The following is a 48434-nucleotide window of genomic DNA, read 5'->3' on the forward strand; positions in this document are numbered from 1 at the left end:
ATGATGGCAGAGAGGTCACACCCGTTCCCATACCGAACACGGAAGTTAAGCTCTCTAGCGCCGATGGTAGTTGGGACCTTGTCCCTGTGAGAGTAGGACGTCGCCAAGCAAGATAAAAACACAAGTCTTTTGACTTGTGTTTTTTTGTTTTTAAACAGTACATGAAAGAAGTAAAGGGAATACATAAGTAATACAAACACGTTGCCCAAGAATAAATCATATTATATAAAAAATTGATGTATATTTTCCGGAAATTTGTTAAGGAATAGAGGTATATAATATGTTTATTTAAAAAGGGAGGAAAGATTATGAAATTACCAAGTGAAATTTGCATCGTTTGTGAGACAAAAAGAGGGGAAGGAATATATGTATATAATAATTTAATATGTTACGAGTGCGAAAGAAATCTGGTGAATACTGAGACAACTGACCCGAAGTATATACATTATTTAAAACAACTGCGAAAATTAGAAGTATCATATTTTTAAATAGGCATTATGCCTATTATTTTTTTTGCCCTAATATCTGTATAATAGATACAGAATGAATAATAAGGAAGAGATATATATGAATCAAAATCGTATGCCTTTATATGAGGCGCTAATGGAATTTAAAGAAAGGCGACTACTATCTTTTCATGTTCCAGGTCATAAGAATGGTTTAAACTTCCCTCAGAAAGCTTCAGGGGGGTTTAAGGACATATTATCAATTGATGTAACAGAGTTAACAGGATTAGATGATTTACATAGCCCGTTTGAATGTATAGATGAAGCACAGCAATTATTAGCTGAAGTATATGGCGTGCACAAAAGTTATTTTTTAATTAATGGTTCAACAGTTGGAAATTTAGCAATGATTTTGTCTTGCTGCGGCGAACATGATATTGTCCTCGTACAAAGAAATTGTCATAAATCGATCATTAATGGTTTGAAATTAGTGGGGGCTAATCCGGTCTTTTTAAATCCATGGATTGATGAAGTACATAACGTACCAGTAGGTGTTCATGATGAAATTATTAAGGAGGCAATTACAAAGTATCCAAATGCAAAAGCACTTATTTTAACACATCCTAATTACTATGGTATGGGAATTGATTTAGAGGCAAGTATCGCTTACGCACATGCACATAAAATTCCTGTTCTAGTAGATGAAGCCCATGGGGCGCATTTTTGTATAGGGGACCCCTTCCCGAAGTCAGCATTAGTTTATGGTGCGGATATTGTGGTTCATTCCGCACATAAAACATTACCTGCGATGACAATGGGATCTTATTTACATATAAATAGCCGTTTGGTGAGCGAAGAAAAAGTTTCCTCCTATTTAAGTATGCTACAATCTAGTAGCCCATCGTATCCAATTATGGCTTCTCTTGATATAGCACGTTTTGCAATAGCAGTTATAAAGGAAGAGGGTCATGATGAAATCGTTGAGTTTTTACGCCGATTTAAAGAAGGATTGCGATCTATCCCACAAATAGCCATTTTGCAATATCCATCGCAAGATGAATTAAAAGTTACGGTGCAAACTCGCTGTCAGTTATCGGGGTATGAATTACAGTCTGTATTTGAAAAAGTCGGTATATATACGGAAATGGCAGATCCATATAACGTCCTATTTATATTACCGTTACAAGTAAATGAGGGGTATATGAAAGCTATAGAGATCATTCGATTAGCTATGCAGCAATATAAGGTAAAAGACAAGACAGTATCAATTCGTTATACTTATAAAGGGGAAATTTCCCCTTTACCGTATACGTATAAACAATTAGAGAGATACGAAACGAAGTTAGTATCTATAGAAGAAGCCGTTGGTATGATAGCTGCAGAAATGGTGATTCCGTATCCACCTGGAATTCCATTGATCATGTATGGAGAGAGAATTACTCAAGAACATACAAAGCAAATTACTCATTTAGAGAAAACAGGGGCTCGTTTTCAAGGTAGTACGCAATATATGAACGTGTATGATATAGAAAGTAGGTTTTAGGATGAAGGGATTATTTGTAACAATTGAAGGGCCAGAAGGTTCGGGTAAAACAACATTAATTAAAAGTTTATTACCATATTTTGAGCAAAAGGAACAAAGGGTAATGGCGACCAGAGAACCGGGTGGTATTGCAATTTCTGAAGATATTAGAACAATTTTACATAAACAAGAGTATACGATGATGGAAGCACGTACAGAGGCGCTCTTATATGCTGCTGCACGTAGACAACATTTAGTGGAAAAAGTTATGCCAGCACTTGAGGAAAACTATCTTGTACTATGTGATCGTTTTATAGATAGCTCTTTAGCATATCAAGGATATGCAAGAGGCTTAGGTATGGATAAAGTATTTGAAATTAATCGTTTCGCAACGGAAGATTGTATGCCTAGTTTAACAATCTATTTAGATATTGAGCCAGAGGTAGGTTTAGCACGAATTGGAAAAGATGCAGGACGTGAAGTAAATCGACTAGATATGGAAGATATCTCTTTCCATAAACGTGTGCGTGAAGGGTATTTACAAGTTGTAGAGCGTTTCTCTAATCGCATTGTATTAGTAAATGCTGATCAACCAATGAAAAAACTTATAGAAGAAGTTGTTCAGATTATAGAAGATAAATTGTTATAATAGAAGGAAAGAATGAAATAAGTGAGGTATGCAGTATGATAAATACGTGGGAGCAGCTTTCTGCTATACAGCCCATCGGTGTCAAAATGTTGATGAATAGCATTGCAAAAGAGCGTATATCCCACGCTTACTTGTTAGAGGGAGGGAAAGGGACTGGGAAGTTCGCCACAGCAATTCAAATGGCAAAAAGTTTTCTCTGTTCACAAAGAAATGGTGTAGAGCCTTGTCATGTATGTACGAATTGTCGCCGAATTGATTCAGGTAACTACCCAAACTTACATATTGTAAAACCAGATGGATTATCTATTAAAAAACAGCAAATTCATGATTTACAAGAAGAGTTTTCAAAAACAGGATTAGAAGCAAATAAAAAAGTATATATTATTGAGCATGCAGATCGTATGACAGCAAATGCAGCGAATACGCTCTTAAAGTTTTTAGAAGAACCAAGTAGTGATACAACAGCTATTTTACTTACTGAACAAAGTCATCAGATTTTAAATACAATCTTATCTCGTTGTCAAGTTGTTACGTTTAGGCCGTTGCCTACAGAATCTTTAATTAAGAGGTTAGAGGAAGAAGGTATTACAGTTTCTTTATCTACACTTGCTGCGCAGCTTACAAATAGTTTTGAAGAAGCTTTATTAATGTGTAATGATGAATGGTTTGCACAAGCGAGAGCTTTAGTGATAAAATTATGTGAAGCGCTCGAAAAAGATAAGGCCTCTATTTTTTTTGTACAAGAAAAATGGGGGAAGCACTTTGGAGAGAAAGAACAATTACAGCAAGGATTAGATATGTTACTCCTTATTTATAAGGATTTATTATATGTTCAACTTGGAGAAGAAGATCGTCTTGTTTTTCATGAGCAGAAAGAGATGTTTGAATCCTTTTCTTATGCTCAGAAGCGCATTGTATCAGCTCTCTTTAATATATTAGAGGCAAAAAATAGAATCAACGCTAATGTAAATGCGCAGCTTGTGTTCGAACAGTTAGTGTTGCGGTTGCAGGAGGGATGACCGTTTTGTATGATGTAGTAGGTGTTCGCTTTAAGAAGGCCGGAAAGGTATATTACTTTGATCCGAATCAGTTCGATATCTCAGAAAATGAGTTTGTAATTGTAGAAACGGTAAGAGGTATTGAGTACGGAAAAGTAGTTATTACCAAAAAGCAAGTTGATGAAAATGACGTTGTATTACCGCTAAAAAAAGTTATTCGTATTGCAAATGAAAATGATCGTACCATTGTTGAAGAGAATAGGCATGCTGCGAAAGAAGCATATCAAGTTTGTCAACAAAAGGTAGGAGAACATAATCTTGATATGAAGCTTGTAGATGTAGAGTATACATTCGATCGTAATAAGATTATTTTTTACTTTACTGCGGATGGTCGGATTGATTTCCGGGAACTAGTGAAAGACTTAGCGGCAATTTTTAGGACAAGAATTGAGCTGAGACAGATCGGCGTTCGTGACGAAGCAAAAATGCTTGGTGGTATTGGTCCATGTGGTCGTATGCTTTGTTGTTCTACTTTTTTAGGAGATTTTGAACCTGTATCCATTAAAATGGCAAAGGATCAAAATTTATCATTAAATCCTGCAAAAATCTCTGGTTTATGTGGTCGCTTAATGTGTTGCTTAAAATATGAGAATGATGAATATGAGGCAGCAAAGGAACAACTTCCTGATTTAGATCAACGTATACAAACACCGCACGGTACTGGCCGTGTTATCGGATTAAATATTTTAGAAAGATTAATTCAAGTGGAACTAGTAGACAAGGAACGGATAGTAGAATATACGTTAGATGAATTAATGAATAAAGGGGTCGTTTCGAGTCAAACCACAGATTAATGAGGTGGGTGCTTGTGGAGAAAAAGGATATTTTTGCATCGGTTTCTAGTATGGAAGAGCAAATTGGACATTTATACAAACAGTTGGGAGAATTAAAACAACATCTTGCAGAATTATTGGAAGAAAACCAACATATAAAAATGGAAAATGAAAATTTGCGACATCGTTTTGAAGAAGTGCAGAACAAGGAAAAACAAAAAACTCAAAAACGCAAAGAAATGAAGGCGAAGACAGATATTGGTGAAGGCTACGATAATCTAGCGAGACTATATCAAGAAGGTTTTCATATTTGCAATCTACATTATGGAAGTGTACGTAAAGAGGGAGATTGTTTATTCTGTCTGTCATTTTTAAATAAAAAGTGAGATTACCTTTCCAATATAATTGGAAAGGTAATTTTTTATACATGAGAGTAGAATGAAATTTATTTTTACATTAATAGAAGATGAAATAGGGTAGGTTAAGTGTAAGAAAGGGAGCAATATATGAATTTATATGAAGATGAGCGTTTAGATTACTTATTAGCGCAAGATATGAAGATTGTACAAAGTCCATCAGTATTTAATTTTTCTTTGGATGCTGTTTTACTTGCAGATTTTGCTTGGGTGCCAATTCAAAAAGGTAATTTACTTGATTTGTGTACAGGTAACGCAGTTATCCCTCTTTTATTAAGTACAAGGACAAAAGGGAAAATTACAGGTGTAGAAATTCAAGAGCGCTTATATGATATGGGAATAAGAAGCGTTCAATACAATAATTTAGCAGAAAGAATTCATTTAATCCATGGAGATTTGAAAGATATGCCGGAGAAACTTGGACGTCATCAATATGATGTTGTAACATGTAATCCTCCTTATTTTCAAACACCACAAACTTCTGAGAAGAATATGAATGAACATTTAGCGATAGCTCGTCATGAAATTATGTGCACACTAGAAGATGTTGTATACGCAAGTAGTCAGCTAGTGAAACAGGGTGGGAAAGTAGCATTTGTACATCGTCCAGGTCGTTTGCTCGACATCGTCACATTAATGCGTAAATACAAAATTGAACCGAAACGTGTGCGATTTGTTTATCCTAAGGCTGGTAAAGAAGCGAATACATTGTTAATTGAAGGAATTAAGGATGGAAATGCAGATTTAAAAATCTTACCACCTCTTTTTGTATATGAAGAAAATAATGAATATACAAAGGAGCTTCGTTCAATTTTATATGGAGAAGAATAAGCATTGTTTTTATGTGGTGGAGTGTTCTGATGGAAGTTATTATGCTGGATACACGAATCATATAGAAAAACGGATTCAGACCCATAATAGTGGAAAAGGTGCTAGATATACACGCGCTAGACTTCCAGTTGTTTTAAAATATGTAGAGGATCACGAGGATAAACGAACGGCTATGCAAGCTGAGTATCACTTTAAGCAGTTAACGAGGAAAAAAAAAGAAGAATATATGCAAAAAGGAGAACGCTATGTGGCAGCAAAAAAGCTTTCAGCAAAATGAAAAGGGAGTTTTATATTTAGTACCGACTCCAATCGGAAATTTAGAGGATATGACATTTCGTGCAATCCGAATTTTAAAAGAGGCAGACATTATTGCAGCGGAAGATACAAGGCAAACGAAGAAACTTTGTAATTACTTTGAAATTGAAACACCAGTTATGAGTTATCATGAGCATAATAAAGGAGTAAGTGGACGGAAAATTTTAGATAAGTTAGAAGAAGGTAAGACTGTAGCCATTGTGAGCGATGCTGGTATGCCATGTATTTCAGATCCTGGTTATGATATCGTTGTAGAGGCTGTAGCAGAACAATATCATGTTATCCCGCTTCCTGGGGCAAATGCAGCCCTTACAGCATTGATTGCATCAGGACTTGAGACAAAACATTTTTATTTCTATGGTTTCCTGCAAAGAAATAAAAAGGGACGTAAGCTTGAATTAGAAAAACTACGCTATATTCCAACTACAATGATGTTTTATGAGGCGCCACATCGTTTAGATGATACTTTAATCTCTATGCAAGAAGTATTAGGAAATAGGGAAATCGTATTATGTCGTGAGCTAACGAAAAAATTTGAAGAGTTTATTCGTGGAACAATTGAAGAAGCGATTGAGTGGACGAAGCAAAATGAAGTTCGTGGTGAGTTTTGTATTTTAGTAGCAGGTTCAACAGAAGAACCTACTTCAGAAGAACAATGGTGGGAATCTATTTCAGTATATAATCATATTGAACATTATATAAATGAAAAAGGTATGAATTCAAAAGAAGCGATAAAAACAGTCGCTAAAGATCGAGATTTGTCGAAACGAGACGTATATCAAATCTATCATGTGGATAAAAAATAAGCTTCTCATAATTGAGAAGCTTATTTTGCTGTTTCGATATAATCTTGAAGTTCGTTTAAGACTTGTTCAGCGCCTTCTTTACTTAAGATAATTTTACCTTCAGCTAAAGATAGGTTACCATCAGATACTTCACCAGTTACTTGGCAAGTCATGTTTGGTTTATATTTCTTTAAGATGATTTTTTCATCATCAACGTAGATTTCAAGAGCATCCTTTTCTGCAATACCTAAAGTACGGCGTAATTCGATTGGAATTACTACACGACCTAATTCATCAACTTTACGAACGATACCAGTAGATTTCATAATTCTTTTCCTCCTAAATAAATAGTTTATAAGTTTCGAGTCTATTTTTTTGATTCGTCATTTTTCGACAAAATACCCTATGGACATATGATACCAATCATTTACATTTCCGTCAATTATTAAATTCTATATTTTTAAAAAAGATTTATAGATTTTTATACTTCTTATATATGATAGAATGTAAGTCATTTCTACAATTGTTTTGTGTTATTTTTTGTAATGTTTATACTTTTCGGGAAATATATTGTATATTTTTTTTGAATATGAGTAATAGATGATAAAGATATCGAGCATTAACTCGTTTTTATCCCGCTATTTGCGAGCAGTAAGACTCCCACTTTAAAATTTAGCCGGAGCAAAGAAGTTAAGTGGGAGTCGGGCTGCTCGTAAAAGCCCGATTGGTGTGGGCTAATAATCCATGGGGGATGAACCCTCTCCACGGATTAAAGTTTCACTTTATATATGAGTTTTTGATATACTGTTTATAAATACATATGAGGTTATTCGGGAGGTCCAAAACGATGAAAGAGGAAAATAAGTCCTTTTATATTACTACCCCAATTTATTATCCAAGTGGAAAGTTACACATTGGACATGCTTATACGACAGTAGCAGGAGATGCGATGGCACGATATAAGCGTATGCAAGGATACAATGTTCATTATTTAACAGGAACTGATGAGCATGGACAGAAGATCCAAAAGAAAGCAGAAGAACTAAATGTTACACCACAGGCATATGTGGATAACATTGTATCAGGGATTAAAGAACTTTGGGAGAAGATGGATATCTCTTATGATGATTTTATTCGTACAACTGAAGATCGTCATAAAGATGTTGTTGAGAAAATCTTCAAGCAGCTAGTAGATCAAGGCGATATTTATCTTGATGAATATGAAGGTTGGTATTCTGTACAAGATGAAACATTCTATACAGCGCATCAATTAGTAGATCCAATTATGGAAGGTGACAAAGTAGTTGGTGGAAAAAGCCCAGATAGTGGTCACGCTGTAGAACTTGTTCGCGAAGAGTCTTATTTCTTTAGAATGGGTAAATATGTAGACCGACTATTAAAGTTCTATGAAGATAACCCACATTTCATTCAACCGGAGTCCCGTAAAAATGAAATGATTAATAACTTCATTAAACCAGGATTAGAAGATTTAGCTGTTTCTCGTACTTCATTTGACTGGGGAGTTCGTGTTCCAGGTAACCCAAAACACGTTATTTACGTATGGGTAGATGCGTTGTCTAATTACATTACTGCATTAGGATACGGAACAGAAAATGAAGAGAAGTATAAAAAATTCTGGCCAGCAGATGTCCATTTAGTTGGGAAAGAAATTGTTCGTTTCCACACAATTTATTGGCCAATTATTTTAATGGCTTTAGATTTACCACTTCCGAAGAAAGTCTTTGCTCATGGCTGGATTTTAATGAAGGATGGAAAAATGAGTAAGTCAAAAGGAAACGTAGTAGATCCAGTTACACTAATTAATCGTTACGGATTAGATGCATTGCGTTACTACTTACTTCGCGAAGTTCCATTTGGATCTGATGGAGTATTCACACCAGAAGGATTTGTTGAACGAATCAACTTTGATTTAGCGAATGATTTAGGTAACTTATTAAATCGTACAGTAGCTATGATTGATAAATACTTTAACGGGGAAATCCCTGCATTTAAAGCAAATGTAACTGAGTTCGATGAAACGTTAGTGACATTTGCCAAAGATACATTGAAAAAAGTAGAAGGGGCAATGGAGAATATGGAATTCTCTGTAGCGCTAAGTTCCATTTGGCAATTAGTTAGCCGTACGAACAAATATATTGATGAAACGCAGCCGTGGGTATTAGCGAAGGATGAGAATGATCGCGAAAAACTTGCGTCTGTAATGGCCCACTTAGCTGAGGTACTTCGTCAAACAGGTATTATGCTTATGCCATTCCTAACAGTAGCACCAAGTAAGATGTTTGCTCAACTTGGACTTACTGAAGAGGCGCATAAATCTTGGGAAAGCCTATCTACAATTGGATGTATTCCAGCTGGAACAAAAGTAGAAAAAGGAAACCCAATCTTCCCTCGTTTGGAAATGGAAGTAGAAGTGGGGTATATTAAAGAACAAATGCAAGGTTCTGCTCCTAAAGTAGAAGAGAAAAAAGCAGAAGAACCAAAGGCAGAAGAAATTACAATTGATGATTTCTTTAAAGTAGAATTACGAGTAGCTGAAGTAATATCCGCTGAACCTGTGAAAAAAGCAGATAAGTTGTTAAAAATTCAGCTTGATTTAGGTACAGAGAAGCGCCAAGTGGTTTCTGGGATTGCTAAATTCTATTCACCAGAAGAACTAAAAGGTAAAAAGGTTATTTGTGTAACGAATTTAAAACCTGTAAAATTACGTGGTGAATTATCACAAGGTATGATTTTAGCAGGTGAAGAGAATGGCGTATTGTCATTAGCATCAATTGACCATAATTTACCAAATGGTACAAAAATCAAGTAATTGAGACAAGAAAAGAGATGTTTCACGTGTAACATTGGTGAAGCGTCTTTTTTCTTTTTACATTCCGTTTTTTGCATTAAAATTGAAGTATTGTTATCGTTAAGTTAGAAAGAGTGTAGTTTTTCTATGAGAGAATTGATTTCAATATAAAAGGAGTTATTTATTATGTTGTTTGATACACATTCACATTTAAATGCAGAGCAATTTGAAGAAGATTTACAAGAAGTTATCGCGAGAATGAAAGAAGCGGGAGTTACATATACAGTTGTTGTTGGATTTGATGAAGTAACGATAAAGAAAGCAATTGAATTAGCAGAGGCTTATGATTTTATTTACGCTGCAGTTGGATGGCATCCTGTTGATGCAATCGATATGAAAGAAGAACATTTAGCTTGGTTAGAAGAATTAGCGGCTCATCCTAAAGTAGTTGCAATTGGGGAAATGGGATTAGATTATCACTGGGATAAGTCTCCAAAAGAAATACAGAAGGAAGTATTCCGTAAACAAATTGCATTAGCGAAAAAGGTGAAATTACCGATTATTATACATAACCGCGATGCAACTCAAGATATTGTTGATATCCTAGAGGAAGAGAATGCAGCTGAAGTAGGGGGCATTATGCATTGCTTTAGCGGGAGTGTAGAAGTAGCGCAGCGATGTGTCGATATGAACTTTTTAATTTCATTAGGTGGTCCAGTAACATTTAAAAATGCCAAGAAACCGAAAGAAGTTGCTATGGAGATTCCGTTAGAAAAATTATTGATAGAGACAGATTGCCCGTATTTAACACCACACCCATTTCGAGGGAAACGAAATGAACCTAGTTATGTAAAACTGGTAGCAGAAGAAATTGCGAAATTAAAAGGAATTTCTTATGACGAAGTAGCACAAGTAACAACAAAGAATGCCAAATCCTTATTTGGTGTTGAATAAAAAAGAATGGGGAGTCCCATTCTTTTTTTGTTTTTTGAGAAGAGAGACAGTAGAAGTGATAAGAACCCACTATTTACTCATAACATAAGTGTAGAAATATTGCGGATAAATTAAGATGGAGATAGAAGTGTTACAATAAGGATAGTGTACAAAGATTTTTCTCTTCTACTTTTTAAAATGTACGATTGGGAAAATAATAATGGAAAAGTCGTCATTTTTTTGTTTTACTAAGTAGAGATGAAAAGAGTGTGGAGGCAAGCATGAAAATTAAAGAGATTATCGTTGTAGAAGGTAAAGATGATACAGTTACGATTAAACGTGCTGTTGATGCGGATACAATCGAAACGAACGGTTCAGCAATCGGTGATCACGTTATTGAGCAAGTTAAATTAGCGCAGCAAAAACGAGGCGTTATTATTTTCACAGATCCGGATTATCCTGGAGAGCGTATTCGAAAAATTATTTCTGACAAGGTTCCTGGATGTAAGCATGCTTTTTTAACGAAGGAAGAAGCACTTGCTAAAAGGAAAAAAGGTGTTGGAATCGAACATGCTTCTAATGAGTCGATTCGCCGTGCTTTAGAGAATATACATGAAGAAATGGAAGCTTACACAAGTGAAATTAGTTGGAGTGATCTAGTCGATGCGGGCTTAGTGGGCGGAGAAATGGCAAAGAGTCGCAGAGAAAGAGTGGGTAAGCTATTAAAGATTGGTTATACAAACGCAAAACAGTTACATAAACGTTTACAAATGTTTCAGGTTTCAAAGGAATCATTTGCAGAAGCTTATAAGCAAGTAATACAGGAGGAAAAAAAATGAAGGATATCGCAACACCAAATCGTACGAAAGACATTGTTGAAAAGTATGGATTTTCATTCAAAAAAAGTTTAGGACAAAATTTTTTAATTGATACGAATGTATTAAATCGTATCGTTGATCACGCAGAAATCGGTTCAGAAAGTGGCGCAATTGAAATTGGACCAGGTATCGGTGCGTTAACAGAGCAATTGGCAAAGCGTGCTAAAAAAGTAGTGGCTTTTGAAATTGATCAGAGATTATTACCAATTTTAGACGAGACGTTAGCTCCATATAGCAACGTTACAGTTATAAATAAAGATGTACTAAAAGCAGATGTACATGAAGTGTTTAGTGAGCAATTTGAAGAAGGGCAAGATGTAATGGTAGTAGCTAACTTACCATACTATATTACAACGCCAATTTTATTTAAATTGCTTGAAGAAAAATTACCGGTTCGTGGATTTGTTGTTATGATGCAAAAAGAAGTTGGGGATCGTTTAGCTGCTAAACCAGGAACGAAAGAGTATGGTTCTTTATCAATTGCCATTCAGTATTATACAGAGGTAGAAACAGTTATGACTGTACCGCGTACAGTGTTTGTGCCACAACCAAATGTTGATTCTGCGATTATCCGTCTTCTAAAGCGTCCTAAACCAGTTGTAGAAGTGACAGATGAAACTTTCTTCTTTGAAGTAGTACGAGCGAGTTTCGCACAGCGTCGTAAAACTTTAATGAATAATTTATCAAATAATTTAAATGGTTTCCCGAAAGATAAAGAGCTGTTGGATCGAATTTTGACAGAAGTAGGAATTGATCCGAAGCGAAGAGGCGAAACGCTATCTATCGAAGAGTTTGCAACATTAAGTAATGCATTAATTCTTCATAAATTGTCATAAGAATATGAAAGGGACAGTTCAACTTGAGCTGTCCCTTTTGTCACCTTTCCTTTCCTAAATTCATACTTTAAAAACAGGTAAGATGGCCTAACGAGTTTGGAGGTAGGAGAATGGATTTACATGTTGGAGAATTAGTTGAACGATATTCTCATAATAGGGATATTCTTTTTCGTATTATAGAAATAAAAGGCGATATGGCAATATTATTTGGAGAGGAAATTAGACTTGTGGCGGATGCACCACTTGCAGATTTAGTTAGTATAGATCAACGAGAACATAAAAATAGAGTGAAGCGTGAAAAAGAAACGATGGAGCGTACTTACCGGTTGTTTCAGCAAGATTACGTGTTGATGAAACAAAGACATGAACATAATTCAACTGGTGGATATACAAGTGAAGTGAATTATTTTCAAATGCCAGGACGTGTATTGCATATAGATGGAGATCCTTTATATTTACGCAAGTGCTTAGATTTATATAATAAAATAGGCGTTCCTGTTCAAGGTATTCATTGTAAGGAAACGGAGATGCATGAAAAGGTAGTAGACTTAATAGATCATTTTCGCCCAGACATTTTAGTTATTACAGGACATGATGCATATACAAAATCAAAAGGAGTTATGGGAGATTTAGCAGCATATAGACATTCTAGACATTTTGTACAGGCCGTTCGAGAAGTGCGGAAAAAGTATCCATCGTTAGATCAACTCGTTATTTTTGCTGGGGCTTGTCAATCACACTTTGAGGCGTTGATTCGGGCAGGTGCTAATTTTGCTAGTTCACCGTCTAGAATTAATATTCATGCTCTAGATCCTGTATATGTAGTTGGCAAAATTAGTTTCACTTCATTTATGGAAAGAGTAAATGTATGGGACGTTGTGCGTAATACAATTACTGGCGAAAAGGGACTAGGCGGAATTGAAACAAGAGGGATTTTACGAACAGGATTGCCCTTTCAACATTATGACGAATGAGCAAGGTACATACGTATCTTGCTTTTTTATGTGGAAATGATTTAAATGAGTCTGGATAAAAAGCGGCAAGAACGTGCAGACTATACAATGATACTTTTAGAATATAGTATTTCTTCTATCTATTTGAACGCATGATGCTTTTATAATGATATTGTCTGTGAATTGCGGTTAATAATTGGGATAGATATATCGTGTTTTAAGTGTTCAATCTAAATTACAGCGAGGTGTAGCAAAGTATATGTCAAAACGTTTAGATGAAATTAAAAGCGAATTAGATCACCATCTTGGACAGCGACTTATGTTAAAGGCAAATAGTGGGAGAAGAAAAACTGTGGAGCAATCAGGTGTACTTGCAGAAACGTATCGTTCTGTGTTTGTTGTACAATTAGACCAGCAAGAAGATGCATTGCAACGTGTATCTTATAGTTATGCAGATGTTTTAACAGAGACAGTAGAGCTAACATTTTACGATGAATCTCAAAATGAAGTATTTTATAATTAATGTATTTTTTGTTACATATATTCCCATAAATGAAAAGCTATATTATTTTGCATACTAATTATACCGTAGCAAAATAAGGAGGGACTCTGCATTGAGTAGACGAAGAGGAGTCATGTCAAATCAATTTAAAGAAGAGCTTGCAAAAGAGCTTGGATTTTATGATGTTGTTCAGAAAGAAGGATGGGGCGGAATTCGTGCGAAAGATGCTGGTAATATGGTGAAACGTGCTATAGAAATTGCAGAACAGCAATTAATGAAACGAAACCAGTAGTTGTAAGATACTTTCTATGCTACGGTAGCCGAGGAGAGATTCCTCGGCTTTTTGCACGCTAAAAGGTGCCATCATTTGACATAAGTAGTTTCATTCTGAATGCTTTTCGATATAATTAGGGAAGTGTCATCGTCTTACTATAAATTTATGGTAAAATAAACGATAAAAGATTGAGTACATAGAGTGGGTGAATAGATTGAAGCTACTAGTGAAAGCACCAGCAAAGATTAATCTGTCGTTAGATGTACTGGGAAAAAGACAAGATGGATATCATGAAGTGAAAATGATTATGACAACAATCGACTTGGCAGATCGTTTAGAGCTAACGGAATTAGCAGAAGACCGTATTGAAATTTTGTCCCATAATCGGTATGTCCCAGACGACCAACGCAATTTAGCTTATCAAGCAGCGAAATTATTAAAAGTGAAGTTTAATGTAAAAAAAGGTGTGTCTATTACTATTGAAAAAACGATTCCAGTAGCCGCTGGATTAGCAGGTGGAAGTAGTGATGCAGCAGCGACATTACGTGGCCTTAATAAGTTATGGAATTTAGGGCTAACAATCGATGAATTAGCAAAGCTTGGCGCAGAAATTGGATCAGATGTATCGTTCTGTGTATATGGTGGAACTGCTATTGCCACTGGAAGAGGAGAAGAAATTGAACATATAAAGACTCCGCCTTCTTGTTGGGTTGTTTTAGCAAAGCCCCACATTGGTGTATCTACTGCTGACGTGTACGGAAATTTAAAATTAAATCGTGTTACTCATCCAAATGTAGATAAAATGGTTGAAGTCATTAACCATGGCGATTATAAAGGAATTTGTGATACTGTTGGTAACGTTTTAGAAGATGTGACGTTTGCGATGCATCCCGAGGTTGCACGTATTAAATCACAGATGAAACGCTTTGGGGCAGATGCCGTATTAATGAGTGGAAGTGGCCCAACTGTATTTGGTCTTGTACACCATGATTCGCGAATGCACCGCATATATAACGGGTTAAAAGGATTTTGCGAGCAAGTATATGCAGTGCGTTTATTAGGAGAGCGAGAAACGCTTGAATAAAGACGTATAATACGTTATGATTTGTTTAGAATATTCGTGATTTGAGGTGAGAGTATGAAAATTAGACGAAGTACAAGATTGGTCGATCTGACGTATTACTTGTTACAAAATCCTCGTCAGCTAGTTTCTCTCACTTTTTTTGCTGAAAGGTATCAATCGGCTAAATCTTCCATTAGTGAAGATTTAGTTATTATTAAGCAAACGTTTGAACAACAAGGTGTCGGCACATTGCAAACGGTACCAGGAGCAGCAGGAGGAGTGAAATATATTCCTTATATAAGTGAAGAAGAGGCAAATCTGATTATTAACGAGCTTTGTAGCTTATTTGAAAACCCAGACCGTATTTTGCCTGGCGGTTACTTATATATGACGGATCTTTTAAGTAATCCTCGCCAGATTAATGGCGCAGGTCGTTTATTTGCTTCTGTTTTTGCTAGGCAACCAATTGATGCGGTTATGACGGTAGCGACAAAAGGAATTCCGCTTGCTTATGCAGTAGCGAACTACTTAGATGTACCGGTAGTAATTGCGAGAAAAGATAATAAGGTAACAGAAGGACCCACTGTTAGTATTAACTATGTATCAGGTTCCTCTAAGCGAATCCAAACGATGACTTTAGCAAAGCGTAGCCTTCCAGAAGGGTCCAATGTTTTAATTATTGATGACTTTATGAAAGCTGGCGGAACCATTCAAGGTATGATGAGCATGCTAGAAGAGTTTAAAGCTAATGTTGTTGGGATTGGCGTATTAGTAGAGTCTACGGATATTGAAGAAAGACTTATTAATAACTTTGTATCATTAATTCGTCTGTCAGAAGTTGATGTGAAAGAAAAAGCGATTCAAGTGGAAAAGGGGAATTATGCACTTGCACCATTTGATAAAGGGCTTGTAGAGGCTGAGTAAAAAGGTAAAGCAGATAGCTTTACCTTTTTTTATTCCTATTTATAAATTACAAAATAGATGGACAAACTGCCTTTGGTACACTATTTTTAAAGAGTAAAAATAAATAATAAAAGGGTGAAAAGTATGAAAGTTGTTCAAACAAGCAAAGCACCACAGGCAATCGGACCATATTCACAAGGGATTATTGTAAATAATATGTTCTATAGTTCAGGACAAATTCCGTTAACGGCAAGTGGAGAACTTGTAACAGGAGATGTAACAGTACAAACAGAGCAAGTATTTGAAAATTTACAAGCGGTATTAGCAGAAGCAGGTGCTTCATTTGATACAGTGGTAAAAACAACAGTATTCTTGAAGGATATGGATGATTTTAATGCTGTTAATGAAGTATACGGTTCTTATTTCTCTACTCATAAACCAGCGCGTTCTTGTGTACAAGTAGCAAAATTACCGAAAGATGTTTCTGTTGAAATCGAAGTAATTGCCCTAGTTAAGTAACCCTTTGTAAGCGATAACCTCTACTAATCCTTATATTCAACTACAATAAAAATTTTTATCTTAAAAATTTTTAAAAAATTAAAGGAAAAATAGAAATTTTGTGGAATTTATACAAATATATCGCTTATTTAGAAAAGGGTGGTGAACACAAGATGGAAGTGACTGACGTAAGATTACGCCGCGTAAACACAGAAGGCCGCATGAGAGCAATTGCCTCTATTACTCTAGACCATGAATTTGTTGTTCATGATATTCGTGTAATTGATGGTAATAATGGATTATTTGTAGCAATGCCAAGTAAACGTACTCCAGATGGAGAATTCCGTGACATTGCACATCCAATTAATTCTAATACACGCTCTAAAATCCAAGATGCGGTTTTAACAGAGTATCATCGTTTAGGCGAGTTAGAAGAGGTTGAGTTTGAAGAAGCAGGCGCTTCGTAAAATTCGAATGAAAAGGGCTTTTGAAAGAAAGTCTTATAATTTTGTAGCAAACTCCTGTAAGCATTTACAGGAGTTTGTTTTTTTTTTTGAATAATACACGTTTCTAATTATAAAAATTCATATTTTGAAAAAATAAAGATGAAAAACTTCTAATTTTTTCAAAATCATTTAAAATAGTATAGCTTATTCCTTAAAAAAGATACTAAAGAGTAAAACATCTTATAAGAATTATGGTAAAATTTAATAGTTATAATGTGTTTCTTGAAATATATGATGATTTAGGATAATATCGTTAATGGATAAATAGGTTGCGATGGAGGGTCTATATGTCAAACAGATTTGCAGTGATTCTAGCTGCAGGTAAAGGCACACGTATGAAGTCCAAGCTATACAAGGTGCTGCATCCTGTATGTGGAAAACCAATGGTACAACATGTAGTCAATGAAGTATCTCAATTAGGATTGCAGAAACTTGTAACAGTCGTTGGACATGGTGCTGAAAAGGTACAAGAACAGCTAGGAAACGTAAGTGAGTTTGCATTACAAGCAGAGCAACTTGGTACAGCTCATGCTGTTGATCAAGCTGCAAGTGTACTTGCAAATGAAGAGGGAACAACTTTAGTTATTTGTGGTGATACACCTCTAATAACTGCTGAAACGATGGAAGCATTGCTTCAGCAACACGAAGAAGCGGGAGCAATGGCGACGGTACTAACAGCGTACATAGAAGAGCCTGCTGGATATGGCCGTATCGTTCGTAATGAGAATGGTCATGTTGAAAAGATTGTTGAGCATAAGGATGCAAATGAAAAAGAATTAGCTATTAAAGAAATCAATACAGGTACGTATTGTTTTGATAATAAAGCTTTATTTGCTTCACTTTCTAAAGTTTCAAATGATAATGTACAGGGCGAATATTACCTTCCGGACGTTATTGAAATTTTAAAAACTGAAGGTCATATTGTATCAGCTTATCAAACAGAGCACTTCGATGAAACGTTAGGTGTTAACGACAGAGTCGCTCTATCGCAAGCGGAAATTATTATGAAAAATCGTATCAACAGAAAGAACATGGTAAATGGTGTTACAATTATTGATCCAAGTAACACATACATTTCTGCGGATGCAGTTATTGGTAGTGATACAGTTCTTCACCCAGGAACGGTTATTGAGGGGAACACTGTAATTGGTTCTGATTGTGAAATTGGACCGCATACAGTAATTCGCGATAGTGAAATTGGAGATCGTACGGTAATTCGTCAATCTACTGTACATGACAGCAAACTTGGTACAGAAGTATCAGTTGGTCCATTTGCACATATTCGCCCAGATTCAGTTATTGGAGATGAAGTGCGCGTTGGAAACTTCGTAGAAATCAAAAAAACTGTTTTTGGTAATAGAAGTAAAGCTTCACACTTAAGTTATATCGGGGATGCACAAGTTGGAGAAGACGTGAATCTTGGTTGTGGTTCAATTACGGTGAACTACGACGGCAAGAATAAATTTAAAACTGTAATTGGTAACGGGGTATTTATTGGATGTAATTCAAACCTTGTTGCGCCTGTAACAGTTGAAGATGGTGCTTATGTGGCAGCAGGCTCTACAATAACAGAGAATGTTCCATCAAAAGCATTATCAGTAGCACGTGCACGTCAAGTTAACAAAGAAGACTATGTTGATCAATTGCTGAATAAGAAAAAATCATAATGTGGAGGGTTAATCTAGATGTCGACTCAATATCTAAATTCTAATTTGAAAGTATTCTCTTTAAACTCTAATAAGGAACTTGCTGAGCAAATCGCAAAGCATATTGGAGTAGGACTAGGAAAATGTTCTGTTGATCGTTTTAGTGATGGAGAAGTTCAAATTAACATTGAAGAAAGTATCCGTGGTTGCGATGTATTCATTATTCAATCTACAAGCTTCCCAGTAAACGAACATATCATGGAATTACTTATTATGATTGATGCATTAAAACGTGCATCTGCAAAAACAATTAATATTGTTATTCCTTACTATGGTTATGCGCGTCAAGACCGTAAAGCGCGTTCTCGTGAACCAATTACATCGAAACTTGTAGCAAACTTGCTTGAAACAGCAGGTGCAACTCGTGTAATCACTCTAGATTTACATGCTCCGCAAATTCAAGGATTCTTTGATATCCCGATCGACCACTTAATGGGTGTACCGATTCTTTCAGACTACTTTGAAGCAAAAGGCCTTAAAGATATCGTAATCGTATCTCCTGATCACGGTGGTGTAACTCGTGCTAGAAAAATGGCAGATCGCCTAAAAGCGCCAATCGCTATTATTGATAAGCGTCGTCCTCGTCCGAATGTATCTGAGGTAATGAACATTATCGGTAACATCGAAGGCAAAACAGCAATTTTAATTGATGACATCATTGATACAGCTGGTACAATTACATTAGCGGCAAACGCTCTTGTTGAGAACGGTGCTTCTGAAGTATATGCTTGCTGTACACACCCAGTATTATCTGGTCCAGCAATTGAGCGTATTCAAAATTCGAATATTAAAGAGTTAGTTGTAACGAACTCTATCGTATTACCAGAAGAGAAGAAAATTGATAAAGTACATGAACTTTCAGTTGCTCCATTAATCGGAGAAGCAATCATTCGTGTATACGAAGAAGAATCTGTAAGTGTATTATTCAATTAATTGGATAGAATGAGACGTAACCAAGCTTGGTTACGTCTTTTCGTATCGAAAAAAGAAAGTAGTGGTACAAGAATGAAATTAATAGTAGGACTTGGGAACCCAGGTAGAGAATATGAATTAACAAGGCATAATATTGGATTTATGGCAATCGATGAACTTGCAAAACGTTGGAGTATTTCTTTGAATGAACAAAAGTTTAAAGGGGTATTTGGCGCAGGTTTTGTTAATGGGGAAAAAGTAATCTTACTAAAGCCACTTACATATATGAATTTATCTGGGGAAAGTATCCGTCCACTCATGGATTATTATAAAATTGATGTCGAGGACTTCATTGTTATGTACGATGATTTAGATATTCCTGTAGGTAAATTACGCCTTCGCATGAAAGGTAGTGCGGGTGGACATAATGGTGTGAAATCAACAATTTCACATTTAGGAACACAAGAATTTCAACGTATCCGCATGGGAATCGATCGTCCGAAAAATGGGATGAAAGTAGTGGATTACGTATTAGGACGTTTTACATCTGAAGAAATATCTGGCGTTAATCAATCCATTGAAAATGCAGCAGATGCATGTGAGGAATGGTTAAATAAACCTTTTCTCCAAATCATGAATACTTTTAATAGTTAAGCGCACAATCTGGAATATTTTATTTTGTTTTATCCCATACTAGTAGCAATTGGATATTTAGGAGGCTAGTATGGAAGGTTATTATTACTGTAGACATTGTGGAAGTAATGTGGGCTCCATTATCGCAGAAAAAGTATATAGCGACGTTTTGTTTCAACTAACAGAGCAAGAAGTAGTGGATATGATTCATTTTCATGAGAATGGAAATATATATATAAAAACGATTTGTGAATCGTGTCAAGAAACGCTCGCATCTTATCCTGAGTATTATGAATATGAAAAATTTCTGCAATAAAATGTTGTCGCTTTGGCATGTCCAAAGCATTTTTCTGTTTTCTTTTTCCAAAATATTTGCATAAAATATAGTAACTTGCTCTTTATGTTGAGAGGAGTTTTGAAAATGATAGGTTTATTAGAGCAATTTTATAAAAATGAAGAAATACAATCGGTTATTAATGGGCTAGAAGATGGGTTGAAAGAACAACTTGTATCGGGTATGGCAACATCCTCTCGTTCATTATTAATGGCAGCTTTATATAAAAAGACAAAGCAATCACAACTTATCGTGACGCACAATTTATACCAAGCACAAAAAGTACATGAAGATTTAGTGGCGTTACTTGGTGAAAAAGATGTTTGGCTATATCCGGTAAATGAATTGATAGCATCGGAGGTTGGTGTTGCAAGTCCAGAATTGAAGGCACAGCGTATTGAAGTGTTAAATCGCTTAGCTGCAGGAGAGAATGGGATTATTGTAGCGCCAGTTGCAGGGCTGCGTAGGTTTTTACCAATAAAAGAATTATGGAAGCAAAGGCAAATTGAAATCAATCTAGGGCAAGAGATTGATTTAGATGCACTCTTGCATACTTTACATCATATTGGCTACGAGCGTAAGTCAATGGTAGAAGCTCCAGGAGAGTTCAGTTTACGCGGGGGAATATTAGATATTTACCCATTAACGGAAGAATTACCGTTTCGTATTGAATTCTTCGATACAGAAGTCGATTCTATTCGATTGTTTGATGTGGATGAACAGCGTTCTCAAGATAAAAAGGAAAGTGTTAAGTTCGGTCCAGCAACAGAGTTTTTATTTTCACAGGAAGAATTGAAATCGGGAATTAAGCATCTTGAAGAAGGTTTGACTAAGACGATGCAAAAGCTTTCCGATGATAAATTAAAGACTACTGTGCTTGAGACGGTTAGTCATGAAATTGAAATGTTGAAAAACGGGCAGAGTATAGAACAAATGTTTAAATATTTATCTATTTTCTATAAAGAACCTGCTAGTCTGATAGATTATTTACCAGAAAATGGTGTTGTAATTTTAGATGAGATTTCCCGTATTCAAGAAACAGCATCACATCTTGAAACAGAAGAAGCGGAATGGTATATCTCACTTCTTGGCGAAGGAACAATTATTCAGGATTTATCTTTCTCCCACTCGTTTGAGGAGTTTCTTCATAATAAAAAAAGAAGTTTTGTATATTTAACGTTATTCTTACGCCATATAGCACACACGCATCCTCAAAATATTGTAAATGTGACATGTAAAACGATGCAAGATTTCCACGGACAGATGCATTTGTTAAAAACTGAAATTGATAGATGGAATGAAGGTAATTTTACGACCGTTGTGCTTGGAACAGATGATGAACGTGTAAAAAAACTACAACATATTTTAAGTGATTATGATATTGATGCAGACATTGTAGAGGCGACAGATATCTTATTGCCTGGAAGGTTACAAATTGCTGTAGGTGATTTACATGCAGGCTTTGAAATGCCGATGCAAAAGTTTGTTGTCATTACTGAAAAGGAGCTTTTTCATAAGAAGGTTAAAAAATCACAACGTAAGCAAAAGTTATCTAACGCTGAACGTATTAAAAGTTATTCGGAATTAAAAGTTGGAGACCATGTAGTTCATGTAAATCATGGTATAGGTAAATTTTTAGGTATTGAGACATTAGAGATTAATGGTGTTCATAAAGATTATTTAAATATTAAATATCAAGGTAATGATAAGTTATACGTTCCAATTGAACAAATTGATCAAGTGCAAAAATACGTAGGGTCTGAAGGTAAGGAACCAAAAGTTTATAAATTAGGCGGAAATGATTGGAAGAAGGTCAAAACGAAAGTTGAAAAATCTGTACAAGACATTGCAGATGACCTAATTAAATTATATGCCGAGCGTGAAGCTTCGAAAGGTTATGCATATACACCAGATACGGCAGAGCAACAAGAGTTTGAATCTTTATTCCCGTATCAAGAGACAGAGGATCAATTACGTTCTATTGAAGAGATTAAGAAAGATATGGAACGCGGACGTCCGATGGATAGGCTTCTTTGTGGTGACGTAGGATATGGAAAGACTGAAGTAGCTATTCGTGCGGCATTTAAAGCAATTATGGATGAAAAACAAGTTGCGATTTTAGTACCAACAACAATCCTTGCACAACAACACTATGAAACAATTCGAGAGCGTTTTCAAGATTATCCGATTAATATAGGGTTACTAAGTAGATTCCGTACACGAAAACAACAAAATGAAACGATTAAAGGTTTAAAAGATGGAACGGTGGATATTGTAATCGGAACGCATCGTATTTTATCTAAAGATGTTACTTATAAAGATTTAGGACTTCTTATTATTGATGAAGAACAAAGATTCGGCGTTACACATAAAGAAAAAATTAAACAATTGAAAGCAAATGTTGACGTGTTAACATTAACGGCAACTCCGATTCCACGTACACTTCATATGTCTATGCTTGGTGTGCGCGATTTATCTGTTATTGAGACACCACCAGAGAATCGTTTCCCAGTACAAACATATGTAGTAGAGTATAATCCAGCGTTAATGCGAGAAGCGATAGAGCGAGAGTTAGCAAGAGGCGGTCAAATTTACTTCCTATATAACCGTGTGGAGGATATTGAAAGAAAAGCAGATGAAATTTCGATGTTAGTTCCAGATGCTCGTGTAACATACGCACATGGGAAAATGAATGAAGGTGAATTAGAGTCTGTTATGCTATCGTTTTTAGAAGGGCAGCATGATGTTCTTGTAAGTACGACAATTATTGAGACGGGTGTAGATATTCCGAATGTAAATACATTAATTGTATTTGATGCAGATCGTATGGGATTATCGCAGTTGTATCAGCTTCGTGGTCGTGTTGGGCGTTCTAATCGCGTCGCGTATGCATACTTTGCATACAAACGTGATAAAGTGTTATCGGAAGTTGCAGAGAGGCGTCTGCAAGCAATTAAAGAGTTTACGGAGCTTGGATCTGGTTTCAAAATTGCGATGAGAGACTTATCAATTCGTGGTGCGGGTAATTTGTTAGGGGCAGAACAACATGGATTTATTGATTCTGTCGGATTTGATCTATATTCTCAAATGTTAAAAGATGCAATTGAGCAACGTAGAGGAACAGACGGAGTTGAAAATACCGTTAATGTTGAAATTGATTTAGAAGTAGATGCATATTTACCGGATGCGTACATTTCAGATAGTAAACAAAAAATTATGATGTATAAACAATTTAGAGGTATTTCTGCAATTGAGGATATTGAAGAGCTGCAGGAAGAGATGATCGACAGATTTGGTGATTATCCACAAGAAGTTGGTTATTTATTACAAATTGCAAACATTAAAGTGTTGGCAATGAAAGAACAAATTGAGTTAATTAAGCAAAATAAATTTGAAGTAACATTCCTGTTTTCTGAACAAGCGAGCCAAAATATAGATGGTGGAAAATTATTCATGCTAGGAAGTAGTTTTGGCCGTATGATCGGTCTTGGTATGGAGGGGTCACAATTGAAAATTGTGATGAAAACGAATGGATTAGAGACGTCGAAATGGTTAACAATTGCTGAAAATTTATTAAAAGGCTTGCCAGATGTAAAAAAAGAAGTAATAAATGCCTAATATAAGATAAAAAATACAATTCGACGTGCATAGAAGAACTAATGTGTAAAATACTATGTTTAATAGTTGGTGATTTTTACATGAACAGGTAAATTCACCACTTTGATCATCAGTAGAAAGTGAGGCAGCATTAGAATGAAAGCAACTGGAATCGTACGTCGAATTGATGATTTAGGCAGGGTAGTAATTCCGAAGGAAATTCGTAGAACTTTACGTATTCGTGAGGGAGATCCACTAGAAATATTTGTTGATCGCGATGGAGAAGTGATTTTGAAAAAATATTCTCCAATTAGTGAACTAGGTAATTTTGCAAAGGAATATACGGAAGCTTTATACGATAGCTTAGGACATAATGTGCTTGTATGCGATCGTGATTCTATTATCGCAGTAGCAGGCGCATCTAAAAAAGAATACTTAAATAAAAGTGTTGGCGATTTAATTGAGAAGACAATGGAAGAGCGTAAGTCTGTAATTATGACAGATGAAAGCGAAATTTCAATTATTGATGGAGTAACAGAAAAAGTGAGCTCTTATACAATTGGCTCGATTATTGCAAATGGAGATCCAATCGGAGCTGTCGTTATCTTCTCTAAAGAGGCTATTATAAGTGAAGTAGAGCATAAATCAGTAAATACAGCTGCAAGCTTTTTAGCGAAACAAATGGAGCAGTAGCAAAGTGTAATTTCTATAAGTAGCAATCTTTCCTAATTATGATATTTCTATTTGAGAAATTAACTATTTGGAGATATAAGTATATTGAACGAAGGTAGCGCTTTGCTACCTTTTTTCATTGAATATTTTTGCTGTTGAAAGAAGTCAGTGAATGTAAGGAATATGAAGGAGAGCCAGTTTTTCTTTGTGATATAATACGAGGGGTGAGAATAGAAAAAGGAGTTTTCTTGTATGGAAGCGAAGAAGTACCAAGCCTTTTGGCGTGGGGCTATTATATTAACAATCGCAAGTTTTGTTACGAAGGTATTAAGCGCTTTTTACCGTATTCCATATCAAAATATAGCGGGTGATGTTGGTTTTTATATTTACCAACAAATTTATCCGTTTTATGGATTTTGTTTGATTTTAGCTACTTATGGGTTTCCCATTATTATTTCAAAAATGGTCGCAGAAAGATTAGAACGAGGAAAACAAAAAGAAGCAGAAGAAATTATTTGTGTATCTTTTTGGTTTTTATTAGGAATTGGATTTATAGGGTTTTTCACGTTATTCTTTGGGGCCGAAACAATTGCATCGGCTATGGGCGATATACATTTAGATAAATTATTACGTGTTATTTCGTTTTCATTCCTACTAATGCCATTTTTATCTGTAGCGAGAGGATATTTTCAAGGTTTCAATAATATGATGCCGACGGCTGTTTCGCAAGTAATTGAACAAACGATTCGTGTTTCTATTATTGTATTTTTATCACTATTCCTTATTGCTCATGGATTTGATTTATATACAGTTGGTGCGGGTGCCATGCTAGGTTCAATTGCAGGCGGGCTTATTGGGATTATCGTACTTTTACTTTATATGCGTCATGATTTCCATGCTATTTTCTTCAAAGGATGGAAGGGAATTAGAAATAAAAAAGGGATTGTTCGAATCCTTTTTTGGCAGGGATTAGCGATTTGTGTTAGTAATTTAGTCCTTATTTTTATACAAATGGCGGATTCTATTTCCTTGTATACTTTGCTTATTCGTGCGGGAGAGCAAGTTGAAAATGCAAAGGTACTAAAAGGTGTTTATGATAGAAGTATCCCGCTTATGCAATTAGGTACTGTTGTGACAACTTCTTTCTCATTGTCACTTATTCCTATTATTACAGCGGCGAAAGAAAGAGGAGATCTTTCATTTATTCAAGAAAAGGTAAAGTTAGCAATGAAAATAACATTTGTTATTGGATCTGCAGCTGCTATTGGATTAACTTGTATTATTCAACCTACAAATATTATGTTGTTTGAAAATAGTGATGGATCAGATGTGTTATCGATTTTATCTTTATCTATTTTATTTAGTTCATTGTCAATTACAACTGCTTCCATTTTGCAAGGAGTGGGACAAACATTAAAACCAGCAATATTCGTTGTATTTGGAGGTTGTTTGAAGTTAGTTTTAAACTATATATTAATGCCGTATTTTGGTGTAAAGGGAGCTGCAATTGCAACTTTAGTTGCGCTTATTGTAATTGCCTTGCTAAATAGTGTGTTACTTATGCGAGCTGTATCGGAGCCGCTTATTGATAGGCGGAATATGTTAGGTGTAGCTATTAGTGGTATCGGTATGGGGTTTGTATTAATAATCTTTATGCGTATGTTGCGAATGTCCGGATTAGTAATTGATACAGGACATAGAGGAATTGCGACGCTTGAAGCGCTGTTAGGTGTAGCTATCGGTGGATTAGCATATATGTTTTTAATTTTAAAATTTCGTGTATTTACAAAAGAAGAATTAGGAACCGTTATGAAACAAGAGAAAAAAGAAGGTTCATTGAAGAAGAGTGGATAGAGGTGACTGGTTGTGAGTGGAATCATTACTATTTTAGGATTAGGTGCTGGTGAGTTAGATCAGTTAACGATGGGTGTATATCGAAAGATAAAAGAAGCAGACCATATGTTTGTTAGAACGAAGGAGCACCCAGTTATAGAAGAATTGGAGAAAGAAGCTATAAAGTATACGGCCTTTGATAATGTATATGAGGCACATGATACATTTGAAATCGTATATGAAGCAATTGGGAATACATTGTTAGAACAAGCTAAAGGCGCAGAAATTATTTATGCCGTTCCAGGTCATCCGCTTGTAGCAGAAAGAACAGTTCAGCTACTTTTGGAAAAAGGAGAAGCAGCAAATATTGAAGTGCGAATTGAAGGTGGACAAAGTTTCCTTGATCCGATGTTTGCAAGTCTAAAAATTGATCCGATTGAAGGGTTCCAATTAATTGATGCTACATCATTTGAAAGAGGACAATTAGAATTACGTCAACATTTAATCTTTTGCCAAGTGTATGATGCATTCGTTGCTTCAGATGTGAAGCTAACGTTAATGGAGATTTTGCCAGATGATTACGAAGTGTATATCGTAACAGCTGCAGGGACTTCATTCGAGCAAGTGAAAAAGGTATCGTTGTACATGTTAGATCACGAAACAGAATTAAATAATTTAACGAGTGTGTATGTACCGCCGGTTAAGGAACGTGCGTCCTTATATCAGCAGTTTGATGTGCTTAGAGCAATTATTGCTGATCTTCGTGGACCGAATGGTTGCCCATGGGATAAAAAGCAAACTCATCAATCTTTAAAGAAATACTTAATTGAAGAAGCGTATGAAGTGCTAGAAGCAATTGATGAAGAGGATGATGATCATTTAGTAGAAGAACTAGGTGATATATTATTACAAGTTATGCTTCATGCCCAAATTGGAGAGGATGAAGGTTGGTTCTCTATAGATGATATTATTCGGACTTTAGCTGAGAAAATGGTTCGTCGTCATCCGCATGTGTTTGGGGATACGGATGTAAATAATGCTGATGAAGTGATTGCAAATTGGGAAGAAATTAAAAAACAAGAAAAGGGATTCGTGAAAGAATCTGTTTTAGCGGGTATTCCAAAAAGCTTGCCACAACTAATGCGTGCTTATGAAATTCAGAAGAAAGCTGGAAAGGTTGGATTTGATTGGGTTGATGTGCAGCCGATGATAGAGAAGGCCTTAGAAGAATGGCAAGAATTCCAACAAGAAGTTGTAAACATGGATGAGAAAAAGATGCTAGGTGAATTTGGTGATTTACTATTTGCATTTGTGAATATAGCTCGTCATTATAAATTAGATCCAGAAGAAGCGTTACGTTCAACTAATGAGAAATTTATGGATCGCTTTTTATACATGGAAGCAAAAGTAGCTGAAATGAATAAGGAAATGCAAGATTTATCATTAGAACAGTTAGATATTTTATGGGAAGAGGCAAAACAAACAGAGCGTTAATAGGGGGATTTGATATGCGTCTAGATAAATTTTTGAAAGTATCACGTTTAATTAAAAGAAGAACATTAGCAAAAGAAGTGTCTGACCAAGGAAGAATTTCGATTAATGGCCAAGTGGCAAAAGCGAGTTCAGATGTGAAGGTAGAGGATGAATTAACAATTCGTTTCGGGCAAAAAATAGTAACTGTGAAAGTAAATGAATTGAAAGAAACAACTAAAAAAGAAGATGCAGCAAACATGTATAGTCTCGTTCGTGAGGAAAAAGTGAAAGCGGAAGAAGGCTTGTTCTAAAATAGGTTAGCCCTTCATACATTACTATTAGCTAGTATAAAGCTATGGGGGGATTTTCGTGAATAATGGTTACTCACCTATGTCTTCTAATCAACAAAATGTTTCTGTAGAGCATGATATTATCATGCGTGGCAGGCGTGTAATCGACATTACTGGTGTAAAGCAAGTAGAGAGTTTTGATAGCGAAGAGTTTTTACTCGAGACTGTAATGGGTTTTTTAACAATTCGTGGTCAAAATTTGCAAATGAAGAATTTAGATGTAGAAAAGGGTGTTGTATCAATTAAAGGGAAAGTTCATGAAATGCTGTATATTGATGAGAACCAAGGGGAGAAAACTAAAGGCTTCTTTAGTAAGTTGTTTAAATGAGCCTAACAATTCAGTTGTATACAATGCTTTCGATGATTGGAATGGGTGCTTGGATTGGTGCTTCTTTAGATACATACCAACGGTTTTTAAAGCGCCAAGAGCGTAAACGTTGGCTTGTATTTATACATGATATACTATTTTGGATTGTCCAAGCATTATTCGTTTTTTATGTATTACTGCGTGTAAATGAAGCCGAACTACGTATATATGTATTTTTGGCGTTACTATGTGGTTTTGCAGCATATCAAAGCTTATTGAAAGCACTATACATGAAGATGTTAAATTTTCTCATCTATATTTTTGTACAAACAACACAATTTTTTGTTCGAATTATACAGCTACTCATGATAAAACCTGTTATTATTATAGCACAGCTATTTATTGCATTTATATTATTCTTATTTCGTATACTGCTTTCAATTGGACATGTGTTATGGAAAATGGTGATTTGGATATTACTTTTCATATGGAAAGTTTTTTTCTCGCCTGTTCGGTTTATTGCTTCGCTCATATGGAAACTTCTCCCTAATCGTGTTAAACTTTTTATAATGAAGCATGTAGGGTTCCTGCAATATGTAGCAAAATTGAAGGGACATATCTTCCAATTATGGGTGCGTATAAAAAAGAAGTTAGGGGGACCTCGGAAATGAGGGAACTGAGACAAAGAACAATCGACAAACAGAGTCCAAATCCTGTTAAAGAACATATAATACAAACGGATGAGAACAGGAAGCGACTTTATCGCCGTTTAGCGGTTTTTCTTGTCTTTGCTTTTACAATTATTGCTAGTATTAGTGTGACGTTTTATCAACAAAACAGTTCCATTAAAGCAAAAGAAGCAAAAGTTAAGGACATGAAAAAAGAACTGGATTCATTAACGAAAAAAGAAAAGAATCTAAAAGATGAAGTTCAAAAGTTGAATGATGAAGAGTACGTTTTAAAGATTGCTAGAAGGGATTATTTCTTCTCCGGAAAAGGGGAGATAATTTTTCCTGTTTCTAAGTAGAGTATGTCTTATTGACACTGTATTTTAGGATTATATATAATAAAGTAAAATTTGACTTTTTAACCACTAAGGAGGAGCATTTTTTTTATGTCAATCGAGGTAGGCAGCAAGTTACAGGGTAAAGTAACAGGTATTACAAATTTTGGGGCTTTTGTGGAGCTGCCAGAAGGCTTAACAGGTCTTGTTCATATTAGTGAAGTTGCTGATAATTATGTGAAAGATATTAACGATCACTTAAAAGTAGGCGACCAAGTAGAAGTAAAAGTTATCAATGTTGAAAAAGATGGCAAAATTGGCCTATCTATTAAGAAAGCGAAAGAACGTGAAAAAACAGAAGGAGATCGTCCACGCGGTGAATACCAACGTGGTGGTGATCAACAACGTTCTGGACGTCCACAACGTAATAATCGTTCTTCCAACAGAGATAACCGCGGTGGCGGTAACGAACGAGCTCCAAAAGAAACATTTGAGCAAAAGATGGCACGCTTTTTAAAAGATAGTGAAGATCGTTTAACTTCTTTAAAGCGTAACACAGAATCTAAACGTGGTGGCCGTGGCGCACGTCGCGGATAATAAGTCCGTTTAATTCTTAACATATAGAGAGGTACCCAGAGTAATTACTCGGGTACTTTTTTATGTGAGAGAATATATTTTTAAAAAAGTTTTTGAGATGTATTGACTTTAAAATATATCTGATGTAATATACTAATTGTCCGTTAAATACGACGACATGGCGGTGTAGCTCAGCTGGCTAGAGCGTACGGTTCATACCCGTGAGGTCGGGGGTTCGATCCCCTCCGCCGCTATATTTAATTTAACGGCCCGTTGGTCAAGTGGTTAAGACACCGCCCTTTCACGGCGGTAACACGGGTTCGAATCCCGTACGGGTCATCTAAAAAGATCATGCAAATTTGCATGGTCTTTTTTTGTTAAATATAAATTAAGACGTACAATACTTCTACAAAATCACCCTATATTTTCTGAACATTCTTTCAACTAACTTTAAATAAATTAAATACTATGTATATATGTAGATTTATTTCGAATAAAAAGTCGAACGATTATAAAAGTCAAAACTGTTGTTTTGACAAAAAAACCAATAATCATCTTTTATAATAACAGTAATTAAACTATGCAGGTGGTGTTAAAAATATGCCTAAAGCAGGAAGGAATACTATGAATACAAGTGCATTGGCGATGAATGAAAGTCAGCTTGGAACAATAAAGTGGACGAGTAAGTTGCGAATGAAGTTTGAAAAAGTTTTCTTTAGATGGGGATTCATTATTGCTGTTATTGGTTTTCTTTTGGGACGAGCATATATATTAACAAACATTTTACCGTTTGCATTGCCGTTTTTTGCTGCTGTTTATGTTATGAAGCGAGATAAAATGCCGCTCGCGTTCTTAGCCCTAATGGGGGGAGCACTTTCAGTTTCAATAGATAATTTATTTTTTACTTTTGCATCTATCTTTACCTTCTTTATTTATAATATCTTCTTTAGTCGGTTTACACGTAAAACTGTTGGACTTGTACCATTCCAAGTATTTATCTCCGCATTAACCGCACATTTAGTTGTTGTATATTTTGCACAGCAAACCGTCACCATGTATGATCTGCTCGTCAGTACGATCGAAGCGGGGCTTAGCTTCGTATTAACGATGATATTTTTACAAAGTGTTCCGCTTTTAGTGGAAAGGAAAGGGAAGCAACAAGCGTTAGAAACAGAAGAAATTGTTTGTTTAATTATATTACTAGCATCTGTTTTAACGGGCACAACGGATTGGTTTGTTTATGATGCTTCTATTCAACATATTTTCACTAGATATTTAGTATTAGTATTTGCCTTTATTGCAGGGGCAGCTACAGGGTCCACGGTAGGAGTTGTCACTGGGTTAATATTAAGTTTAGCAAATGTGGCGAGCTTGTCTCAACTTAGTCTCCTTGCCTTTTCAGGATTGCTTGGGGGATTGTTAAAAGAAGGGAAGCGTATAGGAGTTAGTTTAGGTTTATTAATTGGTACAAGCTTAATTACATTATATGTAGACAAGCAAACAAGTATTGTAACAACTTTAATTGAATCTGGTGTAGCGATTGTTTTCTTCTTATTAACACCGAAGCTTGTCATGGATCGTATTGCTAAATTTATGCCGGGTACACAGGAACATTCACAGGATCAACAACAATATTTAAGAAGAGTGCGCGATGTTACAGCAAACAAAATCAATCAATTTGCTAATGTATTTGCTGCTTTGTCTAATAGCTTTTCTGTATACGGGTATGTGGAGGAGGAAGATAAAGAAACAGAAGCTGATTTATTTTTAAGTACAATTACTGCAAAAACATGTCAAACATGCTTTAAGAAGGATCAATGTTGGGTAGTTAATTTTGATAAAACATACGATTATATGAAACAAATAATGAGTGAAACAGAAGAAGGAACGCTGCAGCATAATCGGAAGTTAGTTCGTGAATGGGACAAGCATTGTGTGAGAGGGAAGAAAGTAACGGATTTAGTAGCGGGTGAATTAGATCACTTCTATGAGGGGCAGAAATTAAGAAAACAAATGAAGGAAAATCGTAGAATTGTAGCGGAGCAATTACTAGGTGTATCAAAAGTGATGGAGGATTTCGCTAAGGAGATACAACGAGAAAGAGAGAACCATCAAGCGCAGGAGGAGCAAATTTTACAAGCGTTTCGTGATTTTGGTGTCGAAGTGGAGCATGTTGATATTTATTGTTTAGATAGAGGAAGTATTGATATTGAAATGTTGATTCCGGCTGCATCTAATGAACATGGGGAATGTGAGAAGTTGGTTGCTCCAATGCTTTCAGATATTTTAAAAGAGAATATCGTCGTTAAGCATGAAGAGAAATCCTCATATCCAAATGGGTACAGTTTAATATCATTTGGTTCAGCGAAGACATATTCTCTTGATACAGGATTGGCCACTGCTGCAAAAGGTGGTGGGTTTATTTCAGGTGATTCCTACGCGATGATGGATTTGAGCGTTGGTAAATATGCACTTGCGATTAGTGATGGTATGGGAAATGGACAAAGGGCTCATATGGAGAGTAGGGAAACGGTAAAATTATTACAAAAGATACTTCAATCAGGAATTGATGAAGAAATAGCGATTAAGTCCATCAATTCGATTCTTTCTTTAAGGACGACAGAGGAGATGTATACAACGCTTGACTTAGCTATGGTAGATTTGCGGGATGCGAGTGCGAAGTTTTTAAAGATTGGATCGACGCCGAGTTTTGTTAAACGCGGAAATAATATTTTGAAAATTGAGGCAAGTAATTTGCCGATGGGAATTATTGAAGATGTTGAAGTTGATGTGGTTGGTGAGCAATTAAAAACGGGTGATCTTCTTATCATGATGAGTGACGGCATCTTTGAGGGAGCGCAACATGTGGAGAATCACGAATTATGGATAAAACGTAAAATTAAAGAACTACAAACAGAGGACCCACAGGAAATCGCTGATATCATTATGGAAGAAGTAATTCGCTCTGGTGATGGTTATATAAATGATGATATGACTATTGTGGTGGCGAAAGTAAAGAAAAATATGCCGAAGTGGGCTACGATTCCAATAGTAGGAATGCAGGCGCAATAAAATAATCAAAAAACCTAGGTAGATGCCTAGGTTTTTTTGATTAAAAAGGTAATGTGATTACTTTTTTAAATATACAGGAGGGATGTAAGATAAAAATATGGATTTTGTACATCTTTTTTTTGCACAATGTTTGTAAAAGTTGTACCATTATATACAAGGTAACTAATGTTGTTGTTCTTGTTTAATGAAAGGTGATTGCGAAGTTGAAAGATGCATTTGTTGAAAAAGTAGATGACTTTGTAAAGAAGCATGATGTATTAAAGAAACATTCAACAATTGTTGTAGGGGTTTCTGGTGGTCCTGACTCTTTGGCTCTTTTATATTATTTGTTAGAAAAAAGGGCAGAAAAACAGCTAGAAATTGTAGTAGCACATGTGGACCATATGTTTAGAGGTAATGAATCTTATGAGGATTTACAGTTTGTACAGGGTCTTTGCAAAGAGCTAGGAGTTATTTGTGAAACGCTAAGGATTAATGTGTCGCAATATCAACAGCAATATGGAATGAATGCACAAGTTGCAGCTAGAGAATGCAGATATGCATTTTTGGAAAGAATAATGAAGAAATATGATGCGAGATATGTAGCTCTTGGTCACCATGGAGATGATCAAGTAGAGACGATTTTAATGCGCCTTGTACGAGGGAGTACTCCGAAAGGATACGCAGGAATTGCAGTGAAGCGATCTTTTCATAATGGATATTTAATTAGGCCGTTACTTGGGGTAACTAAGGAAGAAATTGTTGATTACTGTAATAAATTAAAAGTTATTCCGCGTATAGATCCGAGTAATAAAAAAGAAGTATATACAAGGAATCGATTACGTAAATATGTCCTTCCTTATTTGAAAGAAGAAAATCCACAAATGCATGAGAAATTTCAAAAATTTAGCGTGCAGATGCAAGAGGATGAGGCTTATTTGCAGGAATTAGCTTTTGAGAAAATGAATAAAGTAATTACAAAAAAAAGCGATAAACAAATTAGCTTATCAATTCCTGCCTTTGAATCCATGTCTATGCCTTTACAAAGAAGAGGGATTCAACTAATATTAAACTATCTTTATGAATATAAGATTCCATCTTCGCTTTCTTCTATACATATTGACAAGGTGATTGAATTTTTTAAGCGGGCACAACCTTCAGGTTCACTAGATTTTCCAGGTGGTTTGAAAATTGTTCGCACATACGAAGAATGTGGTTTTGGATTTAAACAAGAAATTGTTTCTCCTTTTTCGCAAGATTTATCAGTACCTGGGACAATTATATTGCCGAATGGGGATAAACTTGTAACAGAGGTGAGCGAAGATATACCGAGTAACATGAATGAAACAGTATTTGTTGCTAAGTATAATGATATATCGTATCCACTTCGTATTCGGTCTAGAGAAAATGGAGATCGCATGTCAATGCAAGGTATGGATGGTACAAAAAAGATAAAAGCTGTTTTTATCGAAGCAAAAGTACCAAAAGAAAAAAGAGAAGAATGGCCGATCGTTTGTGACGCAAGTGGAAATATTATTTGGGTACCCTTGTTGAAACGATCTGCGTTTGCTACTTCGAAAGAGCTAGCAAAGAAGGGTAAATACATGATTATTCACTACAAAAGCAAGGAGTCTTCCGGGAGGATAATGAAATGATGAATCAAGATATCGAAAAAGTATTAATTTCTGAAGAACAAATACAAGAAAAGGTGCACGAACTAGGTGCAGTTATTGCAGAGGATTACAAAAATACAGTACCTCTTGCGATTGGTGTACTAAAGGGTGCAATGCCATTTATGGCAGATTTATTAAAGAGAACAGATACATATCTTGAAATGGATTTTATGGCTGTATCTAGCTACGGTCACTCTACAGTTTCGACAGGCGAAGTAAAAATCTTAAAAGATCTTGATACTTCGGTAGAAGGTCGCGATATTTTAATCGTTGAAGATATTATTGATAGCGGTCTTACACTAAGCTATTTAGTGGATCTGTTTAAATATCGTAAAGCGAAATCTGTAAAAATTGTTACTTTATTAGATAAGCCAACAGGCCGTAAGGTTGATCTGAAAGCAGATTATGTTGGATTTACTGTTCCTCATGAATTTGTTGTAGGATATGGATTAGATTATAAAGAGCAGTACCGTAATCTTCCTTATGTAGGAGTATTAAAACCAAGTGTTTACTCAAATTAATTAAATATAGGCGTTACAATTGTATAGGAAATTTTTTTTGTGTTACGATTTACTATAGTGTTTATGCCGTGAGAGGAGGTTAGGAATGAATCGTATCTTCCGTAATACCATCTTTTATTTACTGATATTCTTAGTAGTAATTGGAATCGTGAGCTATTTTAATGGTTCGACGCAAAAAACGACATCAGTTAGCTACGATAAATTCATTACTCAACTTGAAAAAGGTGAAGTGCGTAATGTGCAGCTTCAACCGAAAAATGGTGTGTTTGAGGTAAAGGGACAATTCAAGACTTCTAGCCAAGGAGAACAATTTGTTACTTATGCACCAAATACTGAGGAATTACAAAAGAAAATTAATGATAAAGCGCAAGGGGCTGAAGTTAAGTATCAACCAGCAGAAGAAACAAGTGCTTGGGTAACGTTCTTTACTTCTATCATTCCGTTTGTCATTATCTTCATTTTATTCTTCTTCTTATTAAACCAAGCTCAGGGCGGCGGTAGCCGTGTTATGAACTTCGGGAAAAGTAAGGCGAAGCTATACAATGATGAAAAGAAAAAAATTCGTTTCAGAGATGTTGCTGGAGCGGATGAAGAGAAACAAGAACTTGTTGAGGTAGTTGAATTCTTGAAAGACCCTCGTAAGTTCGCTGAAGTTGGTGCCCGTATTCCGAAGGGTGTTCTATTAGTGGGACCTCCAGGTACAGGTAAAACTTTACTAGCACGTGCTGTTGCAGGTGAAGCAGGCGTTCCGTTCTTCTCTATTAGTGGTTCTGACTTCGTAGAGATGTTCGTCGGTGTCGGTGCATCCCGTGTACGTGATTTATTTGAAAATGCAAAGAAAAATGCTCCTTGTATCATTTTCATTGATGAAATTGATGCAGTAGGACGTCAACGTGGCGCGGGTCTTGGCGGTGGTCATGATGAGCGTGAACAAACGTTGAACCAATTGCTTGTTGAAATGGATGGATTCGGTGCAAATGAAGGTATTATTATCATCGCTGCGACAAACCGTCCTGATATTCTTGATCCAGCGTTATTACGTCCAGGTCGTTTTGACCGTCAAATTACAGTAGATCGTCCAGATGTAAATGGTCGTGAAGCTGTACTTAAGGTACACGCTCGTAATAAACCGCTTGATGAGAATGTCAACTTAAGAGCAATTGCAACTCGTACACCAGGATTCTCTGGTGCCGATCTTGAAAACTTATTAAACGAAGCTGCTTTAGTAGCTGCGCGTCAAGATAAGAAGAAAATTGATATGAGTGACATCGATGAAGCGACGGATCGTGTTATTGCAGGTCCAGCTAAGAAAAGTCGCGTTATCTCTGAAAAAGAACGTAATATCGTTGCATTCCATGAGGCTGGCCATACTGTAATTGGTGTTGTCCTTGATGAAGCAGATATCGTTCATAAAGTAACAATTGTCCCTCGTGGTCAAGCTGGTGGATATGCGGTAATGCTTCCGAAGGAAGATCGTTACTTCATGACAAAACCAGAGTTACTTGATAAAATCACTGGTTTACTTGGTGGTCGAGTAGCTGAGGAGATTGTATTTGGTGAAGCAAGTACAGGTGCTCACAACGACTTCCAACGTGCGACTGGTATTGCAAGACGTATGGTTACAGAATTCGGGATGAGTGATAAGCTTGGACCGATGCAATTTGGTAGCTCACAAGGTGGTCAGGTATTCTTAGGAAGAGACTTCCATTCAGAACAAAACTACAGTGATGCAATCGCGCATGAAATTGATGTGGAAATGCAAATAATTATTAAAGACTGTTATGCTCGTGCGAAACAAATTCTTACTGAAAAACGAGATAAGCTTGATATTATCGCGAAAACGTTACTTGAAGTAGAAACATTAGATGCAGAGCAAATTAATCATTTATATGATTATGGCAGATTACCTGAGCGTCCAACATCTTCAGATGATGTGAAAGTAAACATCAATATGAAGAAAGACGATGAAGATACAGAAGATAAGTAAGAAAAAAAGGAGTGACAATAGTCACTCCTTTTTTTTGTGGAATGAATTTAAGTGGCAAAAAAAATTGAATGAAACTAGTATTAAAAATTGAAATAGAGAGTAATCTTTTTGTACAATGATGAGTATAGAAAAACTGATTATATAAGTATGTGTGATATGATGTTTTTATAAGTTTTATACATACTGCGCAAATATAGATTAAATAAGATAAGTGGTGAGAATATGATTTTTGTATTGGATGTAGGGAACACAAATGCGGTACTAGGTGTGTTTGAAGAGGGAGAACTTCGTCAACATTGGCGCATGGAAACAGATCGTCATAAAACAGAAGATGAGTATGGGATGCTTGTAAAGCAGTTACTTGAGCATGAAGGTCTTTCTTTTGAAGATGTGAAAGGTATTATTGTGTCTTCAGTCGTACCGCCAATTATGTTCGCTTTAGAGCGTATGTGTGAAAAGTATTTTAAAATTAAACCGCTTGTAGTGGGGCCTGGGATAAAAACTGGTTTGAATATTAAATATGAAAATCCACGTGAAGTAGGCGCGGACCGAATTGTAAATGCAGTAGCAGGAATCCACTTATATGGAAGTCCGCTTATTATTGTTGATTTTGGTACGGCTACTACATATTGTTATATTAACGAAGAGAAGCATTATATGGGTGGCGTCATTACGCCAGGAATTATGATTTCGGCAGAGGCTTTATATAGCAGGGCAGCAAAGCTTCCTCGTATTGAAATTACAAAACCGGGTAGTGTTATCGGGAAGAATACAGTAAGTGCAATGCAATCAGGTATTCTTTATGGATACGTTGGACAAGTGGAAGGTATTGTTAAGCGTATGAAGGAAGAAGCTAAGCAAGAACCGAAAGTTATTGCAACAGGTGGATTAGCAAAATTGATTTCAGAAGAATCAAATGTAATTGATATTGTAGATCCGTTTTTAACGTTAAAAGGTTTGTATATGTTATATGAGCGTAATGCAAATTTACAACATGAGAAGGGTGAATAAATAAGTATGAAAGATTATTTAGTAAAAGCGTTAGCGTTTAATGGAGAGGTTCGTGCTTATAGTGTACGTACAACAAATACAGTAAGTGAGGCGCAAAAGCGTCATGATACATGGAGAACAGCTTCAGCGGCACTTGGTCGTTCTTTAACTGCGGGTACAATGATGGGTGCTATGTTAAAAGGCGAGCAGAAGTTAACGATTAAAGTAGAGGGTAACGGCCCGATTGGTCCTATTTTAGTCGATGCTCATGCAAATGGGGATGTACGTGGTTATGTAACGAATCCGCATGTTGATTTTGAAGGAACGGAACAAGGAAAATTACGTGTATATCAAGCGGTAGGTACAGAAGGATTTGTAACGGTAATTAAAGATATCGGTATGCGTGAACCGTTTATTGGTCAATCTCCCATTGTTTCAGGAGAACTAGGGGAAGATTTCACATATTATTTCGCGGTTTCTGAGCAGACACCTTCTTCTGTAGGTGTTGGTGTTCTTGTAAATGGAGATGATAGCGTATTAGCGGCGGGTGGATTCATTCTTCAAATTATGCCAGGTGCGCAGGAAGAAACAATTTCATTTATTGAAGAGCGTCTTCAACAAATCCCACCGGTATCACAATTAATCGAACAAGGTCTTTCTCCAGAAGAATTACTGTATGAAGTGCTTGGAGAAGATAAAGTGAAAGTGCTAGAAACAATGGATGTTCAATTTAATTGTACATGTTCACGTGAGCGTATTGAAAGTGTGCTAATTAGTTTAGGTAAAGCGGAGTTAGAACAAATTCGTGCAGAAGAAGAAGAGACGGAAGTTCACTGTCACTTCTGTAATGAACGACATAAATTCGCTAAAGAAGATATTACAAGTCTAATTGAGAAGCTGTAATAAAGAAGTTTAGGTGGAGAATCAGCCGCCCAAATAGATTGACAAATAGGGAATTTTCTGACAAAATCTAAATATAGATAAAACCAATAAAAATACTCGGTGTTAGGAGTGACAGGAATGCGAGTGGCACAATCAGTTTCAGAATTAATCGGGAAAACGCCGATCGTTAAGTTGAACCGCATCGTAGAATCAGACAGCGCAGATGTATACTTAAAATTAGAATTTATGAATCCGGGGAGCAGTGTTAAAGATCGTATCGCGTTAGCTATGATTGAAGATGCTGAAAATAAAGGATTATTAAAAGAGGGCGATACAATCATTGAGCCGACAAGTGGTAACACAGGTATTGGCTTAGCGATGGTAGCAGCTGCTAAAGGATATAAGGCAATTTTAGTAATGCCAGAAACAATGAGTATTGAGCGTCGTAATTTATTACGCGCTTACGGTGCTGAATTAGTATTGACTCCAGGACCTGAAGGAATGGGCGGAGCAATTCGAAAGGCAACTGAATTAGCAGAAGAACATGGGTACTTTATACCACAACAGTTCCAAAATCAAGCGAATCCAGAAATCCATCGTATAACAACAGGTCCAGAAATTGTTGAACAGATGGGGGATCAATTAGATGCGTTTATCGCAGGTATTGGTACAGGTGGAACAATTACAGGTGCCGGTGAAGTGCTGAAAGAGGCTTATAAAGATATCAAAATTTACGCGGTAGAACCTGCGGATTCACCAGTATTATCTGGTGGAAAGCCAGGCCCACATAAGATTCAAGGAATTGGAGCGGGGTTTGTTCCGGAGACATTGGATGTAGAGGTATATGATGAAATTATTCAAGTGAAAACGGAGCAAGCGTTCGAATATGCGAGAAGAGTGGCTAAAGAAGAAGGTATTTTAGTTGGTATCTCTTCGGGAGCAGTCGTTTATGCAGCGACAGAAGTTGCGAAGAAATTAGGTAAAGGGAAAAAGGTACTTGTTATTATCCCAAGTAACGGTGAACGTTATTTAAGTACACCACTTTATCAATTTGAGTCATAAGTGAATGTGATTTGAAAAGCATCCTTAAAAAAGGATGCTTTTTCTTTTTTGATTGGAAAAAGGAAAAGAGTGAATGACTAGAAAACTTCATGTAAAATAAGAAGTAGTATAATTAATTTATTTTCACTAGCCCTCAAGTATAATCATTCTCTATATAAATAATTTTATGTAGTTTGATTTGATTGGCTTAAGAGGGTGGGATAACAGAAGACGGGGTGTTGATATGCAACGAAGAAAATCTTTAGCGCTTTCTATTCCATATCAGTTAGATTTCTTTAAGCAATATAAATTTCTTTCTCAGGATAAGCCGCAACATATTTTGTTAGAAAGTGGACGTGGTGGTCGTTATAATATTGTTGGGCTGGATCCAGTAGCGGTAATTCAGGGTAAGAATGAGACGCTACATATAAGTGAAAGTGGTAAGGAAACAATAAAGCGAGGGAATCCGTTAGATTTAATGCAAGCGTATATGGAGAAATGGAAAACGGATTATAATCCGGAGTACCCACCTTTTCAAGGTGGGGCAATTGGATACTTTAGTTATGATTGTATCCGTTATATTGAAAAACTTTCTTCTCTTGCGAAGGATGATATTAATATACCTGACATATTCTTTTTGTTATTTGATGACGTGTTTGTGTATGATCAACAGGAGAGAGTATTATGGATTATTACGCATTATGTAGATGAGTGTGAAGAGGCAGAAGAACGATTAAATGAATGGAAGGGTCTTTGGATGAAAGAAGCCCCCGAAGTGACTATGCCGTTTGAATCTCCTGAAAAGAAAAATGAAGCAGTCGCTTTTACGGAAGAGGGCTTTATGAAGGCCGTTGAACGTATTCAAGAATATATTGGAGCGGGTGATGTGTTTCAAGTAAACTTGTCGACAAGACAAGAAAGAACATTACAAACACATCCACTAGAAATATATACAAGTCTTCGTGAAATTAATCCATCTCCATATATGGGTTACTTGGAGTTTGGAGATTTTCAAATTGTTAGTGCTTCGCCTGAATTGCTAATTAAAAAGCAAGGAAAAGAAGTGAGTACAAGACCGATTGCTGGTACGCGCTCTCGAGGAGCAAGTGAGCAAGAGGATGAAGAATTAGCGAAAGAATTAATTGAAAATGAAAAGGAAAGAGCAGAGCATGTAATGCTTGTGGATTTAGAACGAAATGACTTGGGCCGGGTTTGTAAATATGGCACTGTTGAAGTAGATGAATTTATGGTGATTGAAAAATACTCACACGTTATGCATATTGTTTCTAATGTGCGTGGTGAGGTGGAAGCAGATAAAGATGCTTTCGATTTGGTGAAGGCTGTATTTCCTGGTGGGACAATTACCGGTGCCCCGAAAATACGTACGATGGAAATTATTGAAGAATTAGAACCTGTTCGCCGAGGAATTTATACAGGGTCAATTGGTTGGATTGGTTATTCTGGAGATACGGAATTGAATATTGTAATCCGAACACTACTTGCTAAAGATGGACAAGCGCATGTGCAAGCTGGAGCGGGTATTGTAATTGATTCAAATCCAAAAAATGAATATAAAGAGTCGTTAAAAAAAGCAATCGCTTTATGGCGTGCAAAAGAAAGTAGCGAAGAAACGGTTAGGTGAGAGAAATGATATTAATGATTGATAATTATGATTCTTTTACATTTAATTTAGTGCAGTTTCTTGGAGAACTTGGACAAGAGCTTGTTGTTAGGCGTAATGATGAAGTGACTATTTCGGATATTGAGAATATGAAACCGGATTTTTTAATGATTTCGCCAGGTCCATGTAGTCCTAATGAGGCGGGAATCAGTATGGATGTTATTAAATATTTTGCAGGTAAGCTTCCGATTTTTGGGGTCTGTCTTGGACATCAATCAATTGCACAAGTATTTGGAGGGGATGTTGTCAGGGCAGAGCGTTTGATGCATGGAAAAACATCTTTAATGCATCATGATGGGCAGACGATTTTTTCTGATATCCCAAATCCATTTACCGCGACACGGTATCACTCTCTTATCGTTAAAAAAGAGACGTTACCGAATTGTTTAGAGATAACATCTTGGACTGAAGAAGGTGAAATTATGGCGCTTCGTCATAAAACGTTGCCGATTGAAGGGGTACAATTCCATCCGGAATCTATTATGACTTCTCACGGGAAAGAATTGCTACAGAATTTCATTCGCAAATATAGCCCAAGTGTGACATCGTGTTAATTTACGTAAATGGCGCGTATGTAGAAGCGAGTGAAGCGAAAATTTCTCCTTATGACCACGGTTACCTATATGGACTTGGGGTTTTTGAGACATTTCGTATTTATAATGGTCATCTCTTTTTATTGGATGATCATTATGAACGCTTAATGGATGCGCTCGATATATTGCAAATCAAATGGACAATGACAAAAGATGAAGTGATGCTTATTTTAAAGAATCTACTTGTTAAGAATGGGTTAAAGCATGCATATGTGCGCTTAAATGTATCGGCGGGTATAGATGAAATAGGATTACAAACGGAAGTATATGAAGAACCGTCTGTTATTGTTTTTATAAAACCTTTAGCAGCTCCAGGGAATGTAGTGGAAAAAGAAGGAGTTATTTTAAAGCAAGTGAGAAATACACCAGAGGGTGCATTTCGCTTGAAGTCCCATCATTATTTAAATAATATTTTAGGGAAACGCGAAATTGGAAATGTTGTGAATAAGGAAGGTATTTTTCTTACCGAAACAGGTTATGTTGCAGAGGGTATTGTTTCGAATCTCTTTTTTGTTAAAGGAGATATTTTATATACTCCTTCATTAGAAACAGGGATTTTAAACGGAATCACTCGTGCGTTTATTATAAAGGCTGCTGAAGAGCTAGATATAGAAGTAAAGGAAGGTTTCTTTACAAAAGATGAATTGCTTTCAGCGGATGAAGTGTTCGTAACGAACTCTATTCAAGAGATTGTCCCCCTTTATCGTATAGAGGAGAAAGATTTCCCGGGTAAAGTGGGAGTGGTTACAAAAAGACTTATGGATCTTTATGGAGTGCAGAGAGAGAAATTGTGGAGCAGAAATGAATTGCGAAGAGGAGATGTGTAGTTTGAAGTGGGATTATGATTTGCGCTGCGGCGAATATACATTGAACTTAAATGAAAAGACATTAATTATGGGGATTTTAAATGTAACGCCAGATTCATTTTCTGATGGTGGGAGTTACAACGAAGTAGATGCTGCGGTGCGACATGCGAAAGAAATGAAAAGTGAAGGTGTCCATATTATTGATATTGGCGGCGAATCTACCCGTCCGGGTTTCGCTAAAGTTTCAGTAGAAGAGGAAATAAAGCGAGTTGTTCCAATGATTCAGGCAGTGTCAAAAGAAGTAAAGCTACCTATTTCTATTGATACGTATAAAGCTGAGGTTGCGAAACAAGCGATTGAAGCTGGTGCTCATATTATTAATGATATTTGGGGAGCGAAGGCGGAACCGAGGATTGCTGAAGTTGCAGCCTATTATGATGTGCCTATTATCTTAATGCATAACCGAGATAATATGAATTACCGCAATTTAATGGCCGATATGATTGCTGATTTGTATGAAAGTATTAAAATTGCTAAAGATGCTGGTGTGCGAGATGAGAATATTATTTTAGACCCAGGTATCGGTTTTGCGAAAACACCTGAGCAAAATTTAGAAGCGATGCGCAATTTAGAACAGTTAAATGTACTGGGTTACCCAGTTCTCTTAGGTACTTCAAGAAAGTCCTTTATTGGCCATGTGTTAGATTTACCAGTGGAGGAACGTCTTGAAGGAACGGGAGCTACCGTTTGTCTTGGTATTGAAAAGGGCTGTGAGTTTATCCGTGTTCATGATGTGAAAGAAATGGCGCGTATGGCTAAGATGATGGACGCGATGATTGGTAAGGGGGTAAAGTAATTGGATAAAATTTATATCCATGATATGGAGTTTTACGGTTATCATGGTGTATTCCCAGAAGAGAATAAATTAGGTCAGAGATTTAAAGTAGATTTAACGGTGGAGTTGGATTTAAAACGCGCAGGAGAAAGTGACGACTTAGAGCATTCTGTCAATTACGGGGAACTTTTTGAGCTGTGTAGAAAAGTTGTTGAAGATAGAACGTATAAGCTTGTAGAGAGTATCGCTGAAAATATCGCTACAGATATATTGAAACAATATGAGGGTATTTCACGGTGTACAATTAAGGTAATTAAACCGGATCCGCCGATACCAGGACATTATCGTGCTGTAGCGGTAGAAATTACGAGAGAGCGTCCATGAATAATATAGCGTACATTGCATTAGGTTCCAATATTGGGGGGCGTTATACTTATTTAACTGAAGCAATTCAGTTTTTAAATAAAAACCAGCATATCCAAGTTGATGATGTTTCGTCTGTATATGAAACTGATCCGGTTGGCTATACTGACCAAAATTGCTTTTTAAATTTAGTTATAAAAATTTCTACCAATTTATCACCGCAAGAATTATTGAAAGTAACACAAAGGGTAGAGAATGACCTAGGAAGAAAAAGGGAAATTAGATGGGGCCCGAGGACCATCGACCTTGACATTTTACTATATAATCAAGAAAATATTGAAGCAGAGAATCTTATTGTTCCGCATCCGCGGATGTTCGAAAGAGCTTTTGTTATCGTTCCGTTGTTAGAAATCAATCAAGATATAAAACAAGACATTTCACGTTCACAAGTAGAAGAAATGAAAAGGCGAGAGGGAGTAACGGTATGGAAGCAGAAAAATGGGGAAGACGCATTCGTGCTTTTCGAAAGCTAAAAGGCTATACGCAAGAAGGTTTTGCGAAAGAATTAGGGGTATCTGTATCGGTTTTAGGTGAAGTTGAGAGGGGCAATAGATCACCTTCCCAAGATTTTGTAGTAGAAGTCGCTAAAACATTAAACGTTTCAATAGACGAATTGATGCCAAAGTGACCGTAAAGGAAGGAGTAAGTCGGGTGTTAAAGATTGCAAATATTGAGATGAAAAATCCAGTTGTACTAGCACCGATGGCGGGAGTGTGTAACTCTGCATTCCGTTTGACGGTAAAAGAATTTGGTGCAGGTTTAGTTTGTGCTGAAATGGTAAGTGATAAGGCAATATTACTTAATAACAAAAGAACATTAGATATGTTATATATCGATGAGAGAGAAAAGCCATTAAGTTTACAAATTTTTGGTGGAGAGAAAGAAACTCTTGTAGATGCTGCGAAATACGTAGATAAATATACGACAGCAGACATTATTGATATTAATATGGGGTGCCCAGTACCGAAAATCACTAAGTGTGATGCAGGAGCAAAGTGGCTTTTAGACCCAAATAAAATATATGAGATGGTAGCGGCGGTTGTAGATGCTGTTGAAAAGCCAGTTACAGTTAAAATGCGTATTGGTTGGGATGAAGAACATATTTTCGCAATAGAAAATGCTAGAGCTGTTGAGCGTGCTGGTGGACAAGCGATAGCTGTTCATGGGCGTACACGAGTGCAAATGTATGAAGGTAAAGCGGATTGGAATATTATTAAACAAGTAAAGCAGGCTGTAAATATTCCGGTTATCGGAAATGGTGATGTCGAAACACCACAAGATGCAAAGCGTATGCTTGATGAAATTGGTGTAGATGGTGTTATGATTGGTCGCGCTGCTCTTGGAGATCCGTGGATGATTTATCGTACGGTAAAGTATTTAGAGACAGGTGAGTTAATGCCGGAACCAACAGTGCGTGAGAAAATTGATGTATGTATGTTGCATCTAGATCGTCTTATCGATTTAAAGAACGAAAATGTTGCTGTAAGAGAGATGAGAAAGCATGCAGCTTGGTATTTAAAAGGTGTTCGTGGTAATGCGAGTGTGCGTAATGGTATCAATACTTGCGACACACGTGAAGACCTTGCGAATGTATTAGGTGCATTTGTAGAAGAAGTAGAAGCGAAACAACAAACAATTTATGTTGGTTAATACGGGGGCATAGGAGATTGACATTCTTCTATACACTTCCTATAATTACGTGAAAGAAAGAAGAACTGCCAGTTAGTTGCTGGCAGTTTTTCTAGTTGAGTAGAAAATGCTATACTGTATATATTGTAAAAATTAATAGAGCTGGAGTGATATTAATATCATGGATAACATGAACCACGAAGAATTAAACGACCAATTGCTTGTTCGTCGTGAAAAGCTACATAATTTACGTGAGCAAGGAATCGATCCGTTCGGTAAACGATTTGAACGCACAAATTCAACAACTGACTTAGTAAGTCTATATGGAGAATTCTCTAAAGAAGAATTAGAAGAGAAAGAAATCACTGTTTCTATCGCTGGTCGTATTATGACAAAACGCGGTAAAGGAAAAGCGGGATTTGCGCATATTCAAGATTTACAGGGGCAAGTTCAAATTTATGTTCGTAAAGATACTGTTGGAGATGAAGAGTACGAGTTATTTACGACAGCAGATTTAGGTGACTTAGTAGGTATTGAAGGTAAAGTGTTCAAAACAAACGTTGGAGAACTTTCAGTAAAAGCAATAGGATTTACACTTTTAACGAAATCCCTTCGTCCATTACCGGATAAATACCATGGATTAAAAGATGTTGAACAACGCTATCGTCAACGTTACTTGGACTTAATTACAAGTATGGAAAGCCGTGAAACGTTCGTTACCCGTAGTAAAATCATTCGTGAAATGAGAAGATACTTAGATGACAACGGTTATCTTGAAGTGGAAACGCCTATGATGCACGCGATTGCAGGTGGAGCGTCTGCTCGTCCTTTCACTACACACCATAATGCGTTAGATATGGAATTATATATGCGTATCGCAATTGAACTTCATTTAAAACGTCTTATTGTGGGTGGATTAGAAAAGGTTTATGAGATCGGCCGTGTATTCCGTAATGAGGGTGTATCAACTCGTCATAACCCTGAGTTTACGATGATTGAATTATATGAAGCGTACGCTGATTATAATGATATTATGAAACTAACAGAAAATATGGTTGCTCATATCGCGAAAAAAGTATTGGGTACAACAACAATCCAATATGGTGATTATGAAATTAATCTAGATCCAGAATGGACACGTCTTCATATGGTAGATGCAATTAAGCAACACTCTGGAGCAGATTTCTGGAATCCAATGAGTGTAGAAGAAGCGCGTGAACTTGCAAAAGAACATAATGTGGAAATTAAGAATACAATGGAAGTTGGTCATATTATTAATGAGTTCTTCGAACAAAAAGTAGAAGATAAATTAATCCAACCAACATTTATTTACGGTCATCCGGTAGAAATTTCGCCACTTGCGAAAAAGAATGACGAAGATCCACGATTCACAGATCGTTTCGAGTTATTTATCGTTGCGCGTGAACATGCAAATGCATTCACTGAGTTAAATGATCCAATCGATCAAAAAGAACGTTTTGAAGCTCAACTAAAAGAGCGCGAGCAAGGTAATGACGAAGCTCACATGATGGATGATGATTATATCGAAGCTCTTGAGTACGGTATGCCTCCTACGGGTGGGTTAGGAATCGGTATTGATCGTCTTGTTATGTTATTAACAAACGCACCATCTATTCGTGACGTACTATTATTCCCAGCTATGCGCCATAAACAAGACTAAGCTTTGGAGATTTCTCCAAAGCTTTTTTTATTTCTTTATTTGAGGGGAGAGAAACCTTCTATTAAAAGGAAAGCGAGATTATTGCTCGTTAAGTGGATGCCAGATTAAAAAACTATACTTATATAGAAGAAAGTTGCTGTTTTTATGCTTTTTTACTAAGTTAAAAATTTTATTAGAAAAACTATTGCATTTCATTTTTCTACATGATATATTAATAACCGTCGCTGATGCGGAAACGCAGAAAACGACAAAAAAGAAATTGAAAAACTTAGTTGACATCGAAAAATGAAGATGT

50 protein-coding genes, 2 tRNA genes and 1 rRNA gene are annotated in these 48434 nt (G+C 36.3%); 52 read left to right on the forward strand and 1 reads right to left on the reverse strand.

From position 1 onward, the window contains the following. The 10 genes from rrf to rsmI form a co-directional block, all read left to right on the forward strand. Window positions 1–109 (forward strand): 5S ribosomal RNA (gene rrf, locus MR066_RS25245); the annotation flags it as partial. A gap of 199 nt (window positions 110–308) precedes the next feature. After that, window positions 309–488 (forward strand): sigma factor G inhibitor Gin, encoded by a 180-nt coding sequence (locus tag MR066_RS25250; RefSeq protein WP_002130199.1) that lies wholly within the window; start codon window positions 309–311, stop codon window positions 486–488. 79 nt (window positions 489–567) lie between these two features. Beyond that, complete coding sequence (locus tag MR066_RS25255) at window positions 568–1989, forward strand: aminotransferase class I/II-fold pyridoxal phosphate-dependent enzyme (RefSeq protein WP_242248878.1); 1422 nt, start codon at window positions 568–570, stop codon at window positions 1987–1989. A gap of 1 nt (window position 1990) precedes the next feature. Further along, the gene (tmk, locus tag MR066_RS25260) at window positions 1991–2617 is read left to right on the forward strand and encodes a dTMP kinase (protein WP_242248879.1); all 627 of its coding nucleotides are present in this window, start codon (window positions 1991–1993) and stop codon (window positions 2615–2617) included. Window positions 2618–2652: 35 nt separating this feature from the next. Further along, complete coding sequence (holB, locus tag MR066_RS25265) at window positions 2653–3636, forward strand: DNA polymerase III subunit delta' (RefSeq protein WP_002009636.1); 984 nt, start codon at window positions 2653–2655, stop codon at window positions 3634–3636. A gap of 5 nt (window positions 3637–3641) precedes the next feature. After that, entirely contained in the window at window positions 3642–4469 is an 828-nt protein-coding gene (locus MR066_RS25270) for a PSP1 domain-containing protein (RefSeq protein WP_002009637.1), read from the forward strand. Between the two features lie 14 nt (window positions 4470–4483). Next, window positions 4484–4834, forward strand: a complete 351-nt coding sequence (gene yabA / locus MR066_RS25275; protein WP_002009639.1) for a DNA replication initiation control protein YabA — start codon at window positions 4484–4486, stop codon at window positions 4832–4834. A 120-nt stretch (window positions 4835–4954) separates the two neighbouring features. Further along, a complete protein-coding gene (locus tag MR066_RS25280) occupies window positions 4955–5695 on the forward strand; it encodes a tRNA1(Val) (adenine(37)-N6)-methyltransferase (protein ID WP_002029328.1) in 741 nt (246 codons plus the stop codon). Further along, window positions 5682–5972 (forward strand): GIY-YIG nuclease family protein, encoded by a 291-nt coding sequence (locus MR066_RS25285; protein WP_002130207.1) that lies wholly within the window; start codon window positions 5682–5684, stop codon window positions 5970–5972. The genes MR066_RS25280 and MR066_RS25285 overlap by 14 nt, the downstream gene beginning before the upstream one ends. Next, window positions 5941–6816 carry a 16S rRNA (cytidine(1402)-2'-O)-methyltransferase gene (gene rsmI / locus MR066_RS25290; protein WP_242248880.1) on the forward strand — a complete coding sequence of 292 codons (876 nt, stop codon included), beginning with the start codon at window positions 5941–5943 and terminating at the stop codon, window positions 6814–6816. Before MR066_RS25285 ends, rsmI begins: the two co-directional genes overlap by 32 nt. Window positions 6817–6836: 20 nt before the next feature. Here the strand turns inward: rsmI and MR066_RS25295 are convergent, their stop codons facing one another. After that, on the reverse strand, window positions 6837–7121 hold the full coding sequence (locus MR066_RS25295) for an AbrB/MazE/SpoVT family DNA-binding domain-containing protein (protein WP_000843037.1): 285 nt from the start codon (window positions 7119–7121) through the stop codon (window positions 6837–6839). A 494-nt stretch (window positions 7122–7615) separates the two neighbouring features. Here MR066_RS25295 and metG point away from each other — a divergent pair, with 494 nt between their 5' ends. The 42 genes from metG to lysS all read left to right on the forward strand — a co-directional run bounded on the left by metG (window position 7616) and on the right by lysS (window position 48139). Then, window positions 7616–9625, forward strand: coding sequence for a methionine--tRNA ligase (gene metG, locus MR066_RS25300; RefSeq protein ID WP_277929119.1), 2010 nt, complete (start codon window positions 7616–7618; stop codon window positions 9623–9625). Window positions 9626–9790: 165 nt separating this feature from the next. Further along, window positions 9791–10558: a TatD family hydrolase gene (locus MR066_RS25305; protein ID WP_242248882.1), complete on the forward strand. Its 768-nt coding sequence runs from the start codon at window positions 9791–9793 to the stop codon at window positions 10556–10558. Between the two features lie 260 nt (window positions 10559–10818). After that, a complete protein-coding gene (gene rnmV / locus MR066_RS25310) occupies window positions 10819–11376 on the forward strand; it encodes a ribonuclease M5 (RefSeq protein WP_242248883.1) in 558 nt (185 codons plus the stop codon). Further along, window positions 11373–12251: a 16S rRNA (adenine(1518)-N(6)/adenine(1519)-N(6))-dimethyltransferase RsmA gene (rsmA, locus tag MR066_RS25315; protein ID WP_002091590.1), complete on the forward strand. Its 879-nt coding sequence runs from the start codon at window positions 11373–11375 to the stop codon at window positions 12249–12251. The genes rnmV and rsmA overlap by 4 nt, the downstream gene beginning before the upstream one ends. A 110-nt stretch (window positions 12252–12361) precedes the next feature. Further along, window positions 12362–13225 (forward strand): sporulation peptidase YabG, encoded by an 864-nt coding sequence (gene yabG, locus MR066_RS25320; protein WP_002009651.1) that lies wholly within the window; start codon window positions 12362–12364, stop codon window positions 13223–13225. A 238-nt stretch (window positions 13226–13463) separates the two neighbouring features. Next, window positions 13464–13727, forward strand: coding sequence for a biofilm formation stimulator Veg (veg, locus tag MR066_RS25325; protein ID WP_002009653.1), 264 nt, complete (start codon window positions 13464–13466; stop codon window positions 13725–13727). 91 nt (window positions 13728–13818) lie between these two features. Continuing rightward, complete coding sequence (sspF, locus tag MR066_RS25330; RefSeq protein ID WP_002094215.1) at window positions 13819–13998, forward strand: acid-soluble spore protein SspF; 180 nt, start codon at window positions 13819–13821, stop codon at window positions 13996–13998. Window positions 13999–14194: 196 nt separating this feature from the next. After that, window positions 14195–15064: a 4-(cytidine 5'-diphospho)-2-C-methyl-D-erythritol kinase gene (ispE, locus tag MR066_RS25335; RefSeq protein ID WP_012260164.1), complete on the forward strand. Its 870-nt coding sequence runs from the start codon at window positions 14195–14197 to the stop codon at window positions 15062–15064. 54 nt (window positions 15065–15118) lie between these two features. Further along, window positions 15119–15967, forward strand: a complete 849-nt coding sequence (gene purR / locus MR066_RS25340) for a pur operon repressor (protein ID WP_002091587.1) — start codon at window positions 15119–15121, stop codon at window positions 15965–15967. Between the two features lie 123 nt (window positions 15968–16090). Continuing rightward, window positions 16091–16465: a RidA family protein gene (locus tag MR066_RS25345; protein WP_000869819.1), complete on the forward strand. Its 375-nt coding sequence runs from the start codon at window positions 16091–16093 to the stop codon at window positions 16463–16465. Between the two features lie 152 nt (window positions 16466–16617). Continuing rightward, window positions 16618–16911, forward strand: coding sequence for a septation regulator SpoVG (gene spoVG, locus MR066_RS25350; protein ID WP_000454042.1), 294 nt, complete (start codon window positions 16618–16620; stop codon window positions 16909–16911). Between the two features lie 326 nt (window positions 16912–17237). Further along, window positions 17238–18617 carry a bifunctional UDP-N-acetylglucosamine diphosphorylase/glucosamine-1-phosphate N-acetyltransferase GlmU gene (glmU, locus tag MR066_RS25355; protein WP_242248884.1) on the forward strand — a complete coding sequence of 460 codons (1380 nt, stop codon included), beginning with the start codon at window positions 17238–17240 and terminating at the stop codon, window positions 18615–18617. An 18-nt stretch (window positions 18618–18635) separates the two neighbouring features. Then, the gene (locus MR066_RS25360) at window positions 18636–19589 is read left to right on the forward strand and encodes a ribose-phosphate diphosphokinase (RefSeq protein ID WP_002091580.1); all 954 of its coding nucleotides are present in this window, start codon (window positions 18636–18638) and stop codon (window positions 19587–19589) included. Between the two features lie 72 nt (window positions 19590–19661). Further along, entirely contained in the window at window positions 19662–20222 is a 561-nt protein-coding gene (gene pth / locus MR066_RS25365) for an aminoacyl-tRNA hydrolase (RefSeq protein ID WP_002144538.1), read from the forward strand. Window positions 20223–20292: 70 nt separating this feature from the next. Further along, entirely contained in the window at window positions 20293–20517 is a 225-nt protein-coding gene (locus MR066_RS25370) for an anti-sigma-F factor Fin family protein (RefSeq protein ID WP_002091576.1), read from the forward strand. Between the two features lie 105 nt (window positions 20518–20622). Further along, window positions 20623–24153: a transcription-repair coupling factor gene (gene mfd, locus MR066_RS25375; protein WP_016102352.1), complete on the forward strand. Its 3531-nt coding sequence runs from the start codon at window positions 20623–20625 to the stop codon at window positions 24151–24153. A 135-nt stretch (window positions 24154–24288) separates the two neighbouring features. After that, window positions 24289–24825: a stage V sporulation protein T gene (gene spoVT / locus MR066_RS25380; protein WP_002009670.1), complete on the forward strand. Its 537-nt coding sequence runs from the start codon at window positions 24289–24291 to the stop codon at window positions 24823–24825. A gap of 231 nt (window positions 24826–25056) precedes the next feature. Further along, window positions 25057–26658, forward strand: a complete 1602-nt coding sequence (locus MR066_RS25385; protein WP_078185808.1) for a putative polysaccharide biosynthesis protein — start codon at window positions 25057–25059, stop codon at window positions 26656–26658. Window positions 26659–26670: 12 nt separating this feature from the next. Next, complete coding sequence (gene yabN / locus MR066_RS25390) at window positions 26671–28131, forward strand: bifunctional methyltransferase/pyrophosphohydrolase YabN (RefSeq protein WP_242248886.1); 1461 nt, start codon at window positions 26671–26673, stop codon at window positions 28129–28131. Window positions 28132–28145: 14 nt separating this feature from the next. After that, a complete protein-coding gene (locus MR066_RS25395) occupies window positions 28146–28421 on the forward strand; it encodes an RNA-binding S4 domain-containing protein (protein WP_002009677.1) in 276 nt (91 codons plus the stop codon). Window positions 28422–28479: 58 nt separating this feature from the next. Further along, window positions 28480–28788: a sporulation protein YabP gene (gene yabP, locus MR066_RS25400; RefSeq protein WP_001059101.1), complete on the forward strand. Its 309-nt coding sequence runs from the start codon at window positions 28480–28482 to the stop codon at window positions 28786–28788. Beyond that, window positions 28785–29438 (forward strand): spore cortex biosynthesis protein YabQ, encoded by a 654-nt coding sequence (gene yabQ, locus MR066_RS25405; RefSeq protein WP_002091573.1) that lies wholly within the window; start codon window positions 28785–28787, stop codon window positions 29436–29438. The genes yabP and yabQ overlap by 4 nt, the downstream gene beginning before the upstream one ends. Beyond that, a complete protein-coding gene (divIC, locus tag MR066_RS25410) occupies window positions 29435–29794 on the forward strand; it encodes a cell division protein DivIC (RefSeq protein WP_002091572.1) in 360 nt (119 codons plus the stop codon). Before yabQ ends, divIC begins: the two co-directional genes overlap by 4 nt. Before the next feature lie 87 nt (window positions 29795–29881). Further along, window positions 29882–30367 (forward strand): S1 domain-containing RNA-binding protein, encoded by a 486-nt coding sequence (locus MR066_RS25415; protein WP_002009683.1) that lies wholly within the window; start codon window positions 29882–29884, stop codon window positions 30365–30367. Window positions 30368–30526: 159 nt separating this feature from the next. Further along, a tRNA-Met gene (locus tag MR066_RS25420) sits at window positions 30527–30600 on the forward strand. 13 nt (window positions 30601–30613) lie between these two features. Beyond that, window positions 30614–30685: transfer RNA gene (locus tag MR066_RS25425), tRNA-Glu, on the forward strand. Window positions 30686–30946: 261 nt separating this feature from the next. Then, on the forward strand, window positions 30947–33418 hold the full coding sequence (spoIIE, locus tag MR066_RS25430; protein WP_242248888.1) for a stage II sporulation protein E: 2472 nt from the start codon (window positions 30947–30949) through the stop codon (window positions 33416–33418). Between the two features lie 203 nt (window positions 33419–33621). Next, window positions 33622–35052, forward strand: coding sequence for a tRNA lysidine(34) synthetase TilS (tilS, locus tag MR066_RS25435; RefSeq protein WP_002191385.1), 1431 nt, complete (start codon window positions 33622–33624; stop codon window positions 35050–35052). After that, on the forward strand, window positions 35049–35591 hold the full coding sequence (gene hpt, locus MR066_RS25440) for a hypoxanthine phosphoribosyltransferase (protein WP_002124550.1): 543 nt from the start codon (window positions 35049–35051) through the stop codon (window positions 35589–35591). The genes tilS and hpt overlap by 4 nt, the downstream gene beginning before the upstream one ends. An 85-nt stretch (window positions 35592–35676) precedes the next feature. Then, window positions 35677–37578: an ATP-dependent zinc metalloprotease FtsH gene (gene ftsH, locus MR066_RS25445; protein ID WP_002091565.1), complete on the forward strand. Its 1902-nt coding sequence runs from the start codon at window positions 35677–35679 to the stop codon at window positions 37576–37578. A 222-nt stretch (window positions 37579–37800) separates the two neighbouring features. Further along, on the forward strand, window positions 37801–38589 hold the full coding sequence (locus MR066_RS25450) for a type III pantothenate kinase (RefSeq protein ID WP_002009692.1): 789 nt from the start codon (window positions 37801–37803) through the stop codon (window positions 38587–38589). Between the two features lie 6 nt (window positions 38590–38595). Continuing rightward, window positions 38596–39471: a redox-regulated molecular chaperone HslO gene (gene hslO, locus MR066_RS25455; RefSeq protein WP_002009693.1), complete on the forward strand. Its 876-nt coding sequence runs from the start codon at window positions 38596–38598 to the stop codon at window positions 39469–39471. A gap of 117 nt (window positions 39472–39588) precedes the next feature. Beyond that, a complete protein-coding gene (gene cysK, locus MR066_RS25460) occupies window positions 39589–40512 on the forward strand; it encodes a cysteine synthase A (protein WP_002130221.1) in 924 nt (307 codons plus the stop codon). A gap of 223 nt (window positions 40513–40735) precedes the next feature. Continuing rightward, on the forward strand, window positions 40736–42133 hold the full coding sequence (gene trpE / locus MR066_RS25465) for an anthranilate synthase component I (protein ID WP_060750757.1): 1398 nt from the start codon (window positions 40736–40738) through the stop codon (window positions 42131–42133). 5 nt (window positions 42134–42138) lie between these two features. Further along, on the forward strand, window positions 42139–42726 hold the full coding sequence (gene pabA, locus MR066_RS25470) for an aminodeoxychorismate/anthranilate synthase component II (protein ID WP_002029312.1): 588 nt from the start codon (window positions 42139–42141) through the stop codon (window positions 42724–42726). Continuing rightward, entirely contained in the window at window positions 42720–43592 is an 873-nt protein-coding gene (gene pabC, locus MR066_RS25475; RefSeq protein WP_002091560.1) for an aminodeoxychorismate lyase, read from the forward strand. The genes pabA and pabC overlap by 7 nt, the downstream gene beginning before the upstream one ends. Beyond that, a complete protein-coding gene (gene folP / locus MR066_RS25480; RefSeq protein WP_061689485.1) occupies window positions 43567–44427 on the forward strand; it encodes a dihydropteroate synthase in 861 nt (286 codons plus the stop codon). Before pabC ends, folP begins: the two co-directional genes overlap by 26 nt. Beyond that, entirely contained in the window at window positions 44428–44790 is a 363-nt protein-coding gene (gene folB, locus MR066_RS25485; protein WP_017561797.1) for a dihydroneopterin aldolase, read from the forward strand. Continuing rightward, window positions 44787–45302 (forward strand): 2-amino-4-hydroxy-6-hydroxymethyldihydropteridine diphosphokinase, encoded by a 516-nt coding sequence (gene folK, locus MR066_RS25490; RefSeq protein ID WP_242248890.1) that lies wholly within the window; start codon window positions 44787–44789, stop codon window positions 45300–45302. The genes folB and folK overlap by 4 nt, the downstream gene beginning before the upstream one ends. After that, a complete protein-coding gene (locus MR066_RS25495) occupies window positions 45254–45457 on the forward strand; it encodes a helix-turn-helix domain-containing protein (protein ID WP_002009706.1) in 204 nt (67 codons plus the stop codon). Before folK ends, MR066_RS25495 begins: the two co-directional genes overlap by 49 nt. A gap of 23 nt (window positions 45458–45480) precedes the next feature. Continuing rightward, window positions 45481–46479 carry a tRNA dihydrouridine synthase DusB gene (dusB, locus tag MR066_RS25500; protein ID WP_002009708.1) on the forward strand — a complete coding sequence of 333 codons (999 nt, stop codon included), beginning with the start codon at window positions 45481–45483 and terminating at the stop codon, window positions 46477–46479. Window positions 46480–46639: 160 nt separating this feature from the next. Continuing rightward, window positions 46640–48139 (forward strand): lysine--tRNA ligase, encoded by a 1500-nt coding sequence (lysS, locus tag MR066_RS25505; RefSeq protein ID WP_242248891.1) that lies wholly within the window; start codon window positions 46640–46642, stop codon window positions 48137–48139. Window positions 48140–48434 lie beyond the last annotated feature (295 nt).

The sequence above is a fragment of the Bacillus cereus group sp. BfR-BA-01523 genome, from assembly GCF_022662615.1.
GTDB lineage: Bacteria > Bacillota > Bacilli > Bacillales > Bacillaceae_G > Bacillus_A > Bacillus_A mycoides.

Coding starts and splice junctions, on each gene's coding strand:
- MR066_RS25250 (WP_002130199.1), top strand. CDS start 309: ATGAAATTACCAAGTGAAATTTGCATCGTTTGTGAGACAAAAAGAGGG.
- MR066_RS25255 (WP_242248878.1), top strand. CDS start 568: ATGAATCAAAATCGTATGCCTTTATATGAGGCGCTAATGGAATTTAAA.
- tmk (WP_242248879.1), top strand. CDS start 1,991: ATGAAGGGATTATTTGTAACAATTGAAGGGCCAGAAGGTTCGGGTAAA.
- holB (WP_002009636.1), top strand. CDS start 2,653: ATGATAAATACGTGGGAGCAGCTTTCTGCTATACAGCCCATCGGTGTC.
- MR066_RS25280 (WP_002029328.1), top strand. CDS start 4,955: ATGAATTTATATGAAGATGAGCGTTTAGATTACTTATTAGCGCAAGAT.
- MR066_RS25285 (WP_002130207.1), top strand. CDS start 5,682: ATGGAGAAGAATAAGCATTGTTTTTATGTGGTGGAGTGTTCTGATGGA.
- rsmI (WP_242248880.1), top strand. CDS start 5,941: ATGTGGCAGCAAAAAAGCTTTCAGCAAAATGAAAAGGGAGTTTTATAT.
- MR066_RS25295 (WP_000843037.1), bottom strand. CDS start 7,121: ATGAAATCTACTGGTATCGTTCGTAAAGTTGATGAATTAGGTCGTGTA.
- metG (WP_277929119.1), top strand. CDS start 7,616: ATGAGGTTATTCGGGAGGTCCAAAACGATGAAAGAGGAAAATAAGTCC.
- MR066_RS25305 (WP_242248882.1), top strand. CDS start 9,791: ATGTTGTTTGATACACATTCACATTTAAATGCAGAGCAATTTGAAGAA.
- rnmV (WP_242248883.1), top strand. CDS start 10,819: ATGAAAATTAAAGAGATTATCGTTGTAGAAGGTAAAGATGATACAGTT.
- rsmA (WP_002091590.1), top strand. CDS start 11,373: ATGAAGGATATCGCAACACCAAATCGTACGAAAGACATTGTTGAAAAG.
- yabG (WP_002009651.1), top strand. CDS start 12,362: ATGGATTTACATGTTGGAGAATTAGTTGAACGATATTCTCATAATAGG.
- veg (WP_002009653.1), top strand. CDS start 13,464: ATGTCAAAACGTTTAGATGAAATTAAAAGCGAATTAGATCACCATCTT.
- purR (WP_002091587.1), top strand. CDS start 15,119: ATGAAAATTAGACGAAGTACAAGATTGGTCGATCTGACGTATTACTTG.
- MR066_RS25345 (WP_000869819.1), top strand. CDS start 16,091: ATGAAAGTTGTTCAAACAAGCAAAGCACCACAGGCAATCGGACCATAT.
- spoVG (WP_000454042.1), top strand. CDS start 16,618: ATGGAAGTGACTGACGTAAGATTACGCCGCGTAAACACAGAAGGCCGC.
- glmU (WP_242248884.1), top strand. CDS start 17,238: ATGTCAAACAGATTTGCAGTGATTCTAGCTGCAGGTAAAGGCACACGT.
- MR066_RS25360 (WP_002091580.1), top strand. CDS start 18,636: ATGTCGACTCAATATCTAAATTCTAATTTGAAAGTATTCTCTTTAAAC.
- pth (WP_002144538.1), top strand. CDS start 19,662: ATGAAATTAATAGTAGGACTTGGGAACCCAGGTAGAGAATATGAATTA.
- MR066_RS25370 (WP_002091576.1), top strand. CDS start 20,293: ATGGAAGGTTATTATTACTGTAGACATTGTGGAAGTAATGTGGGCTCC.
- mfd (WP_016102352.1), top strand. CDS start 20,623: ATGATAGGTTTATTAGAGCAATTTTATAAAAATGAAGAAATACAATCG.
- spoVT (WP_002009670.1), top strand. CDS start 24,289: ATGAAAGCAACTGGAATCGTACGTCGAATTGATGATTTAGGCAGGGTA.
- MR066_RS25385 (WP_078185808.1), top strand. CDS start 25,057: ATGGAAGCGAAGAAGTACCAAGCCTTTTGGCGTGGGGCTATTATATTA.
- MR066_RS25395 (WP_002009677.1), top strand. CDS start 28,146: ATGCGTCTAGATAAATTTTTGAAAGTATCACGTTTAATTAAAAGAAGA.
- yabQ (WP_002091573.1), top strand. CDS start 28,785: ATGAGCCTAACAATTCAGTTGTATACAATGCTTTCGATGATTGGAATG.
- divIC (WP_002091572.1), top strand. CDS start 29,435: ATGAGGGAACTGAGACAAAGAACAATCGACAAACAGAGTCCAAATCCT.
- MR066_RS25415 (WP_002009683.1), top strand. CDS start 29,882: ATGTCAATCGAGGTAGGCAGCAAGTTACAGGGTAAAGTAACAGGTATT.
- spoIIE (WP_242248888.1), top strand. CDS start 30,947: ATGCCTAAAGCAGGAAGGAATACTATGAATACAAGTGCATTGGCGATG.
- hpt (WP_002124550.1), top strand. CDS start 35,049: ATGATGAATCAAGATATCGAAAAAGTATTAATTTCTGAAGAACAAATA.
- ftsH (WP_002091565.1), top strand. CDS start 35,677: ATGAATCGTATCTTCCGTAATACCATCTTTTATTTACTGATATTCTTA.
- MR066_RS25450 (WP_002009692.1), top strand. CDS start 37,801: ATGATTTTTGTATTGGATGTAGGGAACACAAATGCGGTACTAGGTGTG.
- hslO (WP_002009693.1), top strand. CDS start 38,596: ATGAAAGATTATTTAGTAAAAGCGTTAGCGTTTAATGGAGAGGTTCGT.
- cysK (WP_002130221.1), top strand. CDS start 39,589: ATGCGAGTGGCACAATCAGTTTCAGAATTAATCGGGAAAACGCCGATC.
- trpE (WP_060750757.1), top strand. CDS start 40,736: ATGCAACGAAGAAAATCTTTAGCGCTTTCTATTCCATATCAGTTAGAT.
- pabA (WP_002029312.1), top strand. CDS start 42,139: ATGATATTAATGATTGATAATTATGATTCTTTTACATTTAATTTAGTG.
- folP (WP_061689485.1), top strand. CDS start 43,567: ATGAATTGCGAAGAGGAGATGTGTAGTTTGAAGTGGGATTATGATTTG.
- folK (WP_242248890.1), top strand. CDS start 44,787: ATGAATAATATAGCGTACATTGCATTAGGTTCCAATATTGGGGGGCGT.
- MR066_RS25495 (WP_002009706.1), top strand. CDS start 45,254: ATGGAAGCAGAAAAATGGGGAAGACGCATTCGTGCTTTTCGAAAGCTA.
- lysS (WP_242248891.1), top strand. CDS start 46,640: ATGGATAACATGAACCACGAAGAATTAAACGACCAATTGCTTGTTCGT.